The 49,157-nt window shown below is 63.4% G+C and carries 44 protein-coding genes, 2 rRNA genes and 1 riboswitch; of the genes, 28 read left to right on the forward strand and 18 right to left on the reverse strand.

All coding sequences use genetic code 11. From position 1 onward, the window contains the following. The 5 genes from BANT918_RS15545 to BANT918_RS15565 form a co-directional block, all read left to right on the forward strand. Positions 1-190 (forward strand): 23S ribosomal RNA (locus BANT918_RS15545); the annotation flags it as partial. Positions 191-354: 164 nt separating this feature from the next. Further along, positions 355-473, forward strand: a 5S ribosomal RNA gene (gene rrf, locus BANT918_RS15550). Positions 474-900: 427 nt separating this feature from the next. Beyond that, on the forward strand, positions 901-1,089 hold the full coding sequence (locus BANT918_RS15555) for a hypothetical protein (RefSeq protein WP_101621083.1): 189 nt from the start codon (positions 901-903) through the stop codon (positions 1,087-1,089). Positions 1,090-1,509: 420 nt separating this feature from the next. Beyond that, positions 1,510-2,145 carry a CPBP family intramembrane glutamic endopeptidase gene (locus BANT918_RS15560; protein ID WP_101621084.1) on the forward strand — a complete coding sequence of 212 codons (636 nt, stop codon included), beginning with the start codon at positions 1,510-1,512 and terminating at the stop codon, positions 2,143-2,145. A 186-nt stretch (positions 2,146-2,331) separates the two neighbouring features. Beyond that, positions 2,332-3,093, forward strand: a complete 762-nt coding sequence (locus tag BANT918_RS15565; RefSeq protein WP_101621085.1) for a hypothetical protein — start codon at positions 2,332-2,334, stop codon at positions 3,091-3,093. Here the strand turns inward: BANT918_RS15565 and BANT918_RS15570 are convergent. After that, complete coding sequence (locus BANT918_RS15570) at positions 3,035-4,174, reverse strand: DUF6882 domain-containing protein (RefSeq protein ID WP_167389497.1); 1,140 nt, start codon at positions 4,172-4,174, stop codon at positions 3,035-3,037. The genes BANT918_RS15565 and BANT918_RS15570 overlap by 59 nt on opposite strands. 229 nt (positions 4,175-4,403) lie before the next feature. On the opposite strand from BANT918_RS15570, the gene BANT918_RS15575 reads away from it, so the two are divergent. The 3 genes from BANT918_RS15575 to BANT918_RS15585 all read left to right on the forward strand — a co-directional run bounded on the left by BANT918_RS15575 (position 4,404) and on the right by BANT918_RS15585 (position 10,383). After that, a complete protein-coding gene (locus tag BANT918_RS15575) occupies positions 4,404-6,137 on the forward strand; it encodes an ABC transporter ATP-binding protein (protein ID WP_101621087.1) in 1,734 nt (577 codons plus the stop codon). A 1-nt stretch (position 6,138) separates the two neighbouring features. Continuing rightward, complete coding sequence (locus tag BANT918_RS15580; RefSeq protein ID WP_418904425.1) at positions 6,139-8,325, forward strand: ABC transporter ATP-binding protein; 2,187 nt, start codon at positions 6,139-6,141, stop codon at positions 8,323-8,325. A 351-nt stretch (positions 8,326-8,676) separates the two neighbouring features. Next, positions 8,677-10,383, forward strand: coding sequence for a hypothetical protein (locus BANT918_RS15585; RefSeq protein ID WP_101621088.1), 1,707 nt, complete (start codon positions 8,677-8,679; stop codon positions 10,381-10,383). Between the two features lie 126 nt (positions 10,384-10,509). Here the strand turns inward: BANT918_RS15585 and purQ are convergent, their stop codons facing one another. The 10 genes from purQ to purD all read right to left on the reverse strand — a co-directional run bounded on the left by purQ (position 10,510) and on the right by purD (position 23,104). Next, positions 10,510-11,250, reverse strand: a complete 741-nt coding sequence (purQ, locus tag BANT918_RS15590; protein ID WP_101621089.1) for a phosphoribosylformylglycinamidine synthase subunit PurQ — start codon at positions 11,248-11,250, stop codon at positions 10,510-10,512. Further along, on the reverse strand, positions 11,250-11,504 hold the full coding sequence (purS, locus tag BANT918_RS15595) for a phosphoribosylformylglycinamidine synthase subunit PurS (RefSeq protein ID WP_101621090.1): 255 nt from the start codon (positions 11,502-11,504) through the stop codon (positions 11,250-11,252). The genes purQ and purS overlap by 1 nt, the downstream gene beginning before the upstream one ends. Positions 11,505-11,620: 116 nt before the next feature. Beyond that, positions 11,621-13,033 (reverse strand): NAD(P)/FAD-dependent oxidoreductase, encoded by a 1,413-nt coding sequence (locus tag BANT918_RS15600; protein ID WP_101621091.1) that lies wholly within the window; start codon positions 13,031-13,033, stop codon positions 11,621-11,623. 119 nt (positions 13,034-13,152) lie between these two features. After that, positions 13,153-14,007 carry an ABC transporter permease gene (locus BANT918_RS15605; protein ID WP_101621092.1) on the reverse strand — a complete coding sequence of 285 codons (855 nt, stop codon included), beginning with the start codon at positions 14,005-14,007 and terminating at the stop codon, positions 13,153-13,155. Between the two features lies 1 nt (position 14,008). Then, positions 14,009-14,914, reverse strand: a complete 906-nt coding sequence (locus tag BANT918_RS15610; protein WP_101621093.1) for an ABC transporter permease — start codon at positions 14,912-14,914, stop codon at positions 14,009-14,011. After that, entirely contained in the window at positions 14,911-16,074 is a 1,164-nt protein-coding gene (locus BANT918_RS15615) for a polyamine ABC transporter substrate-binding protein (protein ID WP_101621120.1), read from the reverse strand. The genes BANT918_RS15610 and BANT918_RS15615 overlap by 4 nt, the downstream gene beginning before the upstream one ends. Next, positions 16,067-17,227: an ABC transporter ATP-binding protein gene (locus tag BANT918_RS15620; protein ID WP_101621094.1), complete on the reverse strand. Its 1,161-nt coding sequence runs from the start codon at positions 17,225-17,227 to the stop codon at positions 16,067-16,069. The genes BANT918_RS15615 and BANT918_RS15620 overlap by 8 nt, the downstream gene beginning before the upstream one ends. Then, positions 17,224-18,918, reverse strand: a complete 1,695-nt coding sequence (locus BANT918_RS15625; protein WP_101621095.1) for an amidohydrolase — start codon at positions 18,916-18,918, stop codon at positions 17,224-17,226. The genes BANT918_RS15620 and BANT918_RS15625 overlap by 4 nt, the downstream gene beginning before the upstream one ends. A 157-nt stretch (positions 18,919-19,075) precedes the next feature. Beyond that, positions 19,076-20,572: an aminobutyraldehyde dehydrogenase gene (locus BANT918_RS15630; RefSeq protein WP_101621096.1), complete on the reverse strand. Its 1,497-nt coding sequence runs from the start codon at positions 20,570-20,572 to the stop codon at positions 19,076-19,078. Positions 20,573-20,836: 264 nt separating this feature from the next. Then, complete coding sequence (gene purD, locus BANT918_RS15635; RefSeq protein ID WP_101621097.1) at positions 20,837-23,104, reverse strand: phosphoribosylamine--glycine ligase; 2,268 nt, start codon at positions 23,102-23,104, stop codon at positions 20,837-20,839. A gap of 33 nt (positions 23,105-23,137) precedes the next feature. On the opposite strand from purD, the gene BANT918_RS15640 reads away from it, so the two are divergent. Genes BANT918_RS15640 through BANT918_RS15655 form a run of 4 tightly spaced genes read left to right on the forward strand, consistent with a single transcriptional unit; the run spans position 23,138 to position 27,029 of the window. After that, entirely contained in the window at positions 23,138-24,226 is a 1,089-nt protein-coding gene (locus BANT918_RS15640; protein WP_101621098.1) for an asparaginase, read from the forward strand. A gap of 15 nt (positions 24,227-24,241) precedes the next feature. Beyond that, positions 24,242-24,643 (forward strand): sterol carrier family protein, encoded by a 402-nt coding sequence (locus BANT918_RS15645; protein ID WP_208618145.1) that lies wholly within the window; start codon positions 24,242-24,244, stop codon positions 24,641-24,643. Continuing rightward, positions 24,640-26,082: an aldehyde dehydrogenase family protein gene (locus BANT918_RS15650; protein ID WP_101621100.1), complete on the forward strand. Its 1,443-nt coding sequence runs from the start codon at positions 24,640-24,642 to the stop codon at positions 26,080-26,082. Before BANT918_RS15645 ends, BANT918_RS15650 begins: the two co-directional genes overlap by 4 nt. Positions 26,083-26,120: 38 nt before the next feature. Next, the gene (locus BANT918_RS15655; RefSeq protein WP_101621101.1) at positions 26,121-27,029 is read left to right on the forward strand and encodes a DMT family transporter; all 909 of its coding nucleotides are present in this window, start codon (positions 26,121-26,123) and stop codon (positions 27,027-27,029) included. Between the two features lie 107 nt (positions 27,030-27,136). Here BANT918_RS15655 and BANT918_RS15660 read toward each other — a convergent pair whose 3' ends face one another. Further along, positions 27,137-28,117, reverse strand: a complete 981-nt coding sequence (locus BANT918_RS15660) for a universal stress protein (RefSeq protein WP_101621121.1) — start codon at positions 28,115-28,117, stop codon at positions 27,137-27,139. A gap of 161 nt (positions 28,118-28,278) precedes the next feature. Here BANT918_RS15660 and BANT918_RS15665 point away from each other — a divergent pair, with 161 nt between their 5' ends. The 3 genes from BANT918_RS15665 to purM are packed head-to-tail and all read left to right on the forward strand — an operon-like array spanning position 28,279 to position 31,356. Then, positions 28,279-28,734 carry a hypothetical protein gene (locus BANT918_RS15665; protein ID WP_167389498.1) on the forward strand — a complete coding sequence of 152 codons (456 nt, stop codon included), beginning with the start codon at positions 28,279-28,281 and terminating at the stop codon, positions 28,732-28,734. Between the two features lie 44 nt (positions 28,735-28,778). Next, positions 28,779-30,260 (forward strand): amidophosphoribosyltransferase, encoded by a 1,482-nt coding sequence (gene purF, locus BANT918_RS15670; RefSeq protein ID WP_101621102.1) that lies wholly within the window; start codon positions 28,779-28,781, stop codon positions 30,258-30,260. Position 30,261: 1 nt separating this feature from the next. Next, positions 30,262-31,356: a phosphoribosylformylglycinamidine cyclo-ligase gene (gene purM / locus BANT918_RS15675; protein ID WP_101621103.1), complete on the forward strand. Its 1,095-nt coding sequence runs from the start codon at positions 30,262-30,264 to the stop codon at positions 31,354-31,356. 400 nt (positions 31,357-31,756) lie between these two features. Here the strand turns inward: purM and BANT918_RS15680 are convergent, their stop codons facing one another. After that, a complete protein-coding gene (locus BANT918_RS15680; RefSeq protein WP_101621104.1) occupies positions 31,757-31,984 on the reverse strand; it encodes a DUF3073 domain-containing protein in 228 nt (75 codons plus the stop codon). Positions 31,985-32,112: 128 nt separating this feature from the next. Between BANT918_RS15680 and BANT918_RS15685 the strand changes: the two genes are divergently transcribed. The 4 genes from BANT918_RS15685 (at position 32,113) to BANT918_RS17850 (ending at position 34,442) form a co-directional block, all read left to right on the forward strand. After that, positions 32,113-32,928 (forward strand): hypothetical protein, encoded by an 816-nt coding sequence (locus tag BANT918_RS15685; RefSeq protein ID WP_101621105.1) that lies wholly within the window; start codon positions 32,113-32,115, stop codon positions 32,926-32,928. Positions 32,929-33,061: 133 nt separating this feature from the next. Next, positions 33,062-33,583: a hypothetical protein gene (locus BANT918_RS15690; RefSeq protein ID WP_101621106.1), complete on the forward strand. Its 522-nt coding sequence runs from the start codon at positions 33,062-33,064 to the stop codon at positions 33,581-33,583. Then, a complete protein-coding gene (locus tag BANT918_RS17845) occupies positions 33,580-34,104 on the forward strand; it encodes a hypothetical protein (protein WP_233430543.1) in 525 nt (174 codons plus the stop codon). The genes BANT918_RS15690 and BANT918_RS17845 overlap by 4 nt, the downstream gene beginning before the upstream one ends. Then, entirely contained in the window at positions 34,104-34,442 is a 339-nt protein-coding gene (locus BANT918_RS17850; RefSeq protein ID WP_233430544.1) for a hypothetical protein, read from the forward strand. The genes BANT918_RS17845 and BANT918_RS17850 overlap by 1 nt, the downstream gene beginning before the upstream one ends. A gap of 18 nt (positions 34,443-34,460) precedes the next feature. On the opposite strand, the gene BANT918_RS15700 is transcribed toward BANT918_RS17850, so the two are convergent. Further along, complete coding sequence (locus BANT918_RS15700; RefSeq protein WP_101621107.1) at positions 34,461-35,348, reverse strand: LysR family transcriptional regulator; 888 nt, start codon at positions 35,346-35,348, stop codon at positions 34,461-34,463. A 90-nt stretch (positions 35,349-35,438) separates the two neighbouring features. On the opposite strand from BANT918_RS15700, the gene BANT918_RS15705 reads away from it, so the two are divergent. The 4 genes from BANT918_RS15705 (at position 35,439) to BANT918_RS15725 (ending at position 40,181) form a co-directional block, all read left to right on the forward strand. Next, positions 35,439-36,383, forward strand: a complete 945-nt coding sequence (locus BANT918_RS15705) for an EamA family transporter (protein WP_101621108.1) — start codon at positions 35,439-35,441, stop codon at positions 36,381-36,383. Between the two features lie 36 nt (positions 36,384-36,419). After that, positions 36,420-37,727: a hypothetical protein gene (locus BANT918_RS15710; protein WP_145997001.1), complete on the forward strand. Its 1,308-nt coding sequence runs from the start codon at positions 36,420-36,422 to the stop codon at positions 37,725-37,727. Positions 37,728-37,929: 202 nt separating this feature from the next. Next, positions 37,930-39,117, forward strand: coding sequence for a PLP-dependent aminotransferase family protein (locus BANT918_RS15720; protein WP_101621111.1), 1,188 nt, complete (start codon positions 37,930-37,932; stop codon positions 39,115-39,117). 98 nt (positions 39,118-39,215) lie between these two features. Continuing rightward, positions 39,216-40,181 carry a DMT family transporter gene (locus BANT918_RS15725; protein ID WP_101621112.1) on the forward strand — a complete coding sequence of 322 codons (966 nt, stop codon included), beginning with the start codon at positions 39,216-39,218 and terminating at the stop codon, positions 40,179-40,181. On the opposite strand, the gene BANT918_RS15730 is transcribed toward BANT918_RS15725, so the two are convergent. After that, complete coding sequence (locus tag BANT918_RS15730; RefSeq protein WP_101621113.1) at positions 40,153-41,631, reverse strand: phytoene desaturase family protein; 1,479 nt, start codon at positions 41,629-41,631, stop codon at positions 40,153-40,155. The genes BANT918_RS15725 and BANT918_RS15730 overlap by 29 nt on opposite strands. A gap of 152 nt (positions 41,632-41,783) precedes the next feature. Here BANT918_RS15730 and BANT918_RS15735 point away from each other — a divergent pair, with 152 nt between their 5' ends. Next, complete coding sequence (locus tag BANT918_RS15735) at positions 41,784-42,035, forward strand: hypothetical protein (RefSeq protein ID WP_101621114.1); 252 nt, start codon at positions 41,784-41,786, stop codon at positions 42,033-42,035. Positions 42,036-42,062: 27 nt separating this feature from the next. On the opposite strand, the gene BANT918_RS15740 is transcribed toward BANT918_RS15735, so the two are convergent. Beyond that, on the reverse strand, positions 42,063-42,758 hold the full coding sequence (locus tag BANT918_RS15740) for a uridine kinase (RefSeq protein ID WP_233430545.1): 696 nt from the start codon (positions 42,756-42,758) through the stop codon (positions 42,063-42,065). A gap of 12 nt (positions 42,759-42,770) precedes the next feature. Then, complete coding sequence (locus BANT918_RS15745) at positions 42,771-43,487, reverse strand: TenA family protein (protein ID WP_233430546.1); 717 nt, start codon at positions 43,485-43,487, stop codon at positions 42,771-42,773. Next, positions 43,484-43,589: riboswitch (TPP riboswitch) on the reverse strand. Its footprint overlaps the gene before it by 4 nt. Positions 43,590-43,654: 65 nt before the next feature. Here BANT918_RS15745 and BANT918_RS15750 point away from each other — a divergent pair. From BANT918_RS15750 to BANT918_RS15765, 4 genes are all read left to right on the forward strand, one after another. Continuing rightward, a complete protein-coding gene (locus BANT918_RS15750) occupies positions 43,655-44,017 on the forward strand; it encodes a VOC family protein (RefSeq protein ID WP_101621116.1) in 363 nt (120 codons plus the stop codon). Positions 44,018-44,044: 27 nt separating this feature from the next. Continuing rightward, a complete protein-coding gene (locus BANT918_RS15755; protein WP_101621117.1) occupies positions 44,045-44,560 on the forward strand; it encodes a HutD family protein in 516 nt (171 codons plus the stop codon). Positions 44,561-44,872: 312 nt separating this feature from the next. After that, positions 44,873-46,132, forward strand: a complete 1,260-nt coding sequence (locus BANT918_RS15760) for a hypothetical protein (protein ID WP_145997002.1) — start codon at positions 44,873-44,875, stop codon at positions 46,130-46,132. A gap of 228 nt (positions 46,133-46,360) precedes the next feature. Beyond that, a complete protein-coding gene (locus BANT918_RS15765; RefSeq protein WP_101621119.1) occupies positions 46,361-47,848 on the forward strand; it encodes a catalase in 1,488 nt (495 codons plus the stop codon). A 313-nt stretch (positions 47,849-48,161) separates the two neighbouring features. Here the strand turns inward: BANT918_RS15765 and BANT918_RS15770 are convergent, their stop codons facing one another. Beyond that, positions 48,162-49,037: an amino acid permease gene (locus BANT918_RS15770; RefSeq protein WP_233430547.1), complete on the reverse strand. Its 876-nt coding sequence runs from the start codon at positions 49,035-49,037 to the stop codon at positions 48,162-48,164. Between the last annotated feature and the right edge of the window lie 120 nt (positions 49,038-49,157).

Genomic DNA, 49,157 nt, shown 5'->3' on the forward strand with positions numbered 1-49,157 from the left:
GCTGGTTGGCTACGTTCGGGAAGGATAACCGCTGAAAGCATCTAAGCGGGAAGCCTGCTTCGAGATGAGATTTCCAACCCCACTTGTTGGGGGTGAGGTGTCCTATAGATTATGGGTTTGATAGGCCAGGTATGGAAGCATCGTGAGGTGTGGAGTTGACTGGTACTAATACGCCGATCACTCATACAACCCTTAAGTGTGGTTGGTGTGTGTGAGTAACATGTATAGGATTTCACGAGACGTTTTTAACGAGTCACGTTATGTGTGGTGTTCGCGTTCGCTGTACGGTTCTTGGACCGCTACTGACTCTTTGAGGACTGTGTGTTCTTGGGGTGGTAGTTGGTTTGTTGGTTTTGCGGTGGTGATAGTGGTGGGGAAACGCCCGGTTAACCGTTCCGATCCCGGTAGCTAAGCCCATTCGCGCTGATGGTACTGCAACTTGGTGGTTGTGGGAGAGTAAGTGACTGCCGCAATATTCTTTGGGAGGGGTCATTCCACTTTGGTGGGGTGGCCCCTTCCTTGTGTTTGGGGAGGGTAGTTCCGGTTGGCCTTTGGGCTGGTGGGGGCTTCCCTCCTTTCTGCTATTCACTTCCATGCTCAATAGGCCCAACATGCGTGAGAGGCGTGCCTGATGGCAGCGGTGGTCGCTGGGGGCACTCCTCGATTTCCGCAAATGACAGACGTATCCATGTTCTGTCAACGGCCATTAGGTATTGCCCACACGCGGCCATGAGAGGGTGACGGACCGGTCACCATAGTCGTACTGCAATCACAATCCCGGCTCAGCGATCCAGGCAGGTGGACCCGACGCCCGGCTTTCTCGTGGACTTGTTTTGCTTCGGCGGCCGCGCGGCGGGTCGACCTCTCCGATCTCTGGTAGCCGAGAGTGGTCAGCCGTTGATGGACCGTATCAGCCCGGATCCTGCCGCCCGAACGGGCCACGAGTTCCGTGATCTTGTCCATGAACTCGTCGGTGACCGGGTCGCGGCGGATGGGTGTGCCCACGGTCCGACCCTGGGCGCGGGCGTCAACGTGCACCTTGATCGTGTGATGGGAGCACCCCACCAGTTCGGCCGCGGCCCGATATGACCCAGTCGAGTCCTATGCTTCTAGAACTGCCATGATTTCTCCGTCAGGCTTCATAAGCCGCGCCGGACATTCTCGTAGTGAATATTGATCGATTAAGCATCGTCATCATCCGGTTGTGCAGTGGGCTTCTGCTGCTCCGATTTCAATAGTCGGCTGCACAAGGCCCGTCGTTCCGGGCAACACTATGCAACCAGCTTCTGAAAATGACAGTCAGGGTCAAGGCCGAGCGTGTCCGGTGAGGGTTCCTCCTACGGAACTGGCTACGGCCTTCTATATGGGACACCCCTTGCGGGACGCGTAGGCGAGTGCAGGTGTCTATGGCGGCTGCCGATCCATGGTCTGGTCTACCGGGAGGGTGCTGAGGGCTTAAAGCGATCGCGGACCGCCGTGAACGACCTGGCTGACACTACAATTGAAAAAATGATGGCGACGAATTCGACGGCTGCGGCGGGGGTTGATGCCCGCCGCCGTACAGTGCGGCTGTCCGCGGGCGTGATCGCAGCGTTCACGCTCGCTCTGCTCATCTGGGCCGGGCAGGATCCTGCGACGTTTGCGACTGAAGTCGGTCTGGGTGCCGACATTCCCCCATCCGGTTGGATCGCCGCGGGTCTCGCGGCGGCCGTCTACGCGGTCTATACGCTGTGGGCGGTGCCGGAGATTCGTTCCGTGGTCCTCGAGGCGTCTTGGTTCCGGGCTCTCGCGGTGCCACTGGCGCTGGGGTCAGGCTTGATCGAGGAGATGTTCTTCCGTCATTGGCTGATGTCATGGTTCTCTGCGATCGGTCTCGGTACGGTTCTGCAGGTTGTCGTCTCCGCGTTGATCTTCGCCGCGGTGCACACGGTCTGGGTGGTATTCGGACGCAGTTGGAGGGCGGTGCTGCCGATTCTGCTCTCGACGTTCGGGCTCGGCGTGCTGATGTCGCTGGTGTATCTCGCGTCCGGGCGGGTGGTGCTGCCCGCCGTCGTCGCTCACGTGGCGATCAATCTCGTCATCGAGCCCGGCCTGCTCCTGAGTTCGGTACGCCACACCGTGGCGCGGCGATCTGCCCTTACGTGAACCGGCTTGGGCAGGATGCCGGTACTTTGAGCTCCGAGCGCAACCGGCTCCGTCCAGCACTTGGTGCCCGGTTAGAGACCGGCTTACGGAACGTGCCAGCGTAGCCCCGCCCGCATCCTCCGGGAGCGGAGACCGCCACGGAGCGTCGACAGAACACCGCCATTCATCGGCGAAAGTCGCAGCCGCATGGGCCTGCTCTGGCGCTTCATGGCCTTCTCCCCGACTGTCCAGGTCCTCGCCGGCCTCGCCCAGGTCGCAGCCGCAGCCTTCCTGCTGTTCCGACGCACCGCATGGCTGGGCGCCCTTCTCGCTGCGATCGACCTGACTGTGGTGTTCCTGCTCAACCTGACCTTCGATGTGCCCGTCAAACAGCTCTCAGGCATCATGGCGGTGGCGGGAATCATCCTCCTCATCCCCACCCTGCCCCGCCTCTGCCGCTTCCTGGTGGGCAAGTCTACTGGGGCGATTGTTGCGCGGCGGATATCGACGAACCGCAGCTTCGTGGCAGTCACACGCTGGACCGGACCCCTGCTCGCGATCGCGATGCTGGTCGGCTCGGGCGCCGTAGTGGGAGATATGACCGACTGGGCCAGGTTCGACCAGCCGAGCGAGATCGCTGGTGTCTACACGGTCTCAGGCGACAGCAGACCGGACGTCAGCGGCGCCCAACTCACCCAGGCAGCCTTCGGTCAACTGACGAAAGCAGGATCAGCGGCTGTCGGCCTGCGGTACGGGGATGGCAGCCTGCAGAAGGGTTCCTACAGCGTTGCAGGCGACAACGAGCTGATGTTCAGACTCTACTCAAAGCAGACGGTACCTCTTCGACCGCGATTTCAGCTGGGAACCACGCACACCCATCAACCGGTGATGGGCACGCAGCACCCGCAGATCAACGTCCGAAGAGCTTCGAGAACAGCCCCTTCTTCTTTTTCGGCTCCTCAAGCTTAGTCTCTGGCGCCTCTGGCTGACGATCGTTGTCCTGTGCCTCGTCCGCAGCTGAGTCCGCAGGTTGTGGCTCGGACACCGGCGTCTGCTCGGACCCGGTCTCAGGTGTGGGACGTACGGGAGCGGAGTCGCGCTCGTCACCGGTACCCGCCTCGGCGGGGGATGGGGTTGGGGTGGTCGAGCGAGGTGTTTCGGTGGTGGGCTCTGCTGGCGACGGCGTAGCGGTAGGCTCCGACGACGTGGAGGCGCCCGCGCCCGTATCGGTGGCAGCGCGTTCGGATACTGGCCTCGGCGTCGTTGTTGCCGGCTGCGCAGAGGTCTCTGCGGCTGGAGTGTCAACAGTCTCTGCAGCTGGCGTTGACGACCCGGTGGCCTGTGCGTACTGCTTCGCGGGCTCGCCTTCGAGAGGTGCACCCATTTCGCAGTTGGAGATTCGGCGTTCCTCGTCAAAGGACAGGTCAGCTGAACCATCGGCGAAGAGCAGACGCAGGCCGTCCTCAGGCAATTCCGCGGTGGGAATGCCTCGCTTGGCCACATACGCCTCAAGTGCACCGCGATGATCGGTCACCGTAGTCTGCGTCAGCCCCTGCATGAGGGCGCGCACAGTGGTCTTGACCTGAGGCTCGGGGAGGGTGAGCTCAGGGGCATCGACAAGCAGCCAGACAGTCGTGCCGGCACCTGCTGCGGCAGGGTAGTGAGCCCACTTCCCGGTGACCTCCTTCGCTGCCAAGGTCAGACGCAGCGACAGCTCCTCGTCGAGGGGGAGCTCTTCGGTGATCAACTCAGTGACATCCTCGGCGGCACCGAACTTGCGAACGTCGTGGGCGAGACCGACGACGGGTTCGGGGAACTCGTTGATGTTCTCCCAACCCCACAGCCACGTGCTCTGCCCGTTCGACTCCGAGCCAAGCAGGTGCGGGCGACCACGCAGGACAGTCCCCTCAGCAGAGGTGAACGTCAGATGCGGGTCGGAGGTGAAATCGACCTCCCATTCGGCATCGGCGATGAGTGCGCCGAAGTGCGTCTGCATCTCTGTGGAGTAGAAGACGGCGCGATTGACGAGGTCCTGCAAAGTTGTGCTCATGATTTCAAGACTAGAGGTGTCCGTCCGATTAGCGAGGAGGCACGCGGAGCCACCGCCGAGGTCGGAGCGGGTTCTGCCCGGCCGTGTCAGTGGCGCATGGTGGACTGCAGAGAGATGGGAGACTGGCTAGACCTATTGTTCGAGAGGGAAATGAATGTAAGATAGTCTGTTGCGCTTTCGAATATCTCAACGTCTTTTCGCGAACAACTAACCTTTCTGGACGTCCACCGTGGCTTTATTACGCCTGTCCCTGAAATACGCTCGATCCTATCGGCTCTACATCGCTTTGGTTGTCGTCCTGCAGCTGGCCGCAACCATTGCGGCACTGTTCCTGCCGAGCCTGAACGCGCAGATCATCGACCAGGGAGTCGCCAAAGGCGATACTGACTTCATCTGGTCGACCGGGATGACAATGCTCATCGTCTGCCTCGTCCAGGTCGTCACTGCCGTCACCGCCATCTTCTTCGGCGCCCGCACCGGCATGGGTGTCGGGCGGGACTTGCGGCGTGCCATCTACAGCAAAGTTGACGAGCTCTCGACACTCGAAGTGGGCAGATTCGGCAGCGCCACCCTCATCACCCGCAACACCAACGATGTCCAGCAGGTCCAGATGCTGGTGCTCATGACCTTGAACTTCATGGTCTCCACGCCGATCATGTGCATCGGCGGAATCATTATGGCACTGCGCGAGGACGTGGGACTCTCCTGGCTGGTGTGGGTGGCCGTGCCGTTGCTGTTCATCGTCGTCGGCATCCTCGTCTACCTGCTCATGCCGCTGTTTCGGCGGATGCAGGGACAGGTGGATGATATCAACGGAGTCCTCCGCGAACAGATCACCGGCATCAGAGTTATCCGCGCATTCGTGCGCGAACCATTCGAGACCGATCGCTATGCCGACGCCAACCGGGCCCTGACCCAGACCTCAGTCAAGGTCGGCAACCTCTTCGTGCTCATGTTCCCCGCGATCATGATGATCCTCCACCTCGCCACCGCCGCCGTGCTCTGGTTCGGCGGCCACCGTGTTGACGCAGGTCAGATGGAAGTCGGGTCGCTGACCGCATTCCTGCAGTACCTCCTGCAGATTCTTGTGGCCGTCATGATGGGCGTGTTCATGATGATGATGATTCCTCGCGCAGTCGTCTGTGCCGAACGCATCTCCGAGGTCCTCGACTCAACCACGTCCATGGTCATTCCGAAGGGCGTCGATGAACTCCCTCGCCGAGGTGAGCTCGAGTTCCGCAATGTCACCTTCGGCTATCCCGGGGCGGAGGTTCCCGTCCTCGAGAACCTCAGCTTCACCGCGCAGCCGGGTACGACGACTGCGATCATCGGTGCTACTGGTGCCGGCAAGTCCACCATCGTCAATCTCATCCCGCGTCTGCTCGACCCGCAGTCGGGGGACGTGCTCATCGACGGTGTGCCCGTCAGCGCCTTCAACAGACATCAGCTGGCACAGTTGGTGGGCCTGGTGCCGCAGAAGCCGTACTTGTTCTCGGGCACGATTGCCTCCAATCTCCGTTTCGGAAACGAATTCGCCGATGATGCTGATCTGTGGGAGGCACTGACGACCGCTCAGGCCGCGGACTTCGTTGCGGACAAGACCAATCAGCTCGAGGAAGGAGTCGCCCAGGGCGGCACGAACTACTCGGGTGGGCAGAGACAGAGACTCTGCATCGCCAGAGCGTTGGCGGCTGCGCCGAGGATCTTCGTCTTCGACGATTCGTTCTCTGCTCTCGATGTGGCCACGGACGCCCGTCTGCGCAGTGCCCTGGACAACACGACCGGCGATTCGACAGTCGTGGTCGTGGCTCAGCGAGTCTCGACGATTCGAGATGCCGACCAGATCATCGTCCTCGACGAAGGCAGGATCGTCGGCCGGGGAACGCACGAGGAACTCGTGGATGCCAATGAGACCTACCAGGAGATCGTCGAATCCCAGCTGGCCGCGGAAGGGGTGAACTGACATGACGAGCAAGGAATCCAGCGAGTCAACCACGTCAAGCACCTTCGCGGCAACGACAGCCGCTGACCCCGACACGATGCAGACCACTGACGAGGAATACCTGTCCCAGGGCGACGACGGGGATATGTTCAGCGACACCCCTGCTAAGAAGGCGAAGCACTTCTGGCCCTCAGTCAAACGACTGTTCGGACTGATGGCAGCGGAGAAGCTCGGGCTCATCAATGTCGTTCTGCTTGTCATCGGGTCGGTAGTTCTCACCGTCATTGCGCCGAAGGTGCTGGGCAAGGCGATGGACATCGTCTATTCCGGTGTCATCGGGTCACAGATGCCCGCTGGTGCGAACATCGATGACATCATCGCCGGTGCTCGTGCTGAAGGCAGAGACGACTTCGCCAATATGCTGGCCACCGCCGACGTTGTTCCCGGGCAAGGCGTCGACTTCACCGCACTGGGCCAGATCATCATCATCGTCCTCCTCATGTACCTCGTGGCCTCGATGCTCATGTGGGCGCAGGGCTACATCCTCAACGCCCTCGTCATGCGTGTCGTCTACAGACTCCGCGAAGACATCGAGCGCACCATCAACAGGCTTCCGCTGCGGTATTTCGACACCAGGCAGCGCGGAGATGTGATGTCTCGCGTGACCAACGACGTCGACAACATCCAGCAGGCACTGCAGCAGGCCTTCTCTCAGCTCGTCCAGTCCGCACTGACCATTGTGGGCATCGGCGTGATGATGTTCATCGTGTCCTGGCAGTTAGCGCTGCTGGCTCTCATCGCACTCCCACTCTCGGCGCTCATCGCCGGTGTCATCGGCACCCGGTCGCAGAGGATGTTCAAGGCGCAGTGGAAGCACACCGGTGAGGTCAACGGGCATGTCGAAGAGTCGTTCTCCGGTCTCGACGTGGTCCGCGCCTTCGGTCGCGACGAGGTCATGCTCGAAGAGTTCGACCGCCGCAACGAGTCCCTGTACCAGGCTTCGGCAGGTGCACAGTTCGTGTCGGGCATGATCATGCCCGCCATGCAGTTCGTGTCCTACCTCAGCTACGTCCTCATCGCCGTCGCAGGCGGCCTGAAGGTGGCCTCGGGGCAGATGACCCTGGGCGACGCAACCGCTTTCATCCAGTACTCCCGCGAATTCTCCCAGCCGATCTCGGAGATGGCCGGAGTGGCGAACATGCTGCAGTCGGGTGTCGCCTCGGCCGAAAGGACCTTCGAACTGCTTGATGCCGAGGAGGAAGAACCCGATGACGCACAGGAGTCGCTGCCGAAGCGTACTCCGGGCCGGGTCGAGTTCTGTGAGGTCAGCTTCCGCTACACCGAGGAGACTCCGCTCATCGAGAAGGTCTCCTTCACGGCCGAGCCCGGCCACACCGTGGCCATCGTCGGACCGACCGGGGCAGGCAAGACCACCTTGGTCAACCTGGTGATGCGCTTCTACGAGATCACCGGTGGCCACATCTTCCTCGACGGCACCGACATCCAGAATCTGACCCGAGCAGACCTGCGATCCCACGTCGGCATGGTGCTCCAGGATGCCTGGCTGTTCGAAGGCACCATCCGAGAGAACATCCGCTACGGCAGACTCGATGCCACCGACGAGGAGGTCATGGTTGCGGCCCAGGCAACCATGGTCGATCGATTTGTGCGACAGCTCCCCGATGGATACGACACGGTCATCGACTCCGACGGTGGCAGCGTCTCTGCCGGTGAACGCCAGCTGATCACGATTGCGCGGGCCTTCCTCGCCGATCCGTCACTGCTCATCCTCGACGAGGCGACCTCCTCGGTCGACACCCGTACCGAGGTCCTCGTCCAACAGGCCATGGCCGCTCTGCGCACGGACAGAACATCGTTCGTCATCGCACACCGCCTATCGACGATCCGTGATGCCCACACCATCCTGGTGATGGAGGACGGAGCCATCGTCGAACAGGGCAACCACGAGGAGCTGCTGAACGCAGAAGGAGCGTACTACCGCCTCTACATGTCACAGTTCCGTGGGGAGGATGCGGAAGAGCAATTCACCGCCGAGGTGCTCGCTGAGTCAGAGACCGAGATCGGAATCGTCATCGAGGATCACACCGAGACAGATGACGTTGACGACGCTGAGTCCGCTGAAGGAAGACGCGATAATGGTGGGCAGGCCGCGAGGGTGCCCGGCGAGGACACAGTCACGGACTCCTGACCCAGCTGCGACTGCGGGAGCCGAAATCATTGACATCGAGGATAACGATTTTCGGCCGCATACGACCGTATCTGCACAATCGTGACATGGGCTCGTCTCTGCTCTCGCACTGTTCCCGGTGCTGTGCCGGGAGAGAAAGACGTGGTGGCTGGGGGAGCAGGCGCCTGAACAGGCATGACCGGTTGCTTCCAGTGCCAGGACGATGTCTCAACGAGATAAACATTCTGGAATATCCCAATCACATTTCCGTCATGAACTAAAAGACCAAAAGTCGCCACCCACTCACTACGAACGTAAGGTCACTTCCACACCGGCACACGGCAGCCACCCAGGCCCTCTGGAAGGATCATCATGAAACGGCTGGCACTCGCAGCAAGCATCGCCTTGGCAGTCTCCAACATCGGATTCGGTCCGGCCGCCGCGAACACATTGACCACAACCGAAGTATTGGCTGCGCAGGAAGGCGCAGAGTCCGCGAGCGACGGTGCCGCCGATCCCGACACAGGCGCGACCGAATCCGAGGGCGACGCCGAGGCGGGGCAGGATGACGGACGCGAATCGAGCGATCCCGACGTCCCCGGCCCGCCCGCAGACGAGACGGCCTCTCCGGACGCCGATGAGGAAGGTGCGAGCAAAGACGGTGCCATCGACGGCGCAGAGGAATCCGAGGCGATCGATGCCAGCTTCTCTCTCGAGAAGACGGAGATGACCGCTGAAGAGATCGGTGACCCCAGCCAGGGGATCCGGTACACCGTCGATTCCCTCAAAGCCGGGGATGTCGTCACCGCCGAACCTGGCGAGGCCACGTCGACGACTGTCGTCAGCGATGGTGCCTTCACCGGGACGATCCTCGGCAACACCGAGCTCAAGACCGGTGACACCCTCGAAGTCAGGGTCACCGTCAAACGAGACGGAGAGGAGTCGAAGACCTTCAGCAGCAGCGTCGAGGTCGTCGCTGCCGATGATGAGGATGCTGACCTCACGGTCTCGCCGGAGACTCAGAACCTGGACGACTTCATGAACGACGGTGTCCAGATCATTCTCGCGAACTGCGCGATGGATGACGAGGTCAATTTCCGCATCACTGGCAAGGACGACTCAGACACAGTCATCTGGGAGGACACCCAGAGGGCGGCAGGTGAAGATGCTGCCGGGCTCACCACATTCAGCCCCGACACGGGTGGAAGCGGTTGGATCGGTGATTTCGTCGTCACAGCCTCCTGCGGAGACACAAGCGCGGAGACGACCTTCACCGTGACCGACACCGAAGGCGAGGATTCGAACTCAGTTCTCACCGTTTCGCCCAAGACTCAGGGCGTGCAGGAGTTCCTCAAGAACGGAGTCAACATCACGCTCGTCAACTGCGTCATGGATGACGATGTGACATTCAGGGTGAGCACGAAGCATGACCCGGACACCACCATCTGGGAAGAAACGCAGAGGGCCGGTGAGGATGCAGCCGGATATGCCAATTTCGTCCCCGAAGGAGACGGCGGCCCGGGATGGGTCGATGGGTTCCTCGTGATGGCCTCTTGCGGAGATGTGAGCATGAAGACGACCTTCACGGTCACCGCTGACGAGGGCGTCGTCGACCCGAAACTCTCCATCGACCCGCAGAAGATCTCTGGTGAGGACTTCATCAAGCGGGACAAAGGGGTGACGATCACCGTCACAGAATGCCAGCCGGGCAGCGACGTCCAGTTCGAAGTCTGGGGGTTCGAACCCAGTGAGAAGCTCTACGAACAGACGGCGGAGGCGAACGAGAACGGTGCCGCGTCGGTCCAGGTCTACGGCATCGACAGCAGACCCGAAGCCTATGCCGGCACCTACAAGGTGATCACGGTCTGCATGGAGCACGCCATGAACGCCGAGTTCGTGGTGACTTCCGGTGGCGGCGCCGCGGGTGGTTCTGATGCGGGGCCAGACGATTCCGGCGATGCCGGTTCGATGCCGCGCACCGGTGCCGAACTCACCGGTCTCGGAGCAGGAGCGGCTCTCATACTGGCCGGCGCAGCGACGATCATCTTCGCCCGGCGCCGTGCACAGCTGGGGTCATGATGGGTGACCCGTCGGGTTGGTGAACATTCCCGGCCCGACGGCGCGAACCACGTGACTCCAGATAGTAATCGCACCCTGGCACTGAGACATGAAGTCGAAGTGCCAGGGTGCGACCTATTGTCTGAATCAGCGCCCGTTGACGAGGGTGCGCACCGCCGAGGAGAAGAATCCCTGACCGTCGATGCCGCCACCGTCTTCGGGGCCGAACCCGGCCTCGACGGCGTGTTCGGGGTGGGGCATGAGGCCCACGACGTTTCCGGCCTCGTTCGTGATGCCGGCGATGTTGCGCAGAGAACCATTGGGGTTGAGTCCCTGGTAGCGGAAGACCACACGACCGGAGCCTTCGAGCTCGTCGAGGACCTCGTCGGTGGCGACGAATCCGCCCTCACCGTTCTTCAGCGGAATGCGAATGGTCTGTCCCTGTGCATAGTCACCGGTCCAGGCAGTAGCCGTGTTCTCCACAACCAGTTCCTGGTCACGGCAGATGAAATGCTGGTGGTCATTGCGGATGAGGGCACCGGGCAGCAGGTGTGATTCGCAGAGGATCTGGAACCCGTTGCAGATGCCCAGGACCGGCATACCAGCATTGGCGGCGGAGACGACTGACTCCATGATCGGGGCGAAGCCCGCGATCGCACCGCAGCGCAGGTAGTCACCGTAGGAGAACCCACCGGGCAGAATCACAGCGTCCACACCGGCAAGGGTGGAGTCGGCGTGCCACAGGTTGACTGGTTTGGCTCCCGCTAAGCGAACCGCACGTGCGGCATCCCGATCATCGAGTGTCCCGGGGAATGTCACGACACCGATCGAGACTCCCGACTCGGCACCCGCCTCGGCGGTGGTGGGATCCGTGATGACAGCCGTCATCAGGCTTCCTCGACGGCGCGAACGGCCACAACGTTCTCGATGACTGGGTTGGACAGAAGTTTCTCCGCGGCCTCACGAGCCTGTGCGAGAACCTCCTCGGTGACCTCACCGTCGACTTCGAGTTCGAAGCGCTTTCCCTGTCGGACCTCACCGAATTCGGTGAAGCCGAGTCGGGACATTCCACCGGAGATCGCCTTCCCCTGAGGGTCAAGAATCTCGGGTTTGGGCATCACCTCAACGACGACACGTGCCATGCGTGTTCTGCTCCTTCAAGAAAGTGTTCGGGAGTTCCTCCCGCGCTCGCTGAAAGTCTATCAAGCGCGGAAGGCGCCCCCGCCTTCGGTCCGAGCTGCGGACGTCACCGGCAGTGTCAGGAGTCGAAGCCCATGCCCACAGCATCGAGTGCCTTGAGCAGTGGACCTCGCCGGCCCTCGTTGCCGTCGGCCTTGATGAGTGCGTTCGTCGTCATCTGGATGCCCAGCCAAGCCACCGGCTCGGGTGGGAAGGGCAGAGGCATTCTGCGCACCATCTCCAGCTGCGTCAGCTCGGTGTCCTGCCCAGACAGCAGATCGAGCATGACGGTGCCCGCGAAGCGCGAAGCGCCCACACCCAGTCCGGTGAAGCCGGCGGCCATTGCGACCTTCTTGCCGTAGGCCGTGGTGAAGAAGGAGAAGAACCGCGAGCAGGTGTCGATCGGTCCACCCCATTTGTGGCTGAACTTCAGGTCAGCCAGCTGGGGGAAGGTCTCGTAGAAATGTTCGGCCAGGGTCTCGAAGGTCTCCGGTCGCTGGTCGTACTTCCACGACACCTGCCGACCGTAGTGGTAGACGGCATCCCACCCTCCGAAGAGGATCCGATTGTCGGCTGAGAGCCGGTAGTAGTGGAACCGGTTCGCGCAGTCGCCGATGCCTTGCCGCCCGCCCCATCCGATGGACTCAAGCTGCTCATCATCCAGCGGTTCGGTCATCAGGGCGTAGTCGTAGACCGGGACCGTGTGCAGACTGGCCCGTTTGAGCAGCGAGGGGAAGACGTTCGTCGCCAAGGCGACGCGCTTCGCCGAGATCGTCGCCGAGTCCTCGGCGTCCTGGCCGCTGACCTGCGAAGAGGTTGTGACCTGGACGGTGGACTTCCGGTCACTGACATCGGTGACCTTCGTGCCTTCGAAGACCTCGACACCGAGCTCACGAATGACCCGCAGCAACTCCCAACACAGTTTGGCAGGGTTGACCAGGACGACCTCACGAGAGTCCCAGAGGGCACCCTTGTAGGTCGGGGACTTCACGATCTGAGCCAGTTCCTCCTGGTTGTAGAAGATGAAACCGGCCTCTGGGTCGTGTGCCTCCCGCAGCTCAGGGACCTGGTAGTCCTCTGTCGCCACATCGAGTTCACCGGTGCGTTCGAACTCGACGTCCATCTCGTATCTGGTCACTGCCTCCCCGATCGCAGCGAGGTTCTCGCGCCCCAGCTGCGCCAGACGTTCGTTCTCCTTCGGCAGATGAGACTCGCCATTGTCATAGCCGTGGGTCAGGCTGGCTGCGCAGAACCCGCCATTGCGGCCAGAGGCGGCCCACCCGATCGAGTTCGCCTCAACCAGGACAACGTGGCGCTTAGGGTCACGCTCCTTGGCCTGCAACGCCGTCCACAATCCCGTGAAGCCACCCCCGACAATGACGAGGTCGGCCTCAAGGTCGCGGGCCAACGGTGGCAGGTGCTTCGGGCGCTGCTCGGAATCGAGCCAGAACGGCACGGTGGAAGCGTCGGCCAATGCGGCTGTGACGTCCATGTCTATTCTCCTTCTGTCTGTCGGTAAATGTGAGTAAGTCTGCGCCCCGGTGCGGGCCGCACGAAACCTGAGCCCAGCCTCGGCGAGGGCCCGGGGCCCCGGGTCCCGGGCCCTGGGGATCATCCGGCCATGGTCTTGATGATCTCCGTTGAGCTGCCCCCGGTCTTGCGCAGAGCCAGGGCGCAGACGCCGAGCGCGATGAGAGTGAGCAGGAACATGAGAGTGGAGATCGCGGCGATCTCGGGCCGCAGCGCCACCTTGACCGCAGCGAAGATGTAGACCGGCCAAGGTGTCGAACCCGGCAGCTGGACGAAACTCGAGAGGATCGTATTGTCCAGGCTGAGCGTGAACGACATGAGGGCACCGGCGAAGATGCCGGGAGCCGCTATCGGCAGAGTGATATCTCGGAACCTCCGCCACACATTCGCACCGAGATCGGCCGCAGCTTCCTCAAGCTGACGATTCATGCCGGCCAGCCGTGCACGGATGATGAAGGTCACGACCGCCATTGAGAACATCGCATGCGAGATGATGAGGCGAACCATGCCGTTATTGAACGGAGTCAGTCCCCAATCGACACCGAGGGTGACGAACCAAGGCAAGAAGGCGATGCCGTCGACGATCTCCGGGGTGAACAGCGTCGCGCCGAGGACGACGGTGAGTCCCACTGCCCACCACACCCCACGCTTGGCCCGGGCCAGGGCGACACCGCCGATGGTGCCGAATATCGTCGCAACGATCGCCGACCCGACAGCAGCCTGGAGGCTCGTTAACACGGTGGCGACGATGACGTCGTTCTCGAGGCCGCTGACGTAGGCGTTGAAGCCGAACTCTTGGAAGTTCGCGAGAACCTTGCCGTTGTTGAACGAGTAGGCGACGATGACAGCGATCGGAAGGAACAGGTAGATGAAGACGAGGATTCCCCAAGCGTTGAGGAGCCTATCGGTCAGCGGCTTGCGGATCGTGTAGGCCATGTCAGACCCTCCCGTTCGAGATCGGAATACTGTTGGCTTTCGCCGCGATGAGCTGCCCGATCTTGAGCAGAGCGAAGCCGAAACCCACGACGATGACGGTTGCGGCGATGAGGACAACAGCCATGGCCGAACCGAGTGCCCAGTTCTGAGCGGAATTGAACTGTTCGGCGATGAGCTGGCCGATCATCGACCCGCTTGCTCCACCGAGCACGGTGGCAGTGATGTAGTCGCCGTTGAGTGGGATGAACACGAGCAGGCAGCCCGAGATGACACCCGGCATCGCCATCGGCAGGGTCACCTTGAGGAAGGTCTTGACCTTGTTCGCGCCGAGGTCGTAGCTGGCTTCGCGCAGCTTGGTGCCCGAACGGTCGATGGCGACGAAGAGCGGCAGGATCATGAGCGGAAGATAGTTGTAGACGACTCCGATCTGGACCGCTGTGTGGGTATAGAGGATGTCGATCCTCTCCTGGGTCAGGCCCAGTGCCAGCAGTCCTTCGGAGAAGAATCCGGTGGGGGAGAGGATGATCTGCCAGCCGAGTGTGCGGACGAGGAAGTTCGTCCAGAACGGCACCATGACCAAGGCTAGTGCGAGGCTGCGCCGCGCCGGTGCGATCTTCACCGCGATCCAGTAGGCGAAGGGCAGAGCGATGAGCAGGCAGAAGAACGTGCCGAGGAGCGAGATCCGGAGGGTCGCGAAGAAGGTCGACATGAAGGCCGGGGTCATCGCTTCGGGGAACCGGTCGAAGCTGAGTTTGTCGGTGGCCACTGCAGTGTAGATGTCGGGCTTGTAGCCGAAGCTGAAGAAGATCACCATCGCCACGGGGATGATGAAGAAGAAAACGACGTATGCCCACGTGGGGAACGACAATGCTGCAGGGCCGAAGACTCTGTTGCGAAGTGGAATCATGCTGCTCCCGACCTCCTTTTGGCCTCGGTGAGGATGTCGACTCGTGCCGCCATGCCTTCGTTGAAGATGCTGGCCTCGAGACGATCGAGGACCTTCTGGTCGGGGAAGATGAGATCGATATTGTCGAACTTGGCCTTCCTCGCTTTCTCCTCCGAGCCTTTGACCCCGATCGGGTAGCCGATGTATTCGATCTGAGGCATGGAGTTCTCGGGGGAGATCATGAAGTTGATGAACTCATGCGCGGCATCGGGATGTGGAGCCCCGGTGGCGATCGCCCAGCAGTCCATCCACAGGTTCGCTGAGGGAGTCGGGAAGACATACTCCCAGTCGTCGGGATTTTCGACCTCGTTGAACCCCTGTCGCGCATCGCCGTTGTAGGACTGCATGAGGTCGAAGCTGCCCTGGATCATGCCCGTCGATGCACTGCCGAAGTACGCACGGACGTGGGGTGCGACCTCATCGACGATGATCTTCTTCGCTTCCTCAAGCTCCTTGTCGTCGGTCGTGTTGAGGCTATATCCGAGGGTGGCCAGCGAGATCGCTGCGAGCTCCCAGGGGTCGGAGAGCAACGAGGTCCGTCCGGAAGCCTCGCCACCGGCTGCGTCGATGAAGTCCTGCCAGGAGGTCATCTCACGGGAGATGACATCGGTGCGGTAGGCATAGCCGGTTGTACCCCAGGCCTTGCAGATCGTGTACTTGTTGCCGGGGTCGAAATCCTGGTCAGTGAAGTTCGGATCCATGTGGGAGAAGTTCGGAATCAGCGATAGGTCCAGGGGCTGGAGCAGGTCGTGGCCGGCGAATCTGTCGATCTGGGACCCGGTCGGGACGACGACGTCGTAGCCGGAAGTGCCGCGACTCGAGGACAGCTTGGCGATGAGCTCTTCGTTCGACCCGTAGGAGTCGACTTGGAGGAGAACGTCGAAATCGTCGCGGAACTGCCCCAGCAGATCTGGAGAGTCGTAGTCGCCCCATGTGTAGAGGTTGAGCTTTGACTCGATCTCACCGTCGATCGGCGGCGAGGCGGCCATCGACGTATTCCGCCCGCAGGCGGTCAGTGCCCCGAGGCCGAGGACGCCGAACCCGGCCAGAGCTGCTCGGCGCGTGATCGCGTCGACCTTGTGGTTCGGTGCGAGGACATTGATCGGGGAGTGCTCATTCATCAGCGAACACCGCCACCGCATCTGAGTCCCAGGCCAGCGCGACCTCATCTCCCTGGTCGAAGATTTGAGCGCCCGCCGCCGGGACTCGAGCGAGGACTTCGTCGTTCGTTCCCGAACGCACCATGTACTGAACGACATCGCCGAGGAACGAGGTGGAGATGACGATGCCGGGTGCGGTGTTCGGCGTTGTTCCGGCGGCAGAATCGGCTCCGGTGACTCGCATTCGCTCGGGCCGGATGGCGGCCTGAACTGCAGAGCCCTGACGCAGCGGTCCACCGCTTGAGGAGGAATGTGCTGTGGCAGGCTTGGCCTCAACCGCACTCGTGTGCATCACCGAGTTCTTACTCTGCAGCGTGGCACCTGAATCTCCTATTTCGGAGACGGTGACCGGGATGAAGTTCTGTTTGCCGATGAAGCTCGCGACGAACCGATTGCCCGGCTCCTCGTAGATCTCCTCCCCACTGCCTATCTGCTGGATGACTCCGTCGTACATGACGACGATGCGGTCACTCATCGCCAGTGCCTCGTCCTGGTCGTGGGTGACGAAGACGAATGTCGTCCCAAGCTTCGTGTGGAGGCGTTTGAGCTCGAGCTGCATCTCCTCCCGCAGCTTCCGGTCAAGGGCAGACATCGGCTCGTCGAGGAGGAGAACCTGCGGACGGTTGACCAGAGCCCTGGCCAAAGCGATGCGCTGCTGCTGACCGCCCGAGAGCTGTTCAGGTTTGCGGCCGGCGAAGTCCTCCATCTGAACGAGCGCCAGGACCTCACGAACGCGATCGGCGATCTCCGCTTTCGGAGTCTTGGACTGCTTGAGCCCGTAGGCGATGTTGTCGGCGATGTTCATATGCGGGAACAACAGGTAGGACTGGAACACCGTGTTGACCGGACGCCGGTGCGGGGGAAGGCTGACGATGTCCTTGCCGGAAAGCAGGATTGCGCCGTCGGTCGGGACCTCGAACCCGGCGATCATGCGCAGCAGGGTCGTCTTGCCGCAGCCCGAGGGGCCCAGCAGTGACAGGAACTCGCCCTTGCGCACCGACAGATCGAGCCTCTCGATCGCGGTGTTGTCCCCGAATACCTTCTTCACTCCCTGAATCTCCAGGTGTTCGAGCTGGGTGGGCGCCGTTGTGTCGGCAGTGGCTGTCGTGGTCATGATTGCCTTTCAGCGTGTGTGTCTGCAACGGGCTCTGCGGTGGTGGCGGGCTCTGCGGTGGTGGGCGCTGCGGTGGTGACGTCGTGGACGATGCGGCCACCCGCGATCGTCAGCTGGTTGTGCACCTCGGCGAGCCTCTGTGGGGGAATGTCGAAGGGGTTCGCGCTGGCCAGCGCGAGGTTCGCGATCTGGCCGGCGCGGATGGTTCCGTTGATCTTCGAGCGCAGCAGGTGCGCGGAACCGGAGGTGTAGGCGCTGAGCGCGGTCGACAGGTCGATGGCCTGTTCGGGCAGGAGTGGTGCAGGGTCGCCGGCATCGGGATGCGAACGGTTGACTGCCACATGGATGGCCTCCCACGGGTTCGGTGTCGACACCGGCCAATCCGACCCCATCGCCAGGTGCGTGCCCGCATCGGCGAAGGACTTGAACGGGTAGAGCCAGCGGGAGCGTTCGGCGCCGAGGTAGGGAAGGTTGAGGTCGAGCAGCTGCTGGTCGTGACAGGCCCACAGGGCCTGCAGGTTCGCGGTGATCCCGAGCTGAGCGAAGCGGGGAATGTCGACGGGGTCGACGACCTGCACGTGGGCGATGTGATGCCGTCGTTCTCTGCCCTTGACCTCGGAGTCGCCTGGGCCGGTCCCGATGGCATCGAAGGCGTCGAGGGCCGCCTTGTTGGCAGCATCGCCTATCGCATGGCAGTGGATGTCGAAGCCTGCCGCGTCGAGGGCGGCGAAGGATCGGTGGAGGTGTTCGCGGGTGAAGTAGCTGGTGCCGAAACCGCCGCAGGGGCAGCTGTACTCAGCACTCATCGCGGCAGTCCGGGATTCGACGATGCCGTCGAGCATGAACTTCACCGAGGTGGTGCGGAAGCCCCCGTGGGTGCGCCGCTGCTCGAGCAGGGCTGCGACTTGGGCGTCGATGTCGTCGACGTCACGGGGCCACCACAGGCTGCCGACCACCTCGGCGGACAGCTCGCCGGTGTCCTTGGCTTCGACATAGGCGTCGAAGGGGGAGCGGTGGCCGGAGTAGTCGCCGACGATGGCGTCCATCCAGGCGGTGATGCCGAAGCCATGGAGGTAGGACTGCCCGGCGAGGAGACCGGCGCGGATGTCAGCATCGGTGGCGGCCGGGACGTGGGCGGAGACGAGATCCATGGCTGATTCGTGCAGGCACCCGGTCGGTGCTCCTGCTTCGTCCCGCTCGATCACGCCCCCGGGTGGGGCAGGCGTGGAGGCGTCGAGGCCGGCGAGGTCCATGGCCTTCGAATTCACCCAGGCTGAATGGTGGTCTGCGCTGAGTAAGATGATGGGCCGGTCCGGACTCAGCTCGTCGAGAATCGCAGCGGACGGCGCACCGCCGGGGAAGTCGGCCATCGACCACCCGCCTCCGGTCACCCAGGCGCCAGCGGCGGTTGCGGCCACATAGTCGCCGATCACCTCGAGTGAGGCCTCAAGGCCCTGTGTTCGGCTGAGATCGCAGGCCAGAGACTCCTGCCCGCCGAACGTCGTGTGCACATGGGCGTCGACGAATCCGGGCGTGATCAGCTTCCCCGTGGCCAAGATGGTGTCTTTGGCAGGGTCTGCGGCCTCGCCGGTGCCGATCTCGGTGATGATTCCATCGCGGATGCTGATGCGGTTCGCAGGCAGGATGGAGTGACCGTCGAAGATGCTGACGTCGAGAATATCGAGGTTCATGTTCCTCCCGACTTCCTTGTCGAAGGTGAGGCAAGCGCGCCGGACGCGCTGGCCAGGATGTCATTGTATGTGCACCGGGGCATCGGGCCACAGGATTTCGGGTGAGCTGTTATCGGCTCGTGCCCGAGCTGGTGACTCGACGGCCCCTCGCGATGTGTCAGGACGTGAAGATGGTGTCCTGCCATTCGTGGTGCGGGTCCTCGTGCTGGTCGATGAAGACGTGCTTGACCTGCGTGTACTCATCGAATGAGTACTGGCTCATGTCCTTGCCGAAGCCAGAGGCCTTGTACCCGCCGTGAGGCATGTCGGAGACGATCGGGATGTGCTCGTTGATCCACACGCATCCGGCCTCGATGTCGGCCGCGGCACGCATCGTCCGGTTCGTGGTCGTCGTCCAGGCGCTCGCCGCCAGCCCGTATGGGGTGTCGTTGGCCAGTTCGATGGCTTCGTCGTCGGTGTCGAAGGCGATCGCGACGAGGACAGGACCGAAGATCTCCTCGCGCCATACCTCGGCGTCGGTGTCGATTCCGCTGATCAGCGTGGGCGCGTAGTAGGCCGTTGACTCGGTGTTACCGGGCAGGGCTTCGCCGAGGTGGTTCGTCGTCGGGACCTGCCCGCCGCAGTGGATTGTGGCCCCGGCTTCACGGGCGCGGTCGACCATGTCGGAGACTCGTGAGCGGTGGGTCAGCGAGATGAGGGACCCCATGTCCGTGGCGGGCTCGCACGGGTTGCCGACGCGGACGCCGTCCATGAGTTCGGTGACCCGATTCGTGAAGGCCTCGAAGTGCTCGCGGGCGACGATGGCGCGGGTGGCCGCGGTGCAGTCCTGTCCGGAGTTGATGAGCGACCCGGCCACGGCACCGCGTGCGGCGGCTTCGATGTCGGCGTCGTCGAAGACCACGAACGGAGCCTTGCCACCGAGCTCAAGGTGGACGCGGGACCCCTTGGCCGCGGCGAGTTCCATGATGCGCCGACCGACCTTCGTCGACCCGGTGAAGGAGGACATGACGACGTCGGGGTGGGTGATGAGCGCTTCTCCGGCTTCGAGCCCGTCACCGGCGATGACGTTGATGACACCGGGGGCGAAGCCTGCGGCGGTGGCAGCCTCGGCGAGGATGAGTGAGGTTCCGGGAGTCATCTCCGAGGTCTTGAGCACGATCGTGTTGCCGGCAGCCACGGCGGGGAAGATCTTCCACGCGGCCATCTGCAGCGGGTAGTTCCAGGGGGCGATCGAACCGACGACGCCGAGGGGCTCACGCCTGGTCATCGACGTCGACTTCTCCCAGTAGGTGCCGGCCGCCAGTCCTGTCAGCTGCCGCGCGGCTCCGGCGAAGAACTTCGCAGTGTCGATCGAGCCGGGCACATCGAACCCCTGAGCCAGGCGAATGGACTTGCCGGTCTGCTGGGATTCGAGTTCGGCAAGCTCCTCGGCACGGGCTTCGAGCTGCGTCGCCAGTCCGAGCATCAGCTCTGCCCGTTCTCCGGGAGTCAGCGCCTTGAAGGCTGGATAGGCGGCCTTCGCCGAGGCGACCGCTTCGTTGACGTCGGCGGCGTTCGCGAGAGTGTACTCACCGGTTCTCTCACCCGTGGCGGGGTTGACGAGTGTGAAGGAGTCGCCGCGGCCTTCGTGATAGCTGCCATTCCAGTAATGCATAGTGTCACTTCCAACCGAGTTGCACGTCAGTGTGTGGTTTCGGGCGACCAGATGTGTCGCCGGTCACTGTTCACCACACCATAGCGGAACCACTGGGCAGATTCCACCGATTCCGTTGCGTGAGATGGCTGTGAGTGGAGAAAACTATTGGAATACGTACCAGGCGTACTGAAACAGTGCCGATGCTTGCGTATTCCGTGGATCGGTCTGGTTCGACGCAGGCGCCATTGGCCCAATGTCATCTTTCGGCGAAGTGTTGGGCTCTCAGCCGGGGAACTTCTGGCCGGTGAGCTTCTGGAAGGCCTCGATGTAGCGGGCACGGGTCTTCTCAACCACCTCGGCGGGCAGCGCCGGTGGGGGAGTGTCCGAGGACTTGTCCCAACCGGACTCCTTCGTCAGCCAGTCGCGGACGAACTGCTTGTCGAAGCTCTCCTGCGCTTGGCCTGCCTCGTAGCTCTCGGCATCCCAGAAGCGCGATGAATCCGGAGTGAGCACCTCGTCGCCGAGAACCATCGTCCCGTCGGGCAGGGTCCCGAACTCGAACTTCGTATCGGCGAGGATGATGCCGCGCTCGCGGGCGATGGCCTCGGCCCGCTGGTAGATCTCGATCGTCAGGTCACGGGCCTTCTCGGCCGCCTCGGCGCCGATGGTCTCCGTGATCTGAGCGAAGCTGACGTTCTCGTCATGGTCGCCGAGTTCCGCCTTGGTCGCCGGAGTGAAGATAGCGGGCTCCAGGCGGTCGGCCTCGATGAGACCGGCCGGCAACTGGATTCCGCACACGGAGCCAGTGGCCTTGTAATCGGCCATTCCCGAGCCGGTGAGGTAGCCGCGGGCCACGCATTCGATGGGCAGCATCGACAGGTTCTTGACGATGAGACCGCGACCGGCCACAGCCTCGGGAACGGTGGAGCTGATGACATGGTTGCCGATGATCTCCGACAGCTGGTCGAACCACCACAGGCTCAGCCCGGTCAGAACCTTGCCCTTGTCCGGGATCTCGGAGTCGAGAACCCAGTCATAGGCGGAGATGCGATCCGAGGCGACCATGAGCAGCTGCTTCGCCGAAGCCGCATCGGCGGCTGTGTCGGGAATGTAGAGGTCGCGGACCTTGCCTGAGTACACGTGCCTCCAGCCCGGAAGTTCGGCAGCCGTGGAGTCGAGTCCCGCCGAGGCCGGTGCCTCTGCGGGGGCCGGGTAGATGTCGGCCACGGCGATCTGCCCGCGGGCGGCCACCTCGGCGATGTCGGTGCGGTGCTGTTCGCCGTCCCATTTGACCTCGTCCACGGCGGCATAGGCCTTAGCCCGTGCCTCGTCGAGGCCGTTGCCGAGCGAGACGACGGAGAGCACGCGGCCACCGGCGGTGACGATGTCTCCGGTCTCGGCGACGTCTTCGGAGATGACGGTGTCCTCGGGAGCGAACCCGGCGCCGGTATCGGTGGCGCGGGCGGTCCCGGCATGGAGGATGTGCACGTCGTCGAGGTCATCGGCCGTGTTGAGGCCGCGGATGATGTCGCCCGTGCGGGGTGTGCTCGGGTAGTTCTCGGCGGCCATGACCACGGTCACCGAGGTGCGCGGATCCCAGTCGAGGTCACCGACCTCGTCGAGGCGACCCTCGGCGGCGGCGAGCATGGTCTGTCCCAGCGGGCTGCGCAGGCGGGCGAGCACGGACTGGGTCTCGGGGTCACCGAAGCGCACGTTGAACTCCACGACTCGCATGCCCTTCGAAGTCAGGGCGAGTCCGCAGTAGAGGAGGCCGACGAACGGGGTGCCGCGGCGGGTCATCTCATCGACGACAGGCTGAGCGACGGTGGTGACGATGTCGTCGACGGTGCCGGCCGGGATCCACGGCAGCGGTGAGTAGGCGCCCATGCCGCCGGTGTTGGGTCCGGTGTCACCGTCGCCGATGCGTTTGAAGTCCTGGGCCGGAGCCAGCGGCAGCGTGTGCTGGCCGTCGCAGAGGACGAAGAGGGAGACCTCGGGACCGTCGAGGTAGTCCTCGATGACGACCCGGTCGGAGACCTCGAGGCAGGAGCTGGCGTGGGTCAGAGCCTCGGCGCGATCCGAGGTCACGACGACGCCCTTGCCCGCTGCCAGGCCATCGGCCTTGACCACGTAGGGGGCGCCGAATTCGTCGAGGGCAGCAGCCGCCTCGTCGGGGGTATAGGCGACCACGGCGCGTGCGGTGGGCACGTTCGCGGACTCCATGATCTCCTTCGCAAACGCCTTCGATCCCTCGAGGACCGCGGCCTCGGAACTGGGTCCGAAGACCGGGAACGAGGACTCACGCAGGGCGTCGGCGACCCCGGCGACCAGTGGTGCCTCGGGGCCGATGACGACGAGGTCGACGTCAAGCGTCTCCGCCAGAGCGGTGACTGCCGCGGCGTCGTTCATATCAACGGCTTCGGTGTGCGCGATCGCTGCGATTCCCGGGTTGCCGGGTGCGGCGATGACGGCGTCGACCTGAGGGTCGCGACTGAGAGCAAGGACGAGGGCGTGTTCGCGGGAGCCCGAACCGATGACAAGAACCTTCACCCCACCAGACTATAAGGTCGTAGGCTTGAGTGCGTGACTCGTTCCACTTTCGTTTCCGCCGACGCCGCCGAGTTGGCCTTCGTCGAGCGCAGCGGGTTCGTCGAATCCCGCCACATCGGTTCCGCCGTCGTCCTCGACCCGGATGGATCGCCCCTGATCAGCCTGGGTGCCCCCGAAGTTCCCGGGTTCACCCGGTCGAGCCTCAAACCCCTCCAAGCCATCGCCGCAATGAATCTCGGCGCCGATATCAGAGGCACGTGGGCGGCGCTGGCCACCGCGTCCCATCAATGCGAGGCCGGCCATGCCGAGGCGGTTGCCGGGATGCTCGGTTCCGTCGGGCTGAGCCCTGATGACCTGCACTGCCCGTCCGCGCACCCCGCCGACGGGGCCTTCCGCCGGAGCCTGCAGGAAGCTGGCGGCGACCCGAAGTCGCCCCTGTACTTCAACTGCTCCGGCAAGCATGTGGCGTTCCTCATGGCCGCCACGGCCATCGGCGCGACCACCACGAATTACCTTCAGCCCACTCATCCGGTGCAGGCCAAGGTCGCCGAGGTGGTCGAGACCTTTGCCAGCGAGAGCCCGGCCGCAGTGGGCACAGACGGCTGCGGGGCCCCCGTCTTCGCACTCAGCCTGGTCGGCCTGGCACGGGCGATCGGCCGCGTGGTGCGGCTGGGCAGTGCAGATCCTGCCACAGCAGACGCGAACCCGATGACCACCTCGGCGGCGGAGCCCTATGCCTCCTATGCGAGCGAGGCCCGCACCCTGATGGATGCTGTCTTCGCCGAACCCTGGGCGATCGAAGGCCACGGCAAACCGAACACAACGGTCATCGACCGACTCGGTGTCTTCGCCAAGGGCGGGGCCGAAGGCGTCATCGTCATGGCCACGAAATCCGGGTACTCGGTCGCGCTGAAATGCCTCGACGGTTCGTCACGGGCGACGGGTCTCGTGGCCCTGACCCTGTTGCAGAAGGCCGGAGCCCTTCCAGACGTCGACGACGAACTCCTCGACGAGTTAAGCGCAGCGATCACCGGGCCCGTCACCGGGGGCATCGATTCCGAGGGGCGGACGGCAGTTGTCGGTCGGGTCATCGTGGGTGAAGATGTAGCGAGGATCAGGTAAGAGGGAGAGTCACTGATGGCGATTCGCAGAAGGATTGACCCCGACGAGGGGCGCAACGCCCTTGAGATGTGGGTGGCGCATTCAGACGCCGACGCAGCACCGGCAGATCGGCCGACCCTGGCCACTGCAGTGAGATTCACGCTCGAGGAACTGGCGTCGCGTGCTGAGGGCAACAGCGTCGAGGTTCGCGTCCCGCCGTTCGGAGTCACCCAGTGCATTCCCGGGCCCCGGCACACCCGCGGCACACCGCCCAACGTCGTCGAAACCTCGGCGCAGGTGTGGTTGGAGATCGTGACCGGTCAGACCGAATTCTCCGCCGCGCTCGCCGAAGGCTCGGTCGACGCTTCGGGCACACGCGCGGACATCAGCGACTTCGTCCCTCTGTACACATCGGCAGAATTGGAAGGCCGGCGATGAACGCCCAGATCACCCAGACCACCTCATTCATCGGTGGATGCCACGTCCCCTCGCTGACCACCTACGCCAACGTCGACCCGGCCACGGGCGAGCACCTCGGTGATGTGTCCCGCGGCGGAGCCGACGAGGTCGACCGTGCGGTCAAGGCTGCGGCCCGGGCGCAGCGGGAGTGGAAGCGCTCGAGCACCGAGCAGCGTTCGAAACTGCTAGTCACCACCGCCGAGGTGATCCGGGCCAACCGTGATGAGATGGCCGCCCTCGAATCCGAAGACACCGGCAAACCCCTGACCCAGGCCTACGCCGACGTCGACGTCTGCGCCCGCTACTTCGAGTTCTACGGTCACACCATCGAGTCCTACCACGGGCACTCGATCCCCATGGCCGAGGACATGCACGTCTACACCCGCCGCGAACCCTACGGCGTGACCGGGCACATCGTGGCCTGGAACTACCCGCTCCAGCTCATCGGCCGCGCCGCTGCGACCTCGCTGGCCACCGGCAATTGTGCCGTGGCCAAACCCGCCGACGAAACGCCGCGCTCCACGGTCCGCCTGGCCGAACTCATCCATTCCGTGGGCTTTCCCGCCGGCGCGTTCAACGTGGTCACAGGCAAGGGCAGTGAGGCGGGCGCGGCATTGGCAGCCCACCCGGGCATCGCGCATCTGGGCTTCGTGGGCTCGACGCAGGTCGGCTCGCAGATCGCTCACGCCGCAGCCGATCGGGTCATCCCGACGGTGCTCGAACTGGGCGGAAAGTCGGCGAACATCGTCTTCTCCGACGCCGATGTCGACGCAGCCATCCCGTCCCTGGTCCGGTCGGTCATCCAGAACGCCGGCCAGACCTGTTCGGCCGGTTCCCGACTCATCGTCGCCCAGGACGTCCACGCCGAGGTGGTCGAGAAGATGGCGGCCGCGATGGAGAAGGTGACCATCGGCTACGGCATCGACGACCCCATGCTCGGGCCCCTGATCTCGACGAAGCAGCAGTCCCGCGTCGAAGGGTTCCTCTCCGACATCGGCAACGCCCAGATCGTCACCGGCGGGACCAGGCCCGAGGGCCTCGCCGAGGACCTCGTCGGTGGCGCCTTCATCACTCCGACGCTTGTCGACAATGTGTCCCCGGGCTCGAGGATCGCGCAGGAGGAGGTCTTCGGCCCCGTCGTCGTGGCCATGACCTTCGACGACGAAGAAGAAGCGATCTCCCTGGCCAACGGCACCGACTACGGCTTGGTCTCGGCCCTGTGGACACAGAACATCTCCCGAGCTCATCGGGTCGCCGCCGAGGTGGAGGCCGGGCAGATCTTCGTCAACACCTACGGTGCCGGCGGGGGAGTGGAACTGCCCTTCGGCGGATTCAAGAAGTCCGGCTACGGCCGCGAGAAGTCCATCGAAGCCTTCGACGAGTACACGCAGACGAAGACCGTCGTCGTGAAGCTGTGAAATCGTGACGCTGTGAAACGGGCAGATCGCGGTCGTCGATGACTCCTGCAGTCCTCGGACTGGTGCTGTTCGCCTCGGTGGCCCATGCCCTGTGGAACATTGCTGCGAAGTCCGTCTCCGGTAAGGGCTACGCCTTCGTGCTGGCCTATCACGGGCTGTCGGCGATCCTCCTGGCCCCGATCGCGGTCTGGCTGCTGGTCTCCGGAACACACGAGTTCAGCCTGGGACTCCTCAGTGCCGCAGTGCTCAGCGCAAGCTTCCACATCGCCTACTCGGTGGCCCTGCAATCCGGCTACGACCATGCTCCGCTGGGCGTCGTCTATCCCACGGCGCGCGGGGTCGGTCCGATCATCACGATCATCATCGCGGTGCTGTTCCTGGGTGAGCGGCCCACCCCGCCGGAGACCATCGGCGCCTTCATCGTCCTGGCCGGCATCGCGGTCGTAACGGTGCGACCGCGAGGTGCAGGCTTCGGGGCAGACAGCCACGGCTCTCATAGCCACGGCATAGGGCGCGGTCTGGCCTGGGGCGCGCTGATCGGAACCTTCATCGCCTCCTACACCTTGTGGGATGACTTCGCCGTCAACCACATCACCGACTCACCGCTGCTCTACTTCGCTGTTTCCGAAGCCTGCGTCGCAACCATCATGGCCTTGGGCATCGTGACGCTCCCCGGCGGTGCGGGGCGTCGCGGGGACGTCACATCGATCCTGGCCGAGCACAAGCGAGCCCTGGTCACCGTGGCCATCCTGTCCCCGTTGGCGTATCTGCTCGTCCTCTTCGCAATGCAGCAGGCACCGGTGTCCCTCGTGGCTCCTGTGCGGGAGACCTCGATCATCGTCGGCACACTGCTGGCCTGGTGGTTCTTCGGGGAGAAGAACATCGGCATGAAGCTGACCGGTGCGGTGGTCGTCGTCGCCGGCATCGGTCTCATCGCGCTGGGGTGAGTTCCCTCCCCGTCACCGCTGGGCACTTCTGCTCAGCGGTGACGGGGAGTGGTGCTGCGCCTCAACGCGCCAGCAGCCAGCGTCCCAGCGTCATGGCAGGGACGTTGTCAGCGCTTCTTCGCCGGCTTTCGGCGGAGTACGCGCACCACTCGTGTGGGGCACACAGAGTGTGAGAGTACGGCCTGGGAGGTCGACCCGAGGATCGTTGACACGAAACCGCCGCGACCGCGGGAACCGATGACCATGAGTTCGGCGCTGTAGGTGGCACTGATGAGCACCTCGGTGGCGGGGGCATCGAAGATCGACCACTGAACGTCAACCTCGGGGAACTCTTCCCTGAGGGACTTCACGGCTTCTTCCAGCGAGGTCACGGCTTCGTCGTACATCTTCACAAGGTGTATTTCGCTGGGCATCCATTCCGGCGAGAGCACGTGGGCGGCCGTGATGCCGACCAGGTGCAGGGGCAGGCCATAGATCCGAGCCTGTACGGCGGCGTCGCGCAGGACCGGGCCGTCGGTCTCGAAAGGATCGATCGCGGCGACGACCTCACCGCTGAAGTCGGGGCCGCTGTCGCCGGATTCGGCGGTGGCTGCCCGCGCGCCGGAGGAGCGTACAGGCGGGTCGATCGACAGGGGCCTCTCGGGCTTCGGGCGTTGGGGCCATGTGCTGGGGATGACCACGGTGGGGCAATGAGCGTGCGCGGGCATCGCCAGGGCCACGGACCCCAGCAGACGGCCGGCGAAACCACCACGACCGCGGGCGCCGATGACGGCGAGATCGGCGTTCTTCGAGTTGTCGACCAGCGCTCCAGAGGCATCCCCGGGAGAAACCACCGTCGATACCGGCACCGAGGCGTCGGTGACGGTTCGGGCGCTGTCATCGACGAGTTTCTGCACCGACCTCTTGATTGCTGTGTCGAAATCGGCCGGGTAGACGATGTCCGCTTGGGTCATATTGACACCGGGAACGGTGTACGCCGCCACGAGGCGAATCTCAGAAGCGGTCAGCTGCGCATGTCTGATCGCCCACTGCAGTGCGCCTTGGCTGTTGGCGGAGCCGTCGACTCCGACGATGATCGTATGGGACATGTCCACCCCTATGTGAGAAGCCGTACTGTGCTTTGTCTCCACCTTATGGGATTGCCCGGATAACTGCCTGGGAGCCGGCGGAAGAGTTCTCGACTAGACTGTCCGCGACTTGAGGTGCGGGCACTATGGGCCCGCCACCGACACCGTTGCTCGAGGAGATCATGAAGGACCAGATCGACGTCGCCGTTCGTCGCAGCCCCAAGTACTCGGTATTCATGGGACTCGGCGCGATCCTCGGTGTCCTCGTCGCAGGTGTACTCACGCTCCTCGTCGATCCCGAAGCGATACCCACCGGTTACACCGTGGCCAAGGGAGCGGGACTGCTCCTTCTCATCCTCGCCGTGGGCGGATTGTTCCTCGGCGGGCTTCTGGCGGTGATCCTGGACTGGCTGGGTCGGAGGAAGGCACGCAAGTACCGCGTCGACGCGGAGATCGACATGGTCGACGATCCCAAGGAGATCGCGCGTCGTCGTATCGCCGAAGCCAACGGCGAAGATCCCGACGCCAGTGTCACCTCGGACGACACCTCGGCAGGGGAGGCCCTCGGAGGCAATCGCTCCGCCAATGACAGTGCTGACGACGAGCCCCGGAACGGATCCTCGAGTACCGGAGTCTGATCAACTTGTGAAGTGGGGCTCACCGATGTGACATAATCCTTCGTGTGGCAAGAGGAGACGGGCAACTAACGCACGAAATCGACCCCCTGGACCGCGGACCTCAGGATGCTTGTGGAGTATTCGGAGTCTGGGCACCAGGCGAGGAGATCGCCAAACTCACCTACTTCGGGCTCTATGCTCTGCAGCACCGCGGACAGGAGTCCGCGGGCATCGCTGCCAGCAATGGCAAGCAGATCCTGATCTACCGCGACATGGGCCTGGTCTCACAGGTCTTCCACGAACGCGATCTCGAACTTCTGCAGGGCCACATCGCACTCGGGCACACGCGCTACTCGACGACCGGTTCGCCGTCGTTCGAGAACGCACAGCCCACGCTGGGCCCCACGCCGTTCGGCACCGTGGCGTTGGCACACAACGGCAACCTGACGAACTTCGACGAGCTCGAGGCTCTGGCCGACAGCCGTCGCGACGATGCCGACAAAGTCGTCAAGGACGCGACGAAGAAGGTCACCCGAACTCGGCCCTTCCGCGACTCCTCCAATGACACCTCCCTGGTCACAGAACTCTTCGCCACCGAAGAGGGCGAGAACCTCACCGAAGCGGCACTGAACCTCCTGCCCAAGGTCGAAGGTGCGTTCTCACTGGCCTTCATGGACGAGAACACCCTCTACGCTGCACGTGATCGCCACGGAGTCAGGCCGCTGTCACTGGGGCGAATGGAGAACGGCTGGGTCGTGGCCTCTGAGACCGCGGCGCTTGACATCGTGGGCGCCTCCTTCGTGCGCGACGTCGAACCGGGCGAACTCATCGCCATCGACGAAGATGGTCTGCGTTCCTTCCGATTCGCCGAACAGGACCAGGCCCGCTGCGTCTTCGAATACGTGTATCTGGCCCGGCCAGACAGTGTGCTCAACGGCAAGACCGTGCATGCAGCCAGAACCCAGATGGGCCGCCAGCTGGCCGACGAGTTTCCCGTCGATGCCGATCTCGTCATCGCCACCCCGGAATCGGGAACACCGGCCGCCGTCGGCTATGCCGAACGCTCCGGCATCCCCTTCGGTCAGGGGCTGATGAAGAACGCCTATGTCGGCCGCACATTCATCCAGCCCTCGGACACCCTGCGACAGCGCGGCATCCGACTCAAACTCAATCCGCTGCGCGAGAACATCGAAGGCAAACGGCTCGTCGTCGTCGATGACTCGATCGTGCGCGGAAACACCCAGCGTGCTCTCGTCCGGATGCTGCGCGAAGCCGGAGCGAAGGAGATCCATGTGCGCATCTCCTCGCCACCGGTCAAGTGGCCCTGCTTCTACGGCATCGACTTCGCGACCCGGGCCGAGCTCATTGCCAACGGCCTGAATATGGACGAGATCCGTGACAACCTCGGCGCCGACTCCCTGGGATACATCTCCCTCGATGGGATGATCGAAGCCACCCAGCAGGAGCGCAGCCAACTGTGCACCGCCTGCTTCTCAGGCGTTTACCCGATTCCTGTCAACAACACCCCCGCCGACAAAGGATGTTGAGTTGAGCACCGATCCAGCTAAGTCCACCACCTATGCCGCTGCCGGCGTCGACGTCGAGGCCGGTGACCGCGCCGTCGAACTGATGAAGTCCGCAGTTGCAGCCACCCACAACGCGAATGTCGTCGGCGAGGTGGGCGGTTTCGCCGGACTCTTCGACGTTTCAGTGTTCAAGGGCTTCGAACGTCCGCTGCTGGCCTCATCCACCGATGGCGTGGGCACGAAGGTCGCGATCGCGCAGGCTCTCGACAAGCACGACACCATCGGGTACGACCTGGTGGGCATGGTCGTCGACGACATCATCGTGTGCGGTGCCAAGCCTCTGTTCATGACCGACTACATCGCCTGCGGCAAGGTCGTGGCCGAACGCATCGCCGACATCGTGCGGGGCATCGCCGAGGCGTGCGCCAGCGCCGATGTCGCACTGGTCGGCGGGGAGACCGCCGAACACCCGGGCCTGCTCGGAGTCGACGACTACGATGTCGCCGGTGCCGCGACCGGTGTCGTCGAAGCGTCCAAACTGCTGGGACCTGAGAAGGTCGCAGCCGGTGACGTGCTCATCGGGTTGCCATCTTCTGGCATCCACTCGAACGGGTACTCCCTGGTCAGACACATCATCGCCGAGGCGGGCTGGGGACTGGATCGCAACGTGCCGGAATTCGGTCGCACTCTGGGGGAAGAGCTCCTCGTCCCCACCCACGTCTACACCGCTGAACTCAACGCCCTGTTCTCTGCTCTGCCCGATGCCGTGCATGCGGTCTCGCACGTCACCGGCGGGGGACTGTCTGCCAATGTGGCGCGCGTGCTGCCGAAGGGCCTCGTGGCGAAGATGTCGCGGGCGTCGTGGGAGATCCCTCCGGTCTTCTCCACCCTCGGCGATCTGGGCGGAGTCCCACAGGAAGACCGTGAGCGGACCTGGAACCTCGGCGTCGGCATGGTCCTCGTGTCCTCTGCTGCGTCCGTCGACAGTGTGCTCGCAGCCTGCCCCGGCTCATGGGTGCTCGGCGATGTCAGCGTCGACGACGGTTCACTGGCCTCGGAACTCGACTATGTCCAAGGCGCCAAGGGCGTCGACGGCGGAGCCGCAATCCTCGGCTGAGGGCATGGGCGTGGCGTGAGCGGACTTCGTGCCGGCTCATGCGCTTCGCGGCACACGCGCTTGCCGGCTCACGCGCTTCGCCTCGGCTCCCATCGGCTCGCGAGTCGTCCCGGAAACTCCAAAACGTCCCCTCGGCTCTAAAACGCCTCGTTGCTGAGGTTGTCAGTGAACCTGCCGGGGTGTGATGGCCAAGCAACTGTAGGGCGAGCACCCTCAGGGCAGAACACACCCAGGGCGAAACCCCTTCGGCTGGACAGTTCCTGCAGCAACCAGGCAACGCAGCAATCAGGCAACGCAGCCACCAGGCAACGCAGAAGGCGGAGGCCGTAGCCTCCGCCTTCGTGCTTGAGCGAATCCGATGCTCAGGTGCCCGAGCATCGATCATATCAGTGCTGATCGGTCAAGATTCGCGCTGTGTATAGTCGTCGTCTTCGTCGTCATCGTCGACGTTGTACTTGTCGGCGTAATCCGAATAGTCCGGCTCGTTGTCGTACGGATCTGACGAACCGGACGCCTGCGACTCGGAACCCAGTTCCTGCTGGAGTCTATTCAGGTCGGTGTCCGGGCTGTAGTATTTCAGCTTCCGGGCTACCTTGATCTGCTTTGCCTTTGCGCGGCCGCGACCCACTGGCGTGACCCCCTCCGTCGTCATGTGGGGCGAAGCGCCCCGGACTAGATCTCTGCTATGCGCTTAAATCCTACCTGTTCGCAGTGGGAAGTTCCATTTTGAGGCCCGACCTTGGATAGGCTGAACCCATGTCCTACAGTCGCGATTATGTTGTCACTCTGCGCATCTTCGAACCCATCGTGGTTCATTCCGCATTGCAAGACGAGCAGGTGGAAGACAACCGTGCTCGGGTCGAGGAGGAGGTCTCCGATGACGCCGACCAGCGCTTGATCTCACTGCCGCCGAGCCCTGTGGCTGAATCGTTTCGCAGCACCCCGATCTTCCTTCCGGCGTCTCAGACTTCGGACGGAGTCGATCGGTGCTGCCCCGCCCAGGAGGATATCCGCGGGTGGGAAGCGCTCGAAGCATTGAGCGAGCACACCTCGAAGGCGACGCTGGACATCATCGCTCCGAAGTCGGTGCGCAGGCGTGCAGCCAGTCGTCGCGCCGAGTGGCTCCAGGACGCCAAGGACACCCGGGTCTTCACCCGAGTCTCGGCCTGGGATGTGCCGCCGTCATGGTGGCTGTTCTTCTCGCTCGGCGAAGACCAGATCATCACGAACGAAACCGATGCCGGGCTCAGAGTCCTCATTCGTACGGACATCCTGGCAGCCTCGGCGAGAATGGAATGGGCTGCGGAGACCGTGGCAGACAAGTCCAAGGTCGTCGACATGGTCGAGCAGACATCGATTTTGGCGCAATGGGTCGACGGCTTCGACATGAACTCCGTACTCGAACTCGACCTGGGTGGGATGAGCGATGTGCTCTGGCCCAACGAGACACCGGAGCTCGTCGATTCGTGGGTGACCGCGCTGAGCAACGACGATCCAGAAACCGCGGTCGCATCCTTCCAGAAGTACGCGGCGATGTGGGAACAGCTCAATCTCTACGCTCGCAGTTCCTGAGCCCTTCCAACTACCTGACGGCGGCCCAGGCACCCCGCGCGAGGTTGCTGGAGCGCCGCTAGGTAGTTGGGGGAGGCAGGCGGCTACGATGGTCTGCGTACCCGCGGCGTCGAGAGAATGAACCACACAGCGCATGGATGAGAAGAAGCGTCGACTTCTGACGAAGAGGAAACCGCCGTCGGAGTCTGCGGCCGAGTCTGCGACGAAGCCGAGGCCGATGACGACGTGGTCGATCGTCTGGCGCCTCACAGCGACCGCGATCGCGCTGATCGTCCTCACCTGCGGACAGTTCCTCAACACCAATGACTTCTTCCCGCTCGGCTCACTCACCCAGTACGCCACCGCCAAGGACCTCAACGGGACGGTGAATTCGACGTGCATCGAAGCACAGTTCCCCGGCGAGGACGAACCACGCAGGCTCGGTTTCAACACGGCGACAGTGGGAATCGAACGCGGTGACATCGAGTCTCAGCTCGACCGGGTCATCAGCCACCCCGAACTCCTGCAGACCCTGGCCGACTCCTTTGAGCGCCTCCATCCCGATGAGCCGAAACCGGAGGCGATGATCCTCTGCCGCACAGTGACCCAGTTGGACAACGGCCGCAGCGTCGGCGAACCCGAACACAAGATCCTGGCGACCTGGGAGGTGCAGTGAACAAGCCCACCACCGCCGAGGTGAAGGCCGGCAATCCGCTCATCGCCTGGTTCACGCCCCAGATCTCCCTGGCCCGGGTCGCGGTCTTCCGCGTCCTCATCTACCTCTTCGTCATCGTCGACGTGCTGACCATCTCCGCCGATGTCATCCCACACGGATGGACACCTGGCCTCTATCAGCCGCTGTGGTTGGCCAGATTCCTCCACATCCCTCCGGTCAGCGTCCTCGCCGCACAGATCCTGCTTGCCGCGATCATCGTCTTCTCCCTGATGGCAGCCGCTGGAATCCTCCAGCGCCTCAGCGGCTGGCTCGTCGCCATCACCTTCGGGCTGTGGATGTTCTACACGCAGGGCTACGGCTACGTCGCCCACGACCACATGGCACTCGTCGTCGCCGTCGTGGTGCTGCCGACGGTCGGTCTCGCACGATTCCAAGACTGGGAACCACCTCGGCGAAGGCAGGATGGGCATTGCGGGTCGTGCAGATCTCCGTCGTTCTCACCTACTTCTACTCTGTGGTGATGAAGTGGATCGCCTCGGGCAACATCACCCACTGGGCCAACGGAGCCGTGATCATCTGGGCGCTCATGCGCCGTGGTGCCGAATGGTCGAAGCCGTTCCTCGAGATGCCGGGCCTGCTCATCGCCGGGCAGTGGGCGACGTTGGTCTTCGAGTTCCTCTCGCCGATCGTACTGTTCCTCAAGGGCAGATGGCTCGATGGTGCCGTCATCGTCTTCATGCTCTTCCACCTCATGACCTATATCGCCCTGGGCATCCACTTCCTGCCGACGGTGATCTGCTGGGCGGCGTTCCTGCCCCTGGAGAAGCTGATCCCGAAGCGGTTCACCGCATCGGCGTGAGCAGTTCGCCGCGCCCCGCTAAGTGTCTTGGCGCAGGGCGTCGAGCACACGTTTGATCGCGGCGCGCTCGGCCGTATCGGGGGCCATGACCGCCACGACCCAACGCGTGGTCGCGACTCCGGTCAGCGGGACGAGTGTGACCCCGGCGTCCTCCGGGGTCGTGAAACGCGGCAGCAGGGCGACCTGGTGACTCGAGGCCACGATCGCCTCGATGAGTCGGTTGTCCCGGATGCGCTGAGTGACCTCGAGCTCACGTCCTGTGACGTGTTCGATCGAGGACATGATCGTGGCGAATGGGAACCCGTGGGGCACGCCGATCCACTGAGCAGCGACGAGGTCCTCAGGCGTCAGCTCGTTCCGGTGCGCCAGCGGATGGGAGTCAGCCACGGCCACGTCGATGCGTTCCCTGGCCAATGATTCGACCCTCAGCCCTTCGGTCCCGGTCGGTCGTTCGGAGATCAGGCTGTGGGCGATGGCGATGTCGACGTCGGAGGTCAGGCCCCCGAATTCGTGCTCGGCCAGATCCATGTCGACGGTGCGCAGGATGATCTTCGGGCTCGTCTCCCGCAGCTGTCGCAGCGCAGAGGGCACAAGGTAGGTCAGCGCACTGGGCAGCCCGGCAATCCGAACCTCTCCGGAGGGATCGCCGAGGTAGTCCTCCCAATCGGCTTGCACGCGGGCAAGCGCTGAGGCCACGTCCTTGCCTCCTGCGGCCAGCAGCCTGCCTGCCGTGGTCAGCTTCAGTCCGCGGCCCTCGGGTTCGACGAGAGTTCGGTCGAGTTCCCGGGTGGCCTGTTTGAGCTGCTGTGATATTGCCGAGGGCGTGCGATACGTCGCCTGGGCCACGGCGGTGACGCTGCCGAGTTCGTCGAGCCGGCGCAGCAGCTCTAGATGCCTGGGGTCCATGGGCCAATGCTACAAGAATGAAGCCTGGCTACAAGGTATGTGTAGAATATTTCGATTGTGTTAAGTGTTTGGCGACTCGAGAATAGAGGCATGTCATTCAAACACTGCCTGCTCGCCGCCTCGGTGGCTGTGATGTGGGGACTGAACTTCCTGGCGATCGATTTCTCGCTCGAACAGTTCCCACCCTTCTTCCTCGTCGCCCTGCGCTTCGCCGTGCTGGCTCTTCCGGCTCTGCTCTTCGTGCCGAAACCGGACGTGAAGTTCCGCTGGATCGTGGGCTACGGGCTCGGGTTCGGGCTCCTGCAGTTTCTGTTCCTCTACTGGGCGATGGCGGCAGGGATGCCTGCAGGTCTGGCCTCACTTGTGCTCCAGGCTTCGGGGCCGTTCACGGTGCTCTTGGGCATGACGTTCCTGCGCGAGCGGGTCCGCGGATCACAGATGGCATTCCTGCTCGTTGCCATGGCCGGACTCGGCGTCGTGGGCTGGCAGAGGCTGGATTCGAGCGCGAGCCTCCTGCCGTTCCTGCTCACTCTCGCCGGTGCCTTCGGGTGGGCGATCGGCAACATCTGCAACCGTCAGGCCCACTCGGTCGAGCCGGTGAAGTTCACGATGTGGATGTCGGTGGTTCCACCAGTGCCGATGCTCCTTCTCGCCCTCATTGTCAAGGGGCCGGCCACGATCGGCCACTCACTGACGACGCTGCTGACCCCGACCGGCTGGCTGAGCCTCGCCGGCCTCGCCTACACAGTCGTCATCGCCACGATCCTCGGCTCGGGCATCTGGTCGTGGCTGATGTCGCGCAACCCCGCTGGAGTGGTCGCCCCATTCTCAATGCTCGTGCCCATCGTCGGAATGAGTGCGGCCTGGTTTGTCCTCGGCGAGACGGTGTCTCTGGGGGAGATGTGCGGAGCCGTCCTCGTCATCATCGGCGTCCTCGGAGCAGGCATGCGCGCTGCGAAGGGGCCGAAGATCCTCGCCGAGGTGGTGCCCACAGACGTCGAAGACGTGGCCGACGTCCCCGCGGGGACGTCCTGACGGTGCTGCCCCCGACACCGAACTAGTGTTGTGCCCATGACTACGTCGCATCACCGCCCGCTCACTGCTGAGGATCTCTTGGCGTCCCCACGGGGACGCTCGCTCGTATTCGGACTGGCCCTGAGCGGGAGTGAGGACGAATTCGATGACGAAGGCCAGCCCCTCACAGCGTCGGCGCGTGCCTTGGACGAGTTTCGCAGCGCTGTCTTCATCGCCGGCCATCTTGCCGACAAAGCGCAGGGGGCCGCGGTGGCGATGTACCTCGGTGAAAGTGACTCGGAACCGGCACCCGGTGCCGTGACGGCCGGCGACGTCGCCGAGAAGCTGCGATTCGTCACACCGTCTAAACCGAGCCAGGCCGAGCTCGAGCACGCGATGGCCGAAGTGATCGGAGGCGCCATGTACTGGCAGCCTCCGCACGGGGCCGATCATATCGCCGCTGGACCCGAGGTGCGTGAGGCCCTGCGACCCTTCGCAGAGGTGCTCATCGGCACCGGTCTGCTCGACGCGTGGTCCCGCCCATTCGACATGGAGAACCAATGGGCGCTGGCCTGGGACGATGAGGAACATCGCGGCGGTCTGCCGGCGATTTTCACGCACCCGACAGGTCCTGTCGACCAAGCAGAGAGCCGGCCCGCGATCTCCCTCGCCGATCTCTTCCCACCTGCGGACGGGGACGGGGCCCAACTGCCATGGGGCCTCGATGAGTGGCTCGGCCACATCCTCACCACGGAAACCGAGTACCGTCACGACTTGGTCAAAGACCCCAATGACGAGCTCAGCGGCGAATGGTGGTCGACCCCGCCCGATGGGCTCTGGACCTCAACATCAACCTGGCCGGACCAGACCCCGATCGGGGTCGAACTCGTCGAAGACGATTTCGGTCTCGAACGCGCCCGGGCCTGCCGCCTGCGACTGCGCCCGGAGGCCCGTATCGCTGAGATCTGCTGCCCCGAGGACTGGGCGCAGCTGTGTCGGCGCTTTCCGCTCGACGTCACTGCTCAGCGCCGTTATGTGTGGTCAGAGACGACCGGGCGCAAGGGCCAGTGGGTGATTCCCGACTGGTCACGAGTGGGCGAGGAATTCGACGGGGTACACGTGAGCTTGGCCGGTTATCTGCGCACCGCAGGCTCCGTCGTGGAAGTCGGCGATCACAGCCTCGTGGAAACTTCACCGTCCCTGCCCACGATCGGGAACACCGATGACGCCACCGCGAGCCTCATGGCGGGTTGGCACCCGGATATGACGTTCTGGCTGAATGACGTCGTCGACACTGTCACCGAGGTGGTCGAGTGGGTCTACGACAACGATGCAGATGCGTGGCAGCGGACACCGACACAGTGAAGGCGGCGAGCAGAAACGTCCCCGCGGGGACGCGTCGAACGATGATCTGAGCGCTGTGAATATCGACTCCGGCGGTGCTCCACGGACACCGCACCCGGGCACCATGATTCGGCTGTATGCTCAGCGGATCACCGGTGGTGTCCGCACCGTCAGCACCTGTCATGTCGCCAGTGCTCATGGCTGAGTCTTCAAAGGAGAAACAGTGTCATCGAAGTTCGCCGATCGCATTGCTCGCGTCCAGCCGTCTGCCATCCGTGAGCTGCTCAAATACGGCGACGATCCGTCCGTCACCTCCTTCGGCGGTGGGTACCCGGATGCATCACTATTCCCGGCAGTCGAGCTTCAGCGGATCTACACCGAGGTCCTGACTACGGACAGTGCAACCGCTCTGCAGTACACCGCCTCGGCGGGGCTGCCAGGTCTGCGCGCGCAGATCGCCACACGCATGTCGGCTGCGGGTGCGGCGACGGATGCCGATGATGTTCTCATCCTTCATGGCGCCCAGCAGGGGCTCGATCTGGTGGCAAAACTGCTCATCAACCCGGGCGATGTCATCGTGACGGAGAATCCGACCTTCCTCGGTGCCCTCATCGCGTTCAACCCCTGCCAACCCGAGTACGCGGCCGTCGAGATGGACTCCGACGGCATGGATGTCGACGCCCTCGAAGCAACGCTGCGGGGGACAGATAACGTCAAGTTCATCTACGTCATCCCCGACTTCCAGAACCCGACCGGTGTCAGCCTCAGCCTCGAGCGCCGCAAGCGCATCATCGAATTGGCCAACGAATTCGATGTGCTCATCCTCGAGGACTCGCCCTACCGCGAGCTGCGCTTCGAAGGCGAAGCACAGCCCACCCTGGCCTCACTGGACACCGAGGACCGGGTCATCCACCTCGGCAGCTTCTCGAAGATCCTCGCTCCTGGAGTGCGCCTGGGATGGGTGAGTGCGGCACCGGAGATCCTCGACAAGCTCAGCCTGCTCAAGCTCGCCGCCGACACTCAGTCGTCCACCCTGAATATGACTGCGGTGACGCGGTTCCTAGAGACCTACGACATCGACGCCCACATTTCGGCGATGCGTGGCGTCTACCGTGCCAAACGTGACCTCATGCTCTCGACCATGGCCGAGCATTTCCCCGCCGAGGTGGCCGTGACCAAACCCGAAGGCGGACTCTTCACCTGGGTGCCCTTCCCCGAAGGCTTCGACGCGACCGTCTTCATGGCCGATCATGCTCTGCCCGAAGCGCGGGTTGCCTACGTGCCCGGGGTATCATTCTTCCCGACCGAGCAGCGCAGCAACTTCGCCCGGTTCAGCTACTCGGGCCAGTCGGATGAGGAGATGGTCGATGCCCTGACCCGGTTGGGCGCGATCCTCAACGAGCACATCTGAACGAGAATCACATCTGATCGTCACCGCGGTGGCCTGAGGCTGCGGCGACATGACCCGGAGGTGGTGCCAAATCGGACCCGCGGGCTTACGGTCAACATATGACCGTCGCACCCAGGGTCGCTCCGGAGCCGAACCCATCGACCGCGCTCGCCGCGACGGCTGTGCTTGCCGGTGCTCTGTGCCTGTCGATCTCGGCGATCCTGGTCAAACTTGCAGGCGTGGATGCGGCGACGACGGCCGTGCTGCGGTGCGCGATCGCCGTCATCGCCCTCGTGCCCCTGGCTCTGTTTGAGCGCCGACGCCGAGGCGGGCTCTCCCGGGCGGGGGTCCTCTGGGCGATCGCGGCCGGGGTGGCACTGGGCATCGACTACATTGCGTGGACGGCCTCGATCTACCTCGTGGGTGCTGGCGTTGCGACCGTGCTCGTCAACGTTCAGGTCATCGTGCTTCCCCTGCTGGCGCTGGTCATCGACCGTGAGCGTGTGAGCGCACGTTTCCTCATCTCCCTGCCGCTGATGCTCATCGGCGTCGGCCTGGTGGGCGGGATCGTGTCTCTCGCCGAGGTTGGCGAGAACGCCGTTCTCGGCACCGGTCTGGCCCTCATCGCCGGGATCGGATACGGGGTGTACATGTTTCTCACCCGCCGGGGAACAAGACGTAAGGCCGAGGGAACAATTCAGCCTCTGGCCTGGGCGACCGCCTCGGCGGCGGTGACCGCGGCAATCATCGCCCAGTTCACCGGCGGCATCGGCTTCACCGGGATCGGTCCGAGCTCGTGGATGTACCTGATCGCGTTGGCCCTGCTGGGGCAGGTGGTGGCGTGGCTGCTCATCAACAGGGGAAGCGTCCGATTGGTGCCGTCGATGACAGCGAGTCTGCTGCTCATCCAACCCGTGCTCGCCCTCGTGCTCGCTGCATTGATCCTCGGGGAGACGCTCACCGTGGGACAGGCGCTGGGGGCAGGCCTCGTTGTCGTGGCGGTGGCCGTAGCCAACGGAGTGTGGCAGATGCGTTCGCGCCGGCGCCGACAGGTTCTCAGGGGGCCAGACTCGGCGCCTCGGTGATGCCGAACTGCGTCTTCAGCGCCCGCCGGGCTGCGAACCAGCCGTTCATGCCGTGCACGCCGGGCGCCGGTGGGGTCGCGGCCGAACACAGGTAGGCACCGGGGACGCCGAGGCCGTAGTTGTCCCAGCTGGCCCGCGGCCTGGCCAGCATCCGGTAGAAGGAGACGAGTCCGGTGGCGATGTCGCCGCCGATGAGGTTCTGGTTGTGTCCGGCCATCTCCGAAGCGGGGATCGAGTTGTAGGACACGATGGTGTCGCGGAAGCCGGGGGCGAAGCGCTCGATCTGTTCGATGATGTATTCGGTCGGATCGAGCGGACAGTCGAAGGGCACATGAGCGTAGGTCCACAGTGGGCGCAATCCGTTGACCTCACGCGAGGGATCGAACACGGTCGGGTCGGAGACCAGGCAGACCGGGTGGGCCGGCATGCGTCCGGCAAGGACATCCGCCTCGGCGGCGGCCATCTGCGTCCGGGTTCCGCCGACGTGGATGGTGCCGGCACGGTTGATGTTGGGATCAGCCCAGGGCACAGGCCCGTTGAGGACGAAGTCGACCTTGGCCGCGGCATTGCCCTGTTTGAAGCTGCGCAGCGACTTGTCGACGCGGGCCGGGATGAGGCCGGAGAAGATCTGTGTGGCATTCAGCGCCGAGGTGTCGAGCAGGTATGCGCGGGCTGAGGGCATATCGGAGACGTGATCGATGCGCGCATTCGTGGTCACCGACCCTCCGTGGGCCTCGAGGTCGGCGACCATGGCGTCGATGATCGCCTGCGAACCACCGACAGGTGACGGCCAGCCACCGGCGTGGGCGACGGTTGCGAGCATGGTGGCCGTAGCTGCCGTGCCCATGCTCGGCAGCCCACCGATCGCGTGTGCGGCGACGCCGGTGAACAGGGACTGGGACGTCTCATGTGAGAGCGGAATGTTCCACGCCGGGCTCGCCTGGGACAGCAGGCGCATCCCGAACTTCACCACATTCGCGATACCGGGGACATCGCGCAGGGTCTCCGGGATTGATCGTTTGTCGCCCAGGGACAACCAGATCGCATCATCGACGCGTTCGAGGAGCGGGGCGAAGAAGCGTCGCCACTCTGGCCCGGCCGCGCCGAGGTGGTCGACCGTTGCCTCGAGATCATGGAATGCCAGCGCGGCTGGCTGATCGTCGAGGGGTTGGGCATAGGAGACTTCCGGGGTGGTGAACTCAAGGCCCCGGGAACGCAGATCGAAGTCGACGAAGAAGGGGCTCGAGATCGCCAGCGGGTGCACGGCCGAGCAGATGTCATGAGTGATCCCGGGTGCCAGCCCGAGATCGAGGGTGCGGGCGCCACCACCGACGGTGGATTGGGCCTCGAAGACCTGGACCGAGAGACCGGCCCGAGCCATGGTCACCGCTGCGGCCAGGCCGTTGGGTCCGGAACCGACGACAACGACATCTACCTGGGGATTGCTCATGGACTCAGTCTAGGTGCAGAGGAGACAGCCCTCTCATACATCGAACATCCCAGCTGCCCCCATGGCATGCCAAGCTTTCAGGCGTAGCCTCAAAGCACATCGCAAGTGGCGCAGACGGCGTCTACAGTGATCAGGATCGAAGGTGATCGGCGATGAGTACATCGAACGTCCGTGAGCGTCCGGGGACACTGCCGGCTCGACTGGTGAAGACAGCCGGGCTCTTCCTCGCCATCAGCATGGTGACATTCGCTGCGGTGAATATCCTGGCGAACATGTTCCAACACCCATTCATCATGATCGTCGAAGCGGTGGTCGTCGGTGTGCCGTTCCTCGTCGCAGTCGGCTGCGCCGTTGGTGCGGTCGTCGCGAAGATCGTCCAGCACAATCAACATGCGCCTGTGTGAGGCAGGTCGTGTGCCGTCGACCTCTTTCTAGTTCTCGGACACTGAGTTAATGGCGGCCTCCTTGGGAGGGGGCCGCAAAGTGGGGTGTGCCAGATCTTCGTTGTCGAGAACCCACGTCGCAGTCTCCCACGGCGAGCATTGCGCGAAATAGAGCCGCTGTCCGCCGACATAGCGATGATTGGATTCCGCCTCGGGGTCAGGATCGTACTGCCCGGGGAAGCGTTCGTTCCCGCGCGGAACAGAGACTGCGAAAGGTACCTGCACCCAGATGCTGGCGTCCCACACCTCGCGGAGTTCTGGCCGATGGAGAAAGATGCCATCCACGAGGAGGACGCAGTCCTGTGACAATTCGAGACTGGAATGTGCGCCCTCGACACTGGCATCGGCAACAACATCCCAGACGGCTGGAACAACCGGCAGTCCCTGCTTGAACGCAGTCACAACAGACCGCTTGAACGCCGTGTAGTCGTAGGAGTCACGGTACAATGACTCAGGTCCACGTCCCTGCGCGTACCGAACCGAACGTGGGTGGTGAAATCCGTCGATGCTCAGTGACGCAACGGGCCGGAGTCCGTCCTGGGCCGCCAGCTGGACAAGTTCTTCGGCGAGAACGGATTTGCCCGCACCGTCGAGCCCGTCGATGGCAATGAGGCCCCGCCCGCCAGAGTTGATCTCGCGGATCTGTGCAAGCAACTGTTGCAGAACCGAACGGCGGGTGCTCACCAGGTGCCATCCTCAGCCGGACACATACGCTTCATCGAAGAACGCGAACTCCACGCCGACTGTCGTCCGCCAGAGGTGAGTCAACCGGTCCCTGACCGCGGCGGATTCAGCATCGTCGCCGATGGGAAAGACCCTCTCGAGTTCGTCGACGAGGAACTGCACCCATGCCCGGAAGTCCTCACCACGGTGCAGGTCGATCCACCCCGCGTGGACGTGACGATGGGGCATCGGGTCCTCGCGTTCGCCCCAATCGAGGTAGAGCCATTCGGCGATGACGAGTACGACGAGCAGGTCCGGGTAAGAGGCAGAAGCGACCGCTTCGTCCATGAGATCCCGGAACCTCGCGGTCGCGGCGGTCAGTTCCGGGGCGTCGTATTCGGCTTCCGGGACACCCACCTCGGCGAACGCCGTGACGAAATACGAATCCTCGTCTGCTTCGAGGATTCCGAGCTGTTTGGAAAACCGGAGTTTGGGGCCGATGTCATCGGTGTGGGCGACGCAGGCTCCGAGCATCGACAGGAACGATTCGAAGAACTGATAGTCCTGAATCAGGTACTTCTTCATCACAGAATCGTCGACGGTCCCGGCGAACAGTTCCGTGACGAACCTGTGCCCGACCGCGGCATCCCAGGTCGCGGCGGTCTCCGCTCGCAAGGCTGCTGCCGGCCCGTCTGGACTCAGGCGAATACTGGTATTGGCCTGCTGTTTCGTGTGGACATCGTTCATCATTGTCTCTTCTCACTTCCTCCGCCGGCGCTTACCGGATCAGGTTCGAAGGGTCTGCTTGCGCACTCTCAGCGCCGTTGTCGCGGCGCTCCCCTGTGGTGCTTCGAGACTAGCACCAGCCCAGCACCTGAGCTCTTCACCGTGTCATCGGCGGCGCGTAGACTTCTCATATGGCAATCGCAAAGCAGCCCGTCGTCGTTCTCGACGCTCCTGACGCACGCGAACTCGCGGAGTTCTACGGCAAACTCCTCGACTGGCAGGTCAGAGTCGATGACGACGGCACCTGGGCAGAGATCACATCCGATTCCTGGCCGCCGATCTGCTTCCAACAGGTCGAGGATTACCATGCACCCAGCTGGCCGGGCCAGGCCCACCCGCAGCAGATGCACCTCGACGTCGTCGTCGATGACCTTGATGTCGCCGAGGCGGCCGTGGTTGAACTCGGTGCAGGAAAGGCAGCCGAACAGCCGGGTGAGAGCTTCCGTGTCTTCCTGGATCCGGCAGGTCACCCGTTCTGCATCGTTCTGAACTGAGCTTCTGACCGGGGATACAGTGATCACATGCACGTGATCGCCTCCTTCGACGACCTTCAACCGGTTCCGTGGGCCAACGGTGCGGGGGAGACGACCGAGCTCGTCTCACTCACAGATTCCCAGGCACTGACCCCGAGCCTTCGGCGGTGGCGCCTGAGCATCGCGCGTCTGGACCGCCCGGCTGTGTTCTCCCCGTTGCCGGGCCTGGCGCGCACGTTTCTTCCCATCGGCGGCGAGGTTGGCCTTGAGATCGATGGACAGCTGCACTTCGTCGCCCAAGACGAACCCCAGAGGTTCCGTGGGGAACAGAACGTCTCGCTCGTCGAACTGGGCTCTCCGTGCTTCGCGCTCAACCTCATGGTCGAGATCGATGACGGGGCCAGCACAGGTCCACGTGAGCTGGAGATGTCGACTCGGTTCACCGGCTCCGGGCTGTTTGCGGTGACGTTGGATTCGGGTCCCGGACAACCGAGATTCCAGTTGCTGGAACTCGAGAAATCGGATGTACTTCCGGACCACCTCGGCATGGCCATTCTGCACTGAGGCAGGGGCCGTCCCAGGCGCCGAATCCGGACCTGCCAATATCCTGCGAAGCGCTTGTCCCGTGCGTCACATGAAACGACATCATCGCAGGTCAGCCAGCATGGGGATGCTGCCTGCTCACAGCGTTGTCCCAGCTTCTGAGGGGGTGGGTCAGGAACTCCGTAAACCCACGGCCGATACTGGACTCAGGGACCAGTCATCGGAGGAACTTTGGGGTCGAATCAGAATGAGTCAGGCAGGCTGAACGGGCAGGACGGCGCAGCGTCCGGTCACGACAGATCAGCATCACGAGACGGCGACTTTGAAACGATCGTGCAGGCGTCTCAGACCCTGCCTCTGATCACCGAAGAACTCGCAGCCACACACGCAGCCGCACACATCAGTAACACCCAGTCGACGCCGCCGACGACCCCGCATGTGACGACACCGGTGATGCCGCCGAATCCGATCCGACGCGAAGAATCGCAGAGGTCGGCGACTCGGATGCTGCAGGCGAACACGACGGTGGTGAACGACACTGCTGATCTCGGTGAATCGGCACCGCTGGACACCGAAACGAATGACAAAGCCGAGAAGAAGACGAAGAGCGAAAGCAGGGTCTCCGCGACTCAGCTCCTCGCCGGTGCCGCAGCCGCAGCCACCTCTTCGGTCATCGGCGGACAACTGGGTGTCGCCGGAACGGTCGTCGGTGCAGGGGTCGCGAGCATCATCACCGGACTCGCGGTGACGCTCTATACCAGCAGCCTGGACAAGGGCAAAGAGAAGATCAAAGAAGTCGGCACAAAGCTCGCTCCGGCCGTAAAAGCGAAGTCACTCGATGCCAAAACGCAGCGATCCGCCGCGGCTGAAGCGTTCCAAGCGACAGGACCTTCCCGGGTCACTGGAACCTTCGGGAGCCTGAGCGGCGAGGCAGCTGAAGGCACGACCCCCGATGCCGCGTCATCCGCCGACACCGAGGGATCCAGCGACGAACCCAAATCGTGGTGGCAGAAGCTGCGCCGCAAACGAGTCCTCTACCCGGTGGCTATCGGGGTGGCGACATTCGGAATCGGCCTGGGTGCCGTGGTCATGGCCGAATCATTCACCGATGCCGACATCTCGCCCGGGACCTCGCAGATCTCACGATCCGTGTCGGGAAATTCCGGCACCGGGGATGACTCCGGAAGCTCACAAGACGGTGGCGGCACTTCCGAATCCGGCTCCTCCGGGGCAGATTCCCAACCCGGCCAGAACCCGAATCAGGGAAGCGGAAACGAGGGTTCGACGACGAGCGAAGGGCAGTCCACCTCGGCGAACGAAGGCAGCTCGACGGCCTCCTCGACTGCCGATCAGACGGGGACTGACCAAGGCACTGATGCCAGCTCATCTGCAGCCACCGGTGACGATACTGCCGGAACCGGCAGCGATTCGAGCGGATCCAGCAGTGCAGGAGCGGATGCCTCGGGCGGGGGAGCAACGTCCTCGGGTGGAAGTTCAGGTTCCGGCTCGCAGGGCAGCGCGGGAAGCTCTGACTCCGGAAGCTCCGGCTCGAGCTCGGCAGGCGGTTCAAGTGCCGCGACAGCCGAAGGATGAGGGGCCGGAATATTGAGGAGGGTGGCCTTGCTTGTACCAGATAAGGAACCTGGTTAGCGTGAAAATCGGTTGCGACAGTCTTCTGCACGCTGCCAGGAACTCGATATCACGGGAGCCGTGATCGGCCCTCCGCCTCATCGGACGCAGACGAGCAATGTTCGTCCTATGATGGATGAAGTGGACCGGGAAGAATGACTCCCCGTCGCTCAATCGGTTGAAGGAGAAGCAATGACGAAACACGCTGATCATGAACACCCAGGATTCGACGGCACGAAGCCCTCGACGACCGAGGCAGGTAAGCCGCGAGAGTCCGACGCGCATTCGCTGAGCGTCGGAGCAGATGGCCCCCTCCTCCTCCACGACGTTGAACTCGTCGAGAAGCTGGCTCGGTTCGACCGCGAACGCGTTCCCGAGCGCAGCCCCCACGCCAAGGGCTCCGGTGCCTTCGGTGAACTGGAGATCACTGCAGACGTCTCCGCCTACACCCGGGCGAAGTTCCTGCAGAAGGGCACCAAGACCCCGATGCTCGCACGGTTCTCCACCGTCGCCGGTGAGCTGGGCTCACCTGATTCCTGGCGTGACGTGCGTGGATTCGCGCTCAAGTTCTACACCGAAGACGGAAACTTCGACATGGTGGGCAACAACACCCCCGTGTTCTTCGTCCGTGATCCCATGAAGTTCCCCGACTTCATCCACTCGCAGAAGCGCACCCCTGATTCAGGCCTGCGCAGCAACAACATGCAGTGGGACTTCTGGTCGCTCTCGCCCGAATCGGCACACCAGGTCACCTACCTCATGGGACCGCGTGGTCTGCCCAAGACCTGGCGGAACATGAACGGATACTCCTCACACACCTACATGTGGGCCAATGACGCCGGCGAACGCTTCTGGGTCCAGTACCACTTCCACACCGATCAGGGTGTGGAGAACATGACGAACGAGGAAGCCGGCCAGCTCGCAGGCGAGGACGGAGACGTCCACCGTCGCGACCTGTTCGACGCGATCGAGCGCGGCGACTACCCGTCCTGGACCGTCAGCGTCCAGATCATGCCCTACGAAGAGGCCAAGACCTACCGCTTCAACCCCTTCGACCTCACCAAGACCTGGTCGAAGAAGGACTACCCGCTCATGGAGATCGGGAAGTTCACGCTCAACAAGAACCCGTCGAACCATTTCGCCCAGATCGAGCAGGCTGCATTCAGCCCCTCGAACACCGTGCCGGGCACCGGAATCTCGCCCGACAAGATGCTCATGGGCCGCGTATTCTCCTACCCAGACGCACAGCGGAACCGCATCGGCACGAACTTCAACCAGCTGCCGGTCAACGCACCCGTTACGAAGACCAATTCCTATGACAAGGAAGGTCAGATGGAGTACCACCACTCAGGTGATGCTCCGAACTATGCACCCAACTCCTACGGCCGTCCGTACCAGGCCGCGGAGACTCCGGTTGAGGCACGGTGGGAATCCGATGGTGAGCTCGTTCGCAGCGCCGCCACGCTCCACGCGGAGGACGATGACTTCGGCCAGGCACACACTCTGATTCGCGAGGTCTACTCTGAAGAGGAGCGCCAGGGCCTCATCGAAACCGTCGTCGGTGCATTGAAGGACGGCGTGGAAGAGCCCGTGCTCTCCAACGTCTTCCAGTACTGGCGCAACATCGATGACGAGGTCGGCCGCGCAATCGAGGACAAGTACAAGTCCGAGACAGCGTGATCCGGAAGTCGGAGTGAGTCGGGTGGTGTGAGCATCGGTGCGAAGCTGATGCCCTCACCCGGCCGCTAGCGGCCAGACATGTTGACGACCCGGGTGCCTCAAGTTGAGGCACCCGGGTCGTTTTCGTCTGCGGCTCCAGCTACGGTGGGCGGCCGGAGTGCGCGCTGTGTCTCCCGCCAGCGGGCGGAGAGAGCGCTCATCTGGCTAGGTCTCCTTGCGTCGATCAACGCTGAGGTCGAAAAAGTCGTCACTGGCGCCGACAATTTCGAACTCAGCATTGATTGAGAGCCGACCAGCTGTGGGCCAGGACCGTTTAGTCATCGATCTCGTCGAGGAGCTTCTTCTCGTCGGTGGCCAGCTGCTCCTTGTCGAGGTGCTGCATGAAGTGCTTCTTGCCTCGGGCGTACCAGAGCACGATGCTGAGGACGAGGACTGCGAGCACAGCGATGGGTGAGTAGTTGAAGGTCGAGATCGTGATCGGCAGCGTGGGCGGCAACACGAACAGAATGCAGATGAAGATCACCCAGACGACAGCGATCCACCCGATGACTGCGCTCCAGCGCCCCAGATGCCACGGACCAGGCTTGAACTTATCCCCCTTGAGCCGGCGCAGCAGCACCGGAGCGACATAGGCGATGTAGAGCCCGATCACCGCCACGCTGGTGACCGCCAGATAGGCGGTCTCATTGAACAGTGCGGGCACGGTGAGGATCGAGGACAGCACGATGCACAGCCAGATCGAGTTCGTGGGTGTGCCGGTGCGTGGATTGACCTTCTTCCAGTGCTTGGAGCCGGGGATCGCATCATCGCGGGAGAATGCGTAGCTCATCCGCGAGTTCGCCGTCACCGACGCCATGCCGCAGAAGAACTGAGCGCCGCAGACGATGAAGAGCAGGAACTTCGCCATCGTCGGGTTGTTCAGGGCGTCGAGGAAGACCTGTGCCGGCGGCAGGCCCGTTGCCGTGGCATTGAGCGTGGTCAGTCCAGCCTCGGAACCGTCCTGGATCGCTGCCGTGATCGAATACAGCAGGATCCAACCACCGATGATCGAGATGACCACGCTCATGACGATGCCCTTGGGTGCGGCGGTCGAAGCGTTCTTGGTCTCCTCGGCCACGTGTGCCGAGGCATCGTAGCCGGTGTACGTGTACTGGGCCATGAGCAGACCCATGAGGAAGATGTCAAGCACCGGGTTTCATAGAGGCTGTTTTTCCTGGTTTTCTATGCAGCTACGCTCGCGGTCGCACCCTGGTTGGTCCACTCAGCTTGGACCTCGAACGGAGGTCGATATCCGATCGCCGAATGCAGT

Source organism: Brevibacterium antiquum CNRZ 918, from assembly GCF_900169145.1.
In the GTDB taxonomy this organism is placed as follows: domain Bacteria; phylum Actinomycetota; class Actinomycetes; order Actinomycetales; family Brevibacteriaceae; genus Brevibacterium; species Brevibacterium koreense.

Coding starts and splice junctions, on each gene's coding strand:
- BANT918_RS15560 (WP_101621084.1), top strand. CDS start 1,510: ATGATGGCGACGAATTCGACGGCTGCGGCGGGGGTTGATGCCCGCCGC.
- BANT918_RS15765 (WP_101621119.1), top strand. CDS start 46,361: ATGACGAAACACGCTGATCATGAACACCCAGGATTCGACGGCACGAAG.
- BANT918_RS15585 (WP_101621088.1), top strand. CDS start 8,677: ATGAAACGGCTGGCACTCGCAGCAAGCATCGCCTTGGCAGTCTCCAAC.
- BANT918_RS15735 (WP_101621114.1), top strand. CDS start 41,784: ATGAGTACATCGAACGTCCGTGAGCGTCCGGGGACACTGCCGGCTCGA.
- BANT918_RS15650 (WP_101621100.1), top strand. CDS start 24,640: ATGAACGCCCAGATCACCCAGACCACCTCATTCATCGGTGGATGCCAC.
- purS (WP_101621090.1), bottom strand. CDS start 11,504: ATGGCACGTGTCGTCGTTGAGGTGATGCCCAAACCCGAGATTCTTGAC.
- BANT918_RS15685 (WP_101621105.1), top strand. CDS start 32,113: ATGTCCTACAGTCGCGATTATGTTGTCACTCTGCGCATCTTCGAACCC.
- BANT918_RS15630 (WP_101621096.1), bottom strand. CDS start 20,572: ATGCATTACTGGAATGGCAGCTATCACGAAGGCCGCGGCGACTCCTTC.
- BANT918_RS15600 (WP_101621091.1), bottom strand. CDS start 13,033: ATGGACGTCACAGCCGCATTGGCCGACGCTTCCACCGTGCCGTTCTGG.
- BANT918_RS15605 (WP_101621092.1), bottom strand. CDS start 14,007: ATGGCCTACACGATCCGCAAGCCGCTGACCGATAGGCTCCTCAACGCT.
- BANT918_RS15730 (WP_101621113.1), bottom strand. CDS start 41,631: ATGAGCAATCCCCAGGTAGATGTCGTTGTCGTCGGTTCCGGACCCAAC.
- BANT918_RS15570 (WP_167389497.1), bottom strand. CDS start 4,174: ATGAGCACAACTTTGCAGGACCTCGTCAATCGCGCCGTCTTCTACTCC.
- BANT918_RS15725 (WP_101621112.1), top strand. CDS start 39,216: ATGACCGTCGCACCCAGGGTCGCTCCGGAGCCGAACCCATCGACCGCG.
- BANT918_RS15660 (WP_101621121.1), bottom strand. CDS start 28,117: ATGTCCCATACGATCATCGTCGGAGTCGACGGCTCCGCCAACAGCCAA.
- BANT918_RS15755 (WP_101621117.1), top strand. CDS start 44,045: ATGCACGTGATCGCCTCCTTCGACGACCTTCAACCGGTTCCGTGGGCC.
- BANT918_RS15705 (WP_101621108.1), top strand. CDS start 35,439: ATGTCATTCAAACACTGCCTGCTCGCCGCCTCGGTGGCTGTGATGTGG.
- BANT918_RS15625 (WP_101621095.1), bottom strand. CDS start 18,918: ATGAACCTCGATATTCTCGACGTCAGCATCTTCGACGGTCACTCCATC.
- BANT918_RS15555 (WP_101621083.1), top strand. CDS start 901: ATGGACCGTATCAGCCCGGATCCTGCCGCCCGAACGGGCCACGAGTTC.
- BANT918_RS15745 (WP_233430546.1), bottom strand. CDS start 43,487: ATGATGAACGATGTCCACACGAAACAGCAGGCCAATACCAGTATTCGC.
- BANT918_RS15655 (WP_101621101.1), top strand. CDS start 26,121: ATGACTCCTGCAGTCCTCGGACTGGTGCTGTTCGCCTCGGTGGCCCAT.
- BANT918_RS15665 (WP_167389498.1), top strand. CDS start 28,279: ATGAAGGACCAGATCGACGTCGCCGTTCGTCGCAGCCCCAAGTACTCG.
- BANT918_RS15710 (WP_145997001.1), top strand. CDS start 36,420: ATGACTACGTCGCATCACCGCCCGCTCACTGCTGAGGATCTCTTGGCG.
- BANT918_RS15750 (WP_101621116.1), top strand. CDS start 43,655: ATGGCAATCGCAAAGCAGCCCGTCGTCGTTCTCGACGCTCCTGACGCA.
- BANT918_RS15620 (WP_101621094.1), bottom strand. CDS start 17,227: ATGACCACGACAGCCACTGCCGACACAACGGCGCCCACCCAGCTCGAA.
- BANT918_RS15690 (WP_101621106.1), top strand. CDS start 33,062: ATGGATGAGAAGAAGCGTCGACTTCTGACGAAGAGGAAACCGCCGTCG.
- purQ (WP_101621089.1), bottom strand. CDS start 11,250: ATGACGGCTGTCATCACGGATCCCACCACCGCCGAGGCGGGTGCCGAG.
- BANT918_RS15645 (WP_208618145.1), top strand. CDS start 24,242: ATGGCGATTCGCAGAAGGATTGACCCCGACGAGGGGCGCAACGCCCTT.
- BANT918_RS15615 (WP_101621120.1), bottom strand. CDS start 16,074: ATGAATGAGCACTCCCCGATCAATGTCCTCGCACCGAACCACAAGGTC.
- BANT918_RS15580 (WP_418904425.1), top strand. CDS start 6,139: ATGACGAGCAAGGAATCCAGCGAGTCAACCACGTCAAGCACCTTCGCG.
- BANT918_RS15610 (WP_101621093.1), bottom strand. CDS start 14,914: ATGATTCCACTTCGCAACAGAGTCTTCGGCCCTGCAGCATTGTCGTTC.
- BANT918_RS15565 (WP_101621085.1), top strand. CDS start 2,332: ATGGGCCTGCTCTGGCGCTTCATGGCCTTCTCCCCGACTGTCCAGGTC.
- BANT918_RS17850 (WP_233430544.1), top strand. CDS start 34,104: ATGAAGTGGATCGCCTCGGGCAACATCACCCACTGGGCCAACGGAGCC.
- BANT918_RS15700 (WP_101621107.1), bottom strand. CDS start 35,348: ATGGACCCCAGGCATCTAGAGCTGCTGCGCCGGCTCGACGAACTCGGC.